The organism is Streptomyces sp. WI03-4A, assembly GCF_033792105.1.
Taxonomy (GTDB): domain Bacteria; phylum Actinomycetota; class Actinomycetes; order Streptomycetales; family Streptomycetaceae; genus Streptomyces; species Streptomyces collinus_A.
The window spans coordinates 111,989-161,472 of record NZ_JARAUO010000012.1 but is presented as its reverse complement, the minus strand read 5'-3'; the positions used below and the strand labels follow the sequence as shown (position 1 = coordinate 161,472).

Annotated in this window: 50 protein-coding genes, 4 tRNA genes and 1 pseudogene (1 of these 55 cut by a window edge); 18 read left to right on the top strand and 37 right to left on the bottom strand. The window is 71.8% G+C overall.

The window, feature by feature from the left end; translation table 11 throughout:
* The 6 genes from PV343_RS15865 to PV343_RS15840 all read right to left on the bottom strand — a co-directional run.
* Window positions 1-906 (bottom strand): hypothetical protein (locus tag PV343_RS15865; protein ID WP_319147544.1); only part of this gene is annotated, 906 nt, incomplete at its 3' end.
* 171 nt (window positions 907-1,077) lie between these two features.
* Window positions 1,078-1,803: a 50S ribosomal protein L1 gene (gene rplA / locus PV343_RS15860; RefSeq protein ID WP_020941657.1), complete on the bottom strand. Its 726-nt coding sequence runs from the start codon at window positions 1,801-1,803 to the stop codon at window positions 1,078-1,080.
* A 100-nt stretch (window positions 1,804-1,903) separates the two neighbouring features.
* Window positions 1,904-2,338 (bottom strand): 50S ribosomal protein L11, encoded by a 435-nt coding sequence (gene rplK / locus PV343_RS15855; protein WP_031167035.1) that lies wholly within the window; start codon window positions 2,336-2,338, stop codon window positions 1,904-1,906.
* A 167-nt stretch (window positions 2,339-2,505) separates the two neighbouring features.
* Window positions 2,506-3,405, bottom strand: a complete 900-nt coding sequence (gene nusG, locus PV343_RS15850; RefSeq protein ID WP_319147543.1) for a transcription termination/antitermination protein NusG — start codon at window positions 3,403-3,405, stop codon at window positions 2,506-2,508.
* 80 nt (window positions 3,406-3,485) lie between these two features.
* A complete protein-coding gene (secE, locus tag PV343_RS15845) occupies window positions 3,486-3,770 on the bottom strand; it encodes a preprotein translocase subunit SecE (RefSeq protein WP_317444873.1) in 285 nt (94 codons plus the stop codon).
* Window positions 3,771-3,877: 107 nt separating this feature from the next.
* Window positions 3,878-3,950: transfer RNA gene (locus PV343_RS15840), tRNA-Trp, on the bottom strand.
* A 260-nt stretch (window positions 3,951-4,210) separates the two neighbouring features.
* Here PV343_RS15840 and PV343_RS15835 point away from each other — a divergent pair.
* Together PV343_RS15835 and PV343_RS15830 are read left to right on the top strand one after the other, a co-directional pair.
* Window positions 4,211-5,437, top strand: a complete 1,227-nt coding sequence (locus PV343_RS15835; RefSeq protein WP_133919837.1) for a pyridoxal phosphate-dependent aminotransferase — start codon at window positions 4,211-4,213, stop codon at window positions 5,435-5,437.
* Window positions 5,438-5,588: 151 nt separating this feature from the next.
* Entirely contained in the window at window positions 5,589-6,629 is a 1,041-nt protein-coding gene (locus PV343_RS15830; protein ID WP_319147542.1) for an adenosine deaminase, read from the top strand.
* Here PV343_RS15830 and PV343_RS15825 read toward each other — a convergent pair.
* From PV343_RS15825 to PV343_RS15775, 11 genes and pseudogenes are all read right to left on the bottom strand, one after another.
* Window positions 6,574-7,302 (bottom strand): hypothetical protein, encoded by a 729-nt coding sequence (locus tag PV343_RS15825; protein ID WP_319147541.1) that lies wholly within the window; start codon window positions 7,300-7,302, stop codon window positions 6,574-6,576. The genes PV343_RS15830 and PV343_RS15825 overlap by 56 nt on opposite strands.
* Window positions 7,303-7,412: 110 nt before the next feature.
* Window positions 7,413-8,468 carry a UDP-N-acetylmuramate dehydrogenase gene (locus PV343_RS15820; RefSeq protein ID WP_319147540.1) on the bottom strand — a complete coding sequence of 352 codons (1,056 nt, stop codon included), beginning with the start codon at window positions 8,466-8,468 and terminating at the stop codon, window positions 7,413-7,415.
* A gap of 91 nt (window positions 8,469-8,559) precedes the next feature.
* Window positions 8,560-8,652 (bottom strand): annotated as a pseudogene (locus tag PV343_RS15815).
* Window positions 8,653-8,852: 200 nt separating this feature from the next.
* Window positions 8,853-9,233: a DUF3291 domain-containing protein gene (locus tag PV343_RS15810; protein ID WP_319147539.1), complete on the bottom strand. Its 381-nt coding sequence runs from the start codon at window positions 9,231-9,233 to the stop codon at window positions 8,853-8,855.
* A 43-nt stretch (window positions 9,234-9,276) separates the two neighbouring features.
* Complete coding sequence (locus tag PV343_RS15805; protein WP_319147538.1) at window positions 9,277-10,719, bottom strand: DHA2 family efflux MFS transporter permease subunit; 1,443 nt, start codon at window positions 10,717-10,719, stop codon at window positions 9,277-9,279.
* 140 nt (window positions 10,720-10,859) lie between these two features.
* Window positions 10,860-11,429, bottom strand: a complete 570-nt coding sequence (locus PV343_RS15800) for a TetR/AcrR family transcriptional regulator (protein ID WP_319147537.1) — start codon at window positions 11,427-11,429, stop codon at window positions 10,860-10,862.
* Window positions 11,430-11,551: 122 nt separating this feature from the next.
* Window positions 11,552-11,980, bottom strand: a complete 429-nt coding sequence (locus PV343_RS15795) for a MaoC family dehydratase (RefSeq protein WP_319147536.1) — start codon at window positions 11,978-11,980, stop codon at window positions 11,552-11,554.
* A gap of 8 nt (window positions 11,981-11,988) precedes the next feature.
* Window positions 11,989-12,441 carry a MaoC family dehydratase N-terminal domain-containing protein gene (locus tag PV343_RS15790; protein ID WP_020941646.1) on the bottom strand — a complete coding sequence of 151 codons (453 nt, stop codon included), beginning with the start codon at window positions 12,439-12,441 and terminating at the stop codon, window positions 11,989-11,991.
* A gap of 106 nt (window positions 12,442-12,547) precedes the next feature.
* Complete coding sequence (rpmG, locus tag PV343_RS15785) at window positions 12,548-12,712, bottom strand: 50S ribosomal protein L33 (RefSeq protein WP_003948671.1); 165 nt, start codon at window positions 12,710-12,712, stop codon at window positions 12,548-12,550.
* An 86-nt stretch (window positions 12,713-12,798) separates the two neighbouring features.
* Window positions 12,799-12,871 (bottom strand) — tRNA-Met (locus tag PV343_RS15780).
* A gap of 46 nt (window positions 12,872-12,917) precedes the next feature.
* Window positions 12,918-12,990, bottom strand: a tRNA-Thr gene (locus PV343_RS15775).
* 288 nt (window positions 12,991-13,278) lie between these two features.
* On the opposite strand from PV343_RS15775, the gene PV343_RS15770 reads away from it, so the two are divergent.
* Together PV343_RS15770 and PV343_RS15765 are read left to right on the top strand one after the other, a co-directional pair.
* Complete coding sequence (locus PV343_RS15770) at window positions 13,279-14,544, top strand: amidohydrolase family protein (RefSeq protein ID WP_319147535.1); 1,266 nt, start codon at window positions 13,279-13,281, stop codon at window positions 14,542-14,544.
* 141 nt (window positions 14,545-14,685) lie between these two features.
* Window positions 14,686-15,342, top strand: coding sequence for an NAD(P)H-binding protein (locus PV343_RS15765; RefSeq protein WP_319147534.1), 657 nt, complete (start codon window positions 14,686-14,688; stop codon window positions 15,340-15,342).
* Window positions 15,343-15,367: 25 nt separating this feature from the next.
* Here PV343_RS15765 and PV343_RS15760 read toward each other — a convergent pair whose 3' ends face one another.
* The 4 genes from PV343_RS15760 to PV343_RS15745 form a co-directional block, all read right to left on the bottom strand.
* Window positions 15,368-15,580, bottom strand: a complete 213-nt coding sequence (locus tag PV343_RS15760; RefSeq protein WP_078614773.1) for a hypothetical protein — start codon at window positions 15,578-15,580, stop codon at window positions 15,368-15,370.
* Between the two features lie 440 nt (window positions 15,581-16,020).
* Window positions 16,021-16,839: an ABC transporter permease gene (locus PV343_RS15755; RefSeq protein WP_319147533.1), complete on the bottom strand. Its 819-nt coding sequence runs from the start codon at window positions 16,837-16,839 to the stop codon at window positions 16,021-16,023.
* Entirely contained in the window at window positions 16,836-17,798 is a 963-nt protein-coding gene (locus PV343_RS15750; protein ID WP_319147532.1) for an ATP-binding cassette domain-containing protein, read from the bottom strand. Before PV343_RS15750 ends, PV343_RS15755 begins: the two co-directional genes overlap by 4 nt.
* 30 nt (window positions 17,799-17,828) lie before the next feature.
* Entirely contained in the window at window positions 17,829-18,500 is a 672-nt protein-coding gene (locus PV343_RS15745) for a DUF4097 family beta strand repeat-containing protein (RefSeq protein ID WP_319147531.1), read from the bottom strand.
* Between the two features lie 275 nt (window positions 18,501-18,775).
* Here PV343_RS15745 and PV343_RS15740 point away from each other — a divergent pair, with 275 nt between their 5' ends.
* The 5 genes from PV343_RS15740 (at window position 18,776) to PV343_RS15720 (ending at window position 24,609) form a co-directional block, all read left to right on the top strand.
* Window positions 18,776-19,525, top strand: coding sequence for a helix-turn-helix domain-containing protein (locus tag PV343_RS15740; protein WP_319147530.1), 750 nt, complete (start codon window positions 18,776-18,778; stop codon window positions 19,523-19,525).
* 250 nt (window positions 19,526-19,775) lie between these two features.
* Window positions 19,776-21,413 (top strand): alpha/beta hydrolase, encoded by a 1,638-nt coding sequence (locus PV343_RS15735; protein WP_319147529.1) that lies wholly within the window; start codon window positions 19,776-19,778, stop codon window positions 21,411-21,413.
* A 126-nt stretch (window positions 21,414-21,539) separates the two neighbouring features.
* Window positions 21,540-22,307 (top strand): calcium-binding protein, encoded by a 768-nt coding sequence (locus PV343_RS15730; protein ID WP_319147528.1) that lies wholly within the window; start codon window positions 21,540-21,542, stop codon window positions 22,305-22,307.
* A 266-nt stretch (window positions 22,308-22,573) separates the two neighbouring features.
* Entirely contained in the window at window positions 22,574-23,842 is a 1,269-nt protein-coding gene (locus PV343_RS15725) for a SigE family RNA polymerase sigma factor (protein ID WP_319147527.1), read from the top strand.
* Window positions 23,839-24,609, top strand: coding sequence for a hypothetical protein (locus PV343_RS15720; RefSeq protein ID WP_319147526.1), 771 nt, complete (start codon window positions 23,839-23,841; stop codon window positions 24,607-24,609). Before PV343_RS15725 ends, PV343_RS15720 begins: the two co-directional genes overlap by 4 nt.
* 160 nt (window positions 24,610-24,769) lie before the next feature.
* Here PV343_RS15720 and PV343_RS15715 read toward each other — a convergent pair whose 3' ends face one another.
* Both PV343_RS15715 and PV343_RS15710 read right to left on the bottom strand, forming a co-directional pair.
* Complete coding sequence (locus tag PV343_RS15715; protein WP_319147525.1) at window positions 24,770-25,867, bottom strand: PP2C family protein-serine/threonine phosphatase; 1,098 nt, start codon at window positions 25,865-25,867, stop codon at window positions 24,770-24,772.
* A 222-nt stretch (window positions 25,868-26,089) separates the two neighbouring features.
* Window positions 26,090-26,171 (bottom strand) — tRNA-Tyr (locus tag PV343_RS15710).
* A gap of 224 nt (window positions 26,172-26,395) precedes the next feature.
* Here PV343_RS15710 and PV343_RS15705 point away from each other — a divergent pair.
* Window positions 26,396-26,884, top strand: a complete 489-nt coding sequence (locus PV343_RS15705) for a YajQ family cyclic di-GMP-binding protein (protein ID WP_020941614.1) — start codon at window positions 26,396-26,398, stop codon at window positions 26,882-26,884.
* Window positions 26,885-26,977: 93 nt separating this feature from the next.
* Here the strand turns inward: PV343_RS15705 and PV343_RS15700 are convergent, their stop codons facing one another.
* Complete coding sequence (locus PV343_RS15700) at window positions 26,978-27,244, bottom strand: GlsB/YeaQ/YmgE family stress response membrane protein (RefSeq protein ID WP_020941613.1); 267 nt, start codon at window positions 27,242-27,244, stop codon at window positions 26,978-26,980.
* A 155-nt stretch (window positions 27,245-27,399) separates the two neighbouring features.
* On the opposite strand from PV343_RS15700, the gene PV343_RS15695 reads away from it, so the two are divergent.
* On the top strand, window positions 27,400-28,677 hold the full coding sequence (locus PV343_RS15695; protein WP_319147524.1) for an APC family permease: 1,278 nt from the start codon (window positions 27,400-27,402) through the stop codon (window positions 28,675-28,677).
* A 22-nt stretch (window positions 28,678-28,699) separates the two neighbouring features.
* On the opposite strand, the gene PV343_RS15690 is transcribed toward PV343_RS15695, so the two are convergent.
* From PV343_RS15690 to PV343_RS15635, 12 genes are all read right to left on the bottom strand, one after another.
* Window positions 28,700-29,092, bottom strand: a complete 393-nt coding sequence (locus PV343_RS15690; protein ID WP_319147523.1) for a YccF domain-containing protein — start codon at window positions 29,090-29,092, stop codon at window positions 28,700-28,702.
* On the bottom strand, window positions 29,089-29,952 hold the full coding sequence (gene htpX / locus PV343_RS15685; RefSeq protein ID WP_319147522.1) for a zinc metalloprotease HtpX: 864 nt from the start codon (window positions 29,950-29,952) through the stop codon (window positions 29,089-29,091). Before htpX ends, PV343_RS15690 begins: the two co-directional genes overlap by 4 nt.
* A 200-nt stretch (window positions 29,953-30,152) precedes the next feature.
* Window positions 30,153-31,688, bottom strand: a complete 1,536-nt coding sequence (locus PV343_RS15680) for an NADH-quinone oxidoreductase subunit N (RefSeq protein ID WP_319147521.1) — start codon at window positions 31,686-31,688, stop codon at window positions 30,153-30,155.
* A complete protein-coding gene (locus PV343_RS15675) occupies window positions 31,685-33,259 on the bottom strand; it encodes an NADH-quinone oxidoreductase subunit M (RefSeq protein ID WP_319147520.1) in 1,575 nt (524 codons plus the stop codon). The genes PV343_RS15680 and PV343_RS15675 overlap by 4 nt, the downstream gene beginning before the upstream one ends.
* 6 nt (window positions 33,260-33,265) lie before the next feature.
* Window positions 33,266-35,260, bottom strand: coding sequence for an NADH-quinone oxidoreductase subunit L (locus tag PV343_RS15670; protein ID WP_319147519.1), 1,995 nt, complete (start codon window positions 35,258-35,260; stop codon window positions 33,266-33,268).
* The gene (gene nuoK, locus PV343_RS15665) at window positions 35,257-35,643 is read right to left on the bottom strand and encodes an NADH-quinone oxidoreductase subunit NuoK (protein ID WP_020941605.1); all 387 of its coding nucleotides are present in this window, start codon (window positions 35,641-35,643) and stop codon (window positions 35,257-35,259) included. Before nuoK ends, PV343_RS15670 begins: the two co-directional genes overlap by 4 nt.
* Complete coding sequence (locus PV343_RS15660) at window positions 35,643-36,314, bottom strand: NADH-quinone oxidoreductase subunit J (protein WP_319147518.1); 672 nt, start codon at window positions 36,312-36,314, stop codon at window positions 35,643-35,645. The genes nuoK and PV343_RS15660 overlap by 1 nt, the downstream gene beginning before the upstream one ends.
* Window positions 36,311-36,865 (bottom strand): NADH-quinone oxidoreductase subunit I, encoded by a 555-nt coding sequence (locus tag PV343_RS15655; protein ID WP_317444844.1) that lies wholly within the window; start codon window positions 36,863-36,865, stop codon window positions 36,311-36,313. Before PV343_RS15655 ends, PV343_RS15660 begins: the two co-directional genes overlap by 4 nt.
* Window positions 36,866-36,867: 2 nt before the next feature.
* Window positions 36,868-37,836 (bottom strand): complex I subunit 1/NuoH family protein, encoded by a 969-nt coding sequence (locus PV343_RS15650; RefSeq protein WP_020941602.1) that lies wholly within the window; start codon window positions 37,834-37,836, stop codon window positions 36,868-36,870.
* The gene (locus PV343_RS15645; protein ID WP_319147517.1) at window positions 37,833-39,344 is read right to left on the bottom strand and encodes an NADH-quinone oxidoreductase subunit C; all 1,512 of its coding nucleotides are present in this window, start codon (window positions 39,342-39,344) and stop codon (window positions 37,833-37,835) included. The genes PV343_RS15650 and PV343_RS15645 overlap by 4 nt, the downstream gene beginning before the upstream one ends.
* Window positions 39,341-39,952 carry an NADH-quinone oxidoreductase subunit B gene (locus PV343_RS15640; RefSeq protein WP_319147516.1) on the bottom strand — a complete coding sequence of 204 codons (612 nt, stop codon included), beginning with the start codon at window positions 39,950-39,952 and terminating at the stop codon, window positions 39,341-39,343. The genes PV343_RS15645 and PV343_RS15640 overlap by 4 nt, the downstream gene beginning before the upstream one ends.
* Window positions 39,943-40,362, bottom strand: coding sequence for an NADH-quinone oxidoreductase subunit A (locus PV343_RS15635; RefSeq protein ID WP_319147515.1), 420 nt, complete (start codon window positions 40,360-40,362; stop codon window positions 39,943-39,945). Before PV343_RS15635 ends, PV343_RS15640 begins: the two co-directional genes overlap by 10 nt.
* 230 nt (window positions 40,363-40,592) lie before the next feature.
* On the opposite strand from PV343_RS15635, the gene PV343_RS15630 reads away from it, so the two are divergent.
* The 5 genes from PV343_RS15630 (at window position 40,593) to PV343_RS15610 (ending at window position 47,513) form a co-directional block, all read left to right on the top strand.
* Window positions 40,593-41,780 (top strand): sensor histidine kinase, encoded by a 1,188-nt coding sequence (locus PV343_RS15630; protein ID WP_319147514.1) that lies wholly within the window; start codon window positions 40,593-40,595, stop codon window positions 41,778-41,780.
* A 245-nt stretch (window positions 41,781-42,025) separates the two neighbouring features.
* Complete coding sequence (locus tag PV343_RS15625; protein ID WP_319147513.1) at window positions 42,026-43,390, top strand: sensor histidine kinase; 1,365 nt, start codon at window positions 42,026-42,028, stop codon at window positions 43,388-43,390.
* A 194-nt stretch (window positions 43,391-43,584) separates the two neighbouring features.
* Window positions 43,585-44,244, top strand: a complete 660-nt coding sequence (locus PV343_RS15620) for a response regulator transcription factor (RefSeq protein ID WP_319147548.1) — start codon at window positions 43,585-43,587, stop codon at window positions 44,242-44,244.
* Between the two features lie 286 nt (window positions 44,245-44,530).
* Window positions 44,531-46,459 (top strand): 2-oxoacid:acceptor oxidoreductase subunit alpha, encoded by a 1,929-nt coding sequence (locus tag PV343_RS15615; protein WP_319147512.1) that lies wholly within the window; start codon window positions 44,531-44,533, stop codon window positions 46,457-46,459.
* Entirely contained in the window at window positions 46,452-47,513 is a 1,062-nt protein-coding gene (locus tag PV343_RS15610; RefSeq protein ID WP_319147511.1) for a 2-oxoacid:ferredoxin oxidoreductase subunit beta, read from the top strand. The genes PV343_RS15615 and PV343_RS15610 overlap by 8 nt, the downstream gene beginning before the upstream one ends.
* A 40-nt stretch (window positions 47,514-47,553) precedes the next feature.
* Here PV343_RS15610 and PV343_RS15605 read toward each other — a convergent pair whose 3' ends face one another.
* Complete coding sequence (locus PV343_RS15605) at window positions 47,554-47,958, bottom strand: winged helix-turn-helix transcriptional regulator (RefSeq protein ID WP_319147510.1); 405 nt, start codon at window positions 47,956-47,958, stop codon at window positions 47,554-47,556.
* Window positions 47,959-48,060: 102 nt separating this feature from the next.
* Here PV343_RS15605 and PV343_RS15600 point away from each other — a divergent pair, with 102 nt between their 5' ends.
* The gene (locus tag PV343_RS15600; RefSeq protein WP_319147509.1) at window positions 48,061-48,915 is read left to right on the top strand and encodes an SDR family oxidoreductase; all 855 of its coding nucleotides are present in this window, start codon (window positions 48,061-48,063) and stop codon (window positions 48,913-48,915) included.
* A 127-nt stretch (window positions 48,916-49,042) separates the two neighbouring features.
* Window positions 49,043-49,484, top strand: partial view of an EamA family transporter RarD gene (gene rarD, locus PV343_RS15595; protein WP_319147508.1) — the 5' end (the start) only. The gene runs 512 nt beyond the window's last position; only the first 442 of its 954 coding nucleotides appear in the window; it begins with the start codon at window positions 49,043-49,045; its stop codon lies off the right edge, out of view.

Genomic DNA, 49,484 nt, shown 5'->3' with positions numbered 1-49,484 from the left:
GGAGAGGGAGCCGGTGCCGGTGCCGGTGCCGCCCGTGACGCCGCCGGACTTCATGAGGTCCTTGAAGTCCTTGGTGTCGCCGGCCGGGGGCGCCTCGGCGGCGACCTTCACGCCGTAGTCGGTGTAGTAGGCCGTGCTGGTCATGACGCCGTTCGCGGTGGTCGCCTTCTCGATCTTCTTGACCAGCAGGCTCTGGTCGTTGACCCAGATGTCGACCTTCTCGGTGGTGATGCCCGCCTGGCCGAGCTGCTTCTTCAGGCCGGCCAGCTGCTCCGCGGTGAGGTTGCCGTTCTTGCCGGCGAGGTCGGCGACGTCGACCGTGCCCGCGTAGTGCGTGGCGTCGGTGCCGGAGACCTTCTCCTTGCCGACCTTCTTCACGTCGCCCGAGGCCAGCAGCAGCTTCACCGACTGGTTCGGCGTGGTGTTCTGCATCTGGTCCTTGATGTACGCGCCGGAGCCGCCGCCGAGCTTGGCGAGGTCGTCGTACGCGTACCTGATCCAGTGCTTGCCGAACTGCTGGGCGAACTTGTCGCTCATCTTCGCGTAGTAGGCGTCCGGCAGGTAGCGGGCCTGCATCGACGTGGAGCCGGCCTGGCGCATGGCGTCGGCCATCTTGCCGCCGGTGTAGGTGATGGTGAGGTTGCCCTTGAGGCCGCCGCCCCAGGCGAGGGCGCCGTCGGCGGTCATCGACATGGTGTCGCCGAGCGAGGTGCTGGAGCGGACCTTGGCGGACTCGGCCTTGTCGGTCGACTGCTCGGCGGAGCGCAGGGCGGCGAGCGGGCTCATGTCCGTGACGCTCTTGCCGACGGCCTTGTCGCCCTTGTCCGAGCCGCAGGCGGCCAGTCCCGTGAGCGCGGTCACCACCGCGACGGAGATACCCACCCGGCGTACGGTCCTGCTGTTCATGTCGTCCCACCCCTATGCGAGAGTCCTGTGCCTGCACGCTGGGCCAGGCCGATGACAGTCGTGCGAAAGGCCGCACACAGAAAGGACGGGCCCCGCACCCGGAAGGTTCCAGGTGCGGGGCCCGCCCTCTGCTTACGCGTCGCTGACGCGGCTGCCGGTGGAGCCGGGGGCTCAGACGGCGGCCGGGTCCTCCTCGACGAGGAGGTTGCGGGTGCGGTTCGGGTCGACCGGGATGCCGGGGCCCATCGTGGTGGTGATGGCGGCCTTCTTGATGTAGCGACCCTTGGCGGCGGACGGCTTCAGACGGAGGATCTCCTCCAGCGCGGCGCCGTAGTTCTCCACCAGCTTGTCGTCGTCGAAGGACGCCTTGCCGATGATGAAGTGCAGGTTCGAGTGCTTGTCGACGCGGAACTCGATCTTGCCGCCCTTGATGTCCGTGACGGCCTTGGCCACGTCGGGGGTGACGGTGCCGGTCTTCGGGTTCGGCATCAGACCACGCGGGCCGAGGACGCGGCCGAGGCGGCCGACCTTGCCCATGAGGTCCGGGGTGGCGACGACGGCGTCGAAGTCCAGACGGCCCTTCGCCACCTCGTCGATCAGTTCGTCGGAGCCGACGATGTCGGCGCCCGCGGCCTCCGCGGCCGCAGCACGGTCACCGGTCGCGAAGACCAGGACCCGGGCAGTCTTGCCGGTGCCGTGCGGCAGGTTCACGGTGCCACGGACCATCTGGTCGGCCTTGCGCGGGTCGACACCCAGGCGGAAGGCGACCTCGACGGTGCCGTCGAACTTGGTCGTGGAGGTCTCCTTGGCGAGACGGACGGCCTCGAGCGGGGCGTACAGCTTCTCCCGGTCGATCTTGGCGTCCGCAGCGCGGAGAGCCTTGCTGCGCTTGCTCACAACTTGCTCCTGTGTGTTCTGAAAGGAGTCGTGGTATCCGGGCCGAGCAGGCCCTGCCACGTGCGACCGGCTACGGCCGCATGGACTACTGGGGGTGGGGTCAGCCCTCGACCGTGATGCCCATGGAGCGGGCGGTGCCGGCGATGATCTTCGACGCGGCGTCCAGGTCGTTCGCGTTGAGGTCGGGCATCTTGGTCTGGGCGATCTCGCGGACCTGCGCCTCGGTGATCTTGGCGACCTTGGTCTTGTGCGGCTCGCCGGAGCCCTTCTCGACGCCCGCGGCCTTGAGGATCATCTTCGCGGCCGGCGGCGTCTTGGTGACGAAGGTGAAGGAGCGGTCCTCGTAGACCGTGATCTCCACCGGGATGACCCAGCCACGCTGCGACTCGGTCGCGGCGTTGTAGGCCTTGCAGAACTCCATGATGTTGACGCCGTGCTGACCGAGCGCGGGGCCGACCGGCGGGGCGGGGTTCGCCGCACCGGCGTTGATCTGGAGCTTGATGAGCCCCGTGACCTTCTTCTTCTTGGGAGGCATAGCTCTCCGGGTCCTTTCGATTCGGGTCCTGCCGACATCCGGGGACGACCCGGACGCAGGCATACCGCACAACGATAACGGGTATAGATGCGCGGCCAAAACCGTGCAGGTCAGACAGGCTGCAGCAGCCCGCCTGACCTGCACGGAAGCAAGAGGTCCAGAAAGAACTAGTTCTTCTGGATCTGGTCGAAGGAGAGCTCGACCGGCGTCTCGCGCCCGAAGATCTCCACCAGGCCCTTGACCTTCTTCGAGTCAGGGTTGATCTCGTTGATGGTCGCCTGCAGCGTGGCGAACGGGCCGTCGGTGACGGTGACCGAGTCGCCGACCTCGAAGTCCAGCACCTGGACCTCGACCTTGCGCTGCGGGGCGGGCTTGCCCTCGGCCTCGGCGGCCTCGCGGGCGGCCTTCTCCTCGGCCTCCGGGGCGAGCATCTTGACGATCTCGTCCAGGGTCAGCGGGTACGGGTCGTAGGCGTTGCCGACGAAGCCGGTCACACCCGGGGTGTTGCGGACGACGCCCCAGGACTCGTTGGTCAGGTCCATGCGGACCAGGACGTAACCCGGCAGCTTGTTCTGCTTGATCGTCTTGCGGTCGCCGTTCTTGATCTGGACGACCTCTTCCTGCGGCACCTCGGCCTGGAAGATGTAGTCCTCGACGTTCAGCGAGACGGCGCGCTGCTCCAGGTTGGTCTTCACGCGGTTCTCGTAGCCGGCGTAGGTGTGGATGACGTACCACTCGCCGGGCAGGAGGCGCAGCTCCTGGCGCAGGGCCTCGATCGGGTCGACGGGCTCCGCGGGCTCCTCCGCGACGGCCTCGGCCGTCTCGTCGGCGGCGGCGAGCTCGTCGCTCTCGTCGGCGTCCTCAGCGGCGTCGCCGTCCTCGGCCTCTTCGGCGTCCTCGTCCTCGACGTGCAGCGCGGCCTCCTCGGCCGGCTCCCCCAGTTCGGCCTCGGCAGCCTCGAACTCGTCCTGCTCGTCCGCGCCTTCGACGATGTCGAGCTCGTCGTCCACCGTCTCGGCGGCATTCCCGCGAGGCTCGATGGCGTCGTTCAGGTTCGGGTCAGACACGATGGCTGCTTCTTCCTGGATACATAGGGGTGGAACATGCGAAAACGGGCGCCGGTACCACGGCGCCCTTCGCTCTTGGCTCAGCCGAAGACGTACTTGGCGGCGTGGTTGAGCCCATAGTCAATCACGGTCACCAAGGCGATCATGATGGCGACGAAGAAGATCACCACTGTGGTGTACGACGTCAGCTGGTTGCGAGTCGGCCAGACGACCTTGCGGAGCTCCGCGATGATCTGGCGGTAGAAGATGGCGAGGCGCTTCAGCGGGCCCTTCTTGGCGCGCTTGCCGCCCTTGCGGGCCTTCTTCTTGGACTCGGGCACCTCATCGGCGTCAGGCGTGTCGATGGAGCCCACGGCGTCCGTCATTCGTCCTCACCTGATCCCGGGTCGTGGCCGTGCCGCGCCCGGTTTCTGAGCCGCACGGCGGTGCATTGCTGTACGTACATGCGCACACATCCTGGCGGTGTGTGTAGCAGGGCCGGAGGGACTTGAACCCCCAACCGCCGGTTTTGGAGACCGGTGCTCTACCAATTGAGCTACGACCCTTCGGTGTCCCCCAACGTACCGCATCCGACCGGGTGCTCGGTGTGCACCGGCCCCGGAACGGCCGCTGAAGGCCAACGAGGTGAGAGTGTACGTGGTCGGCGGGCTTGCGTCGAACAGAAAGTGCCTGCCCCGGACGGCCCGGCCGAAGATCGTCCTGGCCGCGGGCGGGATTCGTACCCCTGTTCATGCCTCGACCCCTTGCTGTTCAGTCTGTGAAACCCGTGTGCCGGGGGCATTTCCGGTCTGGAACGATGGGCCTCATGAGCGCTGCAACCCCTCCCACCGAGCGCCGGGTCTCCGCCCGAGTCGGCGCGATCTCCGAGTCCGCCACCCTCGCCGTGGACGCCAAGGCCAAGGCCCTGAAGGCCGCCGGGCGTCCGGTGATCGGCTTCGGCGCCGGTGAGCCCGACTTCCCGACCCCGGACTACATCGTCGAGGCGGCCGTCGAGGCCTGCAAGAACCCGAAGTACCACCGGTACACGCCCGCCGGCGGCCTGCCCGAGCTGAAGGCCGCGATCGCCGCGAAGACGCTGCGCGACTCCGGCTGGGAGCCCGACGTCTCGCAGATCCTGGTGACCAACGGCGGCAAGCAGGCCATCTACGAGGCGTTCGCCGCGATCCTCGACCCGGGCGACGAGGTCATCGTCCCGGCGCCGTACTGGACGACGTACCCGGAGTCGATCCGGCTGGCCGGCGGTGTCCCGGTGGAGGTCGTCGCCGACGAGACGACCGGCTACCGGGTCTCGGTCGAGCAGCTGGAGGCCGCCCGCACGGAGAAGACGAAGGTCGTCCTCTTCGTCTCCCCCTCCAACCCGACCGGCGCGGTGTACTCCGAGGCCGAGACCGAGGCGATCGGCCGCTGGGCGGTCGAGCACGGCCTGTGGGTGCTGACCGACGAGATCTACGAGCACCTGGTCTACGGCGACGCGGTCTCCGTGTCCCTGCCCGCGCTCCTGCCCGAGCTGCGGGACAAGTGCATCGTGGTCAACGGTGTCGCGAAGACGTACGCCATGACCGGCTGGCGCGTGGGCTGGGTCATCGGCCCGAAGGACGTCGTCAAGGCCGCGACCAACCTCCAGTCGCACGCCACCTCGAACGTCTCGAACGTGGCCCAGGTGGCCGCGCTGGCCGCCGTCTCCGGCGACCTGGACGCCGTGGCGAAGATGCGCGAGGCCTTCGACCGCCGCCGCCGGACCATCGTGCGGATGCTCAACGAGATCGACGGCGTGCTCTGCCCCGAGCCCGAGGGCGCCTTCTACGCCTACCCGTCGGTCAAGGGCCTGCTCGGCAAGGAGATCCGCGGCAAGCGCCCGCAGGACACCGTCGAGCTGGCCGCGCTGATCCTGGAGGAGGCCGAGGTCGCGGTCGTCCCGGGCGAGGCCTTCGGCACGCCGGGCTACCTGCGGCTGTCGTACGCGCTCGGCGACGAGGACCTCGTCGAGGGCGTCAGCCGGATCCAGAAGCTGCTGGCCGAGGCCCGGGACTGACCCGGCCGACGAGACCTCCGGCTGTTCCCGCGCCTCACGCGCGCGTGCGGGCCGTCTCCCTGCGGGGAGGCGGCCCGTCCGCGTGTGCGAGCAAGACCACGTTCGGGGAAAGAGCTACCGGGGCGGCGGGGGCGTGCGGCAGGATCCTGGGATGGAGCGTGTACGTGATGTCTCTGAGCTGCCGAAAGCCCATCTGCACCTGCACTTCACCGGCTCGATGCGGCCCGCAACCGTCCTCGAACTGGCCGACAAGTACGGCGTGCGTCTGCCCGATGCCCTGACAGAGGCCCTGACCAGCGGGGAACCGCCGAAGCTACGGGCCACCGACGAGCGGGGCTGGTTCCGCTTCCAGCGGCTGTACGACGCGGCGCGCTCCTGCCTCAGGCAGCCGGAGGACATCCAGCGGCTGGTCCGGGAGGCGGCGGAGGAGGATCTGCGGGACGGCTCGGGCTGGCTGGAGATCCAGGTCGACCCGACCTCGTACGCGCCCCGCCTGGGCGGCCTGATCCCGGCGCTGGAGATCATCCTGGACGCGGTGGAGACGACCGCGCGCGACACCGGCCTCGGCATGCGGGTGCTGGTCGCAGCGAACCGCATGAAGCACCCCCTGGACGCGCGCACGCTGGCCCGGCTCGCGGTGCGCTACGCCGACCGCGGTGTGGTGGGCTTCGGGCTGTCCAACGACGAGCGCCGGGGCATGGCGCGGGACTTCGACCGCGCCTTCGCCATCGCCCGCGACGGCGGGCTGCTCTCGGCCCCGCACGGCGGCGAGTTGTCCGGCCCGGCGTCGGTGCGCGACTGCCTGGACGACCTGTACGCCCACCGGCTGGGCCACGGGGTGCGGGCGGCGGAGGACCCGCGGCTGCTGAAGCGGCTCGCCGACCGGGGCGTGACCTGCGAGGTGTGCCCGGCCTCGAACGTGGCGCTCGGCGTCTACGAGAAGCCCGAGGACGTGCCGCTGCGCACGCTCTTCGAGGCGGGTGTCCCGATGGCCCTCGGCGCCGACGACCCGCTGTTGTTCGGCTCCCGGCTGGCCGCCCAGTACGAGATCGCCCGCGTCCACCACGACTTCACGGACGCGCAGCTCGCCGAGCTGGCCCGGCAGTCGGTCCGGGGCTCGGCGGCGCCCGAGGACGTCAAGGCGCGGCTGCTGGCCGGCGTGGACGACTGGCTGGTTCGCCCGGCCGCCTGAAGTGGGCGTAGGGCGGGTACGCCTTGAAGCACACCATGACCTCGTCCGGGTGCCCGCCGCCACTGCCGGGTGGCTCGACCAGCGGCAGGACGGTCATCAGCGTCATGTACCCCTTCCCGACGCCCTTCTGGCGCGGTCCCCAGCCGGCCGCGTGGGCGAGGCAGGTGGCCGTCTCGGCGAAGACGTCCCGGCTGCCGAACAGCAACAGCGTGCGAGCGTGGGTGATGTGCCGCAGTGCGTCGCGGCGGTCGGGGCGCTCCAGGCGGCCGCTCCACCGCTGACGGGCGCGCCAGGCGGCTGCGTCCCGTGCCGTGCGGGCCTCGTCGGTGCGCACGGAGAGCGGGACGCCTGGCCCGAGCGCACGGCGCAGCGCGGGCCACGCACTGGGCCGCAGTCCGTACGTGTGGTGGACCAGGAGGAGGTCGACCGGTACCCCGACGCCCTCGTCCGGCGGGACCCCGCCGCGCAGCGGTACGTGGACCAGGGTGTGGCGTGAGTAGGCGGCGAAGGAGAACAGGCCGGCGAGGCGGTTCAGTCCGTCGTGGTCGCCGAGCAGCAGGCCGATGGGCTCCGGGGCGCGCAGCGAGGTGTGGCGCAGGGGCTGCCGTGGCTGCACCACCCGGTGTTCGTGGGGTCCCGTCCGGGGACGGAACTCGCGCAGTCTCAGCCGCATCCGGGTGGCCTCATGCCTCCAGGGTCGCGGCCGGGCGGGGCCGTCGGCAACGGGGTTTCCGTACCGGCGGCCGCCCGGGACGCGGGGCCTGGTCCGAGGGGGAGCAGCCCCTAGAGGCCGACGCCCACCGTCACCGGCTCGTTGACCAGGGTGACGCCGAACGCCTCGCGGACCCCGGCGACGACCTCGCGGGCCAGGGCGAGCAGGTCCTCGGTGGTGGCGCCGCCCCGGTTGGTCAGGGCCAGGGTGTGCTTGGTGGAGATGCGGGCGGGTCCGGTGCCGTAGCCCTTGGTGAAGCCGGACTTGTCGATCAGCCAGGCCGCCGACGTCTTCGTGCGGCCCTCCCCGGCCGGGTAGGCGGGCGGCTCGGCGTCCTCGCCCAACCGCTCCCGCACGCGCGCGCGGAAGGCGGCGAACTGCTCCTCGGTGAGGATCGGGTTGGTGAAGAAGGACCCGGCGGACCAGGTGTCGTGGTCCTCGGCGTCGAGGACCATGCCCTTGCCGGCGCGCAGCTTCAGGACGGTCGCGCGGGCGTCGGCCAGCGGCACCCGGTCGCCGGGCTCGACGCCGAGCGCGCGGGCCGCCTCCGCGTACTTGACCGGCGCGGACAGACCGTCCGCGGCCTCCAGCTCGAAGCGGACGCGCAGGACGACGTAGCGCTCGGGGTCGGCCTTGAAGCGGCTGTGGCGGTACGAGAAGGCGCACTCCTCGTTCGTCAGCGTGACGGTCTCGCCGGCCCGGCGGTCGTAGGCGATCACCTCGGTGATCGTCGAGGAGACCTCCTGGCCGTAGGCGCCCACGTTCTGGATCGGGGTGGCGCCGGCCGAGCCGGGGATGCCGGCCAGGCACTCGACGCCGGCCAGTCCGGCCTCGACGGTCCGGGCGACGGCGTCCGTCCACACCTCGCCGGCCGCCAGCTCCAGGGTGGTGCCGCGCAGTTCGACGCCCCGCGTGGCGATGCGCAGGGCGGTGCCGTCGAAGCCCTTGTCGCCGATGACCAGGTTGGAGCCGCCGCCGATGACCAGCAGCGGGGTCCCGCTGTCGTCGGCCTCGCGGACGGCGGCGATCACCTCGGCGTCGGTGGAGGCGGTGATCAGCCGGGCCGCGGGGCCGCCCAGGCGGAAGGTGGTCAGCGGGGCCAGGGGGGCGTCGTGGAGTACCTGCACGGGCCCAAGACTACGAGACGGCGCCGGCGGCTCCGCGACAGCCGGGGCGGCGCCGTCCCCGCCACGGCCGCCGTCCCGGTGCCGTCCCGAGCGGAGAGGGCAGGATTCGAACCTGCGTGGACCGCATGGGCCCGACCTCGAGCGAACTCGACGGTCCCCGATCAACCACTCCGGGCACCTCTCCCTGTTCCCGGCCCGGTCTCCCGTGCCGTTCACGTGCATCACCGTGGCAGCGAACGCTGACGGCGCGCTGACAACGTCGCCCGGTGGCCGCCGGATGACACGGCACGCGCGCGTGGACCGTGAAAGAGGTCCACGCGCGCGTGCGGGTGTGGAGGGCGCGCCGCCTACGGCGGGTGCGACGGGGACAGCGGGTTCAACGGCTCAGGTCAGCCGCCGGAAGGCCTCCTGCCAGCTGACGGGCAGGTCGTCGCTCGACGCCCGCCAGGTGGCGTACTTCGCGTCCCGCATCTGCCGTGTCAGGCCCTTCGCGGCCGGCGCGTGGGCGCCGGAGCGGGCGAAGGCGCGCAGCGCGTCCGCCGACTCCCAGGCGGACAGGGTCCAGAAGGTCCGCCTTAGCGGCTGGGCCTTCAGGGCCGCCCCGTGGGCGCCGGGGGCGTGGCTGACCTGCCGCCACACGCGCGGGGTGCGCAGGAAGAACCGGAGGGCTCCCCAGCGGGTGCGGGTCTCGAAGCGGGAGGCGAAGACATGGACGTCGGTGCCGGGCGGCGGGGTGTTCGGCACGGTCCAGGGCAGCGTGGGCACGGGTGTTCTCCTTGTCCTTCTTGTCCTTCGCGGGCCGTGCGGGTCAGTGGGACAGGGCTTCGGCGGCCGGGACGGGCGTCTGCCCGGCGGCCGGCGCGCTCTCCCGCCCGCGCTTGCGGGCCGGGATGAGCAGGGCGGCGACCGCGGCCAGGGCGACCACGCCGGAGCCGGTGACGAGGGCGGGCCGCAGTCCGTCCACGAAGTTCTGGGCGCTCGCGTAGCCGCCCTGCGCGGAGAAGATCGACGACATGACCGCGATGCCGAGCGCGCCGCCGACCTCGCGCAGGGCGTTGTTGGCGCCGGAGGCGATGCCCTGCTCCTGCGGGCGGACGCTGGACATGACCAGGTTGGCGGCCGGGGCGAAGTACAGGGCCATGCCGATGCCGCTGACGATCAGGGCGGGCAGCTGGGCGGTGTAGGAGACGTCCGCCGACACCACCCAGGCCATGTAGCCGAGCCCCACGGCCTGGAGGAACAGGCCGGTGGCGACGACCGGGCGGCCGCCGACGCGGTCGGAGAGGATGCCGGCGACCGGCGCGACGAGCATGGGCATGCCGGTCCAGGGCAGCATGCGCAGGCCGGCCTCGGTGGGCGAGTAGCCGAGCACACCCTGCATGTACTGGCTGAGCAGGAAGATCGAGCCGAACATGCCCACGAACATCAGCAGGCTGGCCGCGTTGATCCCGGAGAAGGCGCGGGAGCGGAACAGGCGCATGGGCAGCATGGGGTTCTTTGCGCGGGTGCTGTAGAGGACGAAGCCCACCAGCAGGGCGCCCCCGGCGAACAGGGCGGTCAGCACCAGGGAGTCGGTCCAGCCGTCGGCGGGCCCGCGGACCAGCCCGTACACGATGCCGAAGAGTCCGCCGCTGGCGAGCAGGGTGCCGGGGAGGTCGAGCCGGGCGCCGGTGCCGCGGGACTCGGCGAGGCGCAGCCGGGCCAGCGGCAGCAGGGCCACGCCGAGCGGCACGTTCAGCCAGAAGATCCAGTGCCAGGAGATGTGCTCGGTGAGGCTGCCGCCGATCAGCGGTCCGGAGGCGACGGCGAGGCCGTTGACGGCGCCCCAGATGCCGTAGGCCATACCGCGCCGTGCGGCGGGCACGGCCGCGGTCAGCAGGGTGAGGGTGAGCGGCATCATGACGGCGGCGCCGACGCCCTGGACCGCGCGGGCGGCGATGAGGGAGCCGATGCCGGGGGCCATGGCCGCGGCAGCCGAGGCGCCGGTGAAGACCGCGAGCCCGGCGATGAAGAGCCGGCGGCGGCCGAAGCGGTCGCCGAGCGCGGCGCCGAACATCAGCAGCACGGCGAAGGTGAGCGTGTAGGCGCTCACGGTCCACTCCAGGTCGTCCAGCGCGCCGCCGAGGTCCTCGCGGATGGAGGGCAGGGCGGTGGTGACGACGAGGTTGTCGAGGGCCGCCATGAATCCGGCGACGCTGGTGATGACGAGGGCCCAGACGGCTCCCCCGCGACGTGCGGTCTGCTCTGACATCGCTCCCCCAGAGGTGATCGGTGGTGACCACCGCAGTTGATTAGTTATTGCTGACTAACTTCTGCGCCCATGAAAAGGCGGAGGTTCCCGCCCTCCGGGCGTCGCCCCCGGTGCCGTTGAGCCCTGCTCGGTGCCCGGTGCTACTTCTCCAGCCGTCCGGTGAGCCGGGCGGAGGGGTACATCCCCTGCCAGACCCGGTGCTCGGGCGGGAACCCCATGGCCGCGAGGGTGTTGATGAGCATCCCGTAGGCCAGGAAGGTCGTGGTCTCGCCGTCGTCGGCGCCCAGCGGAACGTGCACGGTGTCCCAGAGCTCCATCCAGCCGGCCCGTACGACCTCGCCGAACTCGTGGTCGCCCTCCGCCTCGGCGGCCGCGACCGTGATGTACGTCTGCATCTGCATCTGGAGCGTCTCGGGGCGCTCCGTGATCAGGTGCACATAGGCGTTGGCCATGGCATGCAGGGCCTCCTCGCCCTCCAGCCCGTCGGACGCGTCCGCGAAGACCCGGCGGATGTCCTCCACGCACCGCAGCGAGGCGGCGGCGAAGATCGCCTTCTTGCCCGGGAAGAGCCGGAAGAGGTACGGCTGCGAGACACCCACGCGCCGGGCGATCGCCTCCGTGGAGGTGCCGTAGTAACCCTTGCGGGCGAACTCCGTGACCGCCGCGCGGACGACGCTCTCGCGCCGCTCCTCCGCACTCATCCTGACCATGCGAGAAAGTTAGTACTCAATCACTAACTAAGTCAAGCGGTGCAGCCGGGCCCACGGGTAAGGGGCGCCCGCCCGTGGCGGACGCCCCTTACCTGGAGAGGGGGGTGCGGCTGGTGGTGCCGTCAGGCCAGGCGGACGACCGCCCGGGACATGCCCAGGACCTTCTGGCCGCCGCTGGTCGCGGTCAGGTCCACCCGCACGGTGTGGTCGTCGAGCTTGGCCGCGACCTTGGCGCTGACCTCGATCACCGCGCCCTCGTCGTCGTTGGGCACCACGACCGGCTTGGTGAAGCGGACGCCGTAGTCCACGACCGCGCCCGGGTCACCGGTCCAGTCGGTGACCACGCGGATCGCCTCGGCCATGGTGAACATGCCGTGCGCGATGACGTCCGGCAGGCCCACCTCCTTGGCGAACTTCTCGTTCCAGTGGATCGGGTTGAAGTCGCCGGATGCACCCGCGTACCGCACCAGCGTGGCGCGGGTCACGGGGAAGCTCTGGGCCGGCAGTTCGGTGCCGACCTCGACGTCGTCGTACGCGATCTTCGCCGCCATCGGTTACCTCACGCCTCCTCGGCCGCGCGGGCCACGAGCTTGGTCCAGGCGGTCACCACGAGCTCGCCCGCCTCGTCGTGCACCTCGCCGCGGATGTCCAGCACGTCGTTGCCCGCGAGGGACTTGATCCCCTCGATGGTGGAGGTGACCGAGAGCCGGTCACCGGCGCGCACCGGGCGGACGTACGCGAACTTCTGGTCGCCGTGCACCACGCGGCTGTAGTCGAGACCGAGCTGCGGGTCCTCGATGACCTGTCCGGCGGCCCGGAAGGTGATGGAGAACACGAAGGTGGGCGGAGCGATCACGTCGGAGTGACCGAACGCCTTGGCGGCGTCCGGGTCCGTGTACGCCGGGTTGCTCTCCCCGACCGCCTCGGCGAACTCGCGGATCTTCTCCCGGCCCACCTCGTAGGGCTCGGTGGGCGGATAGGTCCGTCCCACGAAGGACTGGTCGAGCGCCATGGCCCGGCACCTCCTGGTCTCGGCAGCGTGTCTGCTTCGGACAGCGTGTGAAACGACGTGAGGCCGCCCCCCGAACTGCGGGGGCGGCCTCACGTACGAGCCTGATTTATCGCGTTTCGCGGTGCGCGGTGTGCGCGTTGCAACGCGGGCAGTGCTTCTTCATCTCAAGACGGTCCGGGTTGTTACGCCGGTTCTTCTTGGTGATGTAGTTCCGCTCCTTGCACTCCACGCAGGCCAGCGTGATCTTCGGGCGGACGTCGGTGGCAGCCACGTGAGTGCTCCTAGGACGAACGGATGGGTTTAACGCAAGAAAGAGTAGCCGATCGAAGGACCGACCCCGCAATCGGCTACCGTCAGTAGCGGTGACCGGACTTGAACCGGTGACACAGCGATTATGAGCCGCTTGCTCTACCGACTGAGCTACACCGCTTTGATGAGATCGGAACCCGCCTCGCGACGGGAACCTCTCACACCAGAGCCCCAAAACGGAATCGAACCGTTGACCTTCTCCTTACCATGGAGACGCTCTGCCGACTGAGCTATTGGGGCGAGCGATGAAGACATTACACGGTCCTCCGCCGTTCGCCCAAATCCATATCCGGCCGCCCCGCGCCCCCCTCGTCACGGGCCTCCCGTGGGCCCCGAGCAGCACGTACGGCGCCCCCGCGCGCGTGTGCCGACGGGGTCGGCCACGCCGGTACGACTATTGCGCTCCTCCGCGCCCTGCCCGGTTCGCCACCCTAGGCTCGACTCACTCTGCGTGATCATGGGTCCGCGGGGGCCCTGGGCTCCTGCCGCGGCCCAGCCCCGAGCCCCCGGCCCGAACCCTGGAGTCCGATGCCCGACAGCCAGCCGCAGCCGCCCTCGTCGTCGAACCCGTCCGGTTCCTCCGGACAGCCCGACCCGGCCGCCCTGCTGCTGTGCGGGGCGCGGCTCACCGACGGCCGGACCGTGGACGTACGGCTGGGCGGCGGGCGCATCGAGGCGGTCGGCACCGCCGGCAGCCTGACCCCGGGCCCGGGCCGCAGGGGCGCGGCCCGGGTGGACCTCGACGGCTACCTCCTGCTGCCGGCCCCGGCCGAGCCGCACGCCCACAGCGACACCGCGCTGTCCGCCGAGCGCCCCGGACCGGCCTCGTACGCCCCGGAGGACGTCCAGCGCCGGGCCACGGAGGCGGCGCTGCTCCAGCTCGGCCACGGGGCGACGGCGCTGCGCGCGCACGTGCGCGTGGGCGACGTCCAGGGGCTGGGCGCGCTCGGCGCCGTCCTCCAGGCGCGGCGCTCGCTGCGGGGCCTCGCGGAACTGACCACGGTGGCGATGCCGCGCCTGCTGACCGGGGTGGCCGGGGCCGACGGGCTCGCGATGCTCCGGGACGCGCTGAAGATGGGCGCCTCCGTGGTGGGCGGCTCCCCCGACCTCGACCCGGACCCCACGGGCTACACGGAGGCCGTGCTGGAGGTGGCCTCGGAGCACGGCTGCCCGGTGGACCTGCACACGGACGCCGCCGACCCGGCCCGGCTGTCCCGGCTCGCCGCCATGGCGGGCGGCCTGCGCCCCGGCGTGACCCTCGGCCCGTGCGCCGGCCTCTCGCGGCTGCCGACCGAGGTCGCCGCCCGGCTCGCCGACCAGCTCGCGGCGGCCGGGGTCGCGGTGGTGTGCCTGCCGCAGGGCGGGTGCGGCGGCGCGGAGCGTCGGGGCGCGGCGCCGGTGCGGCTGCTGCGCGCGGCCGGGGTGCGGGTGGCGGCGGGCAGCGGCGCCCTGCGGGACGTGTCGAACCCGGTCGGCCGCGGTGACCCGCTGGAGGCCGCGTTCCTCCTCGCCTCCGCCCACGGTCTGCGCCCGGAGGACGCCTACGGGGCGGTGAGCGGCTCGGCGCGTGCGGTCCTGGGCCTGCCCGAGGTCCGGGTGGAGGCGGGCTTCCCCGCCGAACTGCTGGCCGTCCGCGGCGACGTTCTGTCCGGCGCCCTGTCCCTCGCCTACAGCCGGCTGGTGGTGCACCGCGGACGAGTGGTGGCCCGCACGAGCGCGGTCCGCGAGTACTGCAGCTCGGCCTCGGCGGCGGAACCCGGGTTGCCTCGTCAGGGGCGCAAGGAACTGTCCTGAGCGGTCCGGAGCGGGGCGTACGCCGCTGTGTGCGGGGCCTGCCGGGGCGCGGTGCGTCCGCACGGGCGGCCTTGCGCCAGGTGCCGGGCGTGGGGTTCGTCCATGCGGCGCACGTGCCTGCCGGGGCGTACGGTCGGTCTCATGCGCACAGTCATCGCTGGGGGTCATGGTCAGATCGCGCTGCGGCTGGAGCATCTGCTCTCCGCGCGCGGGGACGAGGTGGCGGGGATCATCCGCAAGGCGGAACAGGGCGACGATCTGCGGCGGGCCGGTGCCGAACCGGTCCTGCTGGACCTGGAGTCCGCCTCGGTGGAGGAGGTCGCGGCGCATCTGCAGGGCGCGGACGCGGCGGTCTTCGCCGCCGGTGCGGGCCCGGGCAGCGGTACCGCCCGCAAGGACACGGTGGACAGGGGCGCGGCCGTGCTGTTCACGGACGCGGCGGTCCGCGCGCGCGTGCGCCGTCTCGTGGTCGTCTCCTCGATGGGCGCGGACCCCGCGCACGAGGGCGACGAGGTGTTCGACGTCTATCTGCGCGCCAAGGGCGAGGCCGACGCGTACGTCGCCCGCCAGGACGCGCTGGACTGGACGATCCTGCGCCCGGGTGCGCTGACGAACGACGCGGGCACCGGGCTGGTGCGGCTGGAGGCCCGTACCGGGCGCGGTACGGTCCCCCGGGACGACGTGGCGGCCGTACTGGCGGAGTTGGTGGACACCTCGGCGACGGCCGGCCTGACGCTGGAGCTGATCAGCGGCTCGACGCCGGTGTCGGTCGCGGTGAAGTCGGTCGCCGGGAACTGAGCCGGCACCGCCGGCCGTTCATCCGTCAGAAGAGCGGCAGCTGCCCGGGGAAGTCCGGCACGGCGTACCCGTCCAACGTCGGCTGGGCCGCCCCGAGCTGAGCCTGTGTCCGCGACCCTGAGCAGGAGAGGAGTTCCCCGTTCTCCCGTGCCCCGGGCGGGTCGTGGCGTGCGAAGCGCCCCGCCACGACGGCGATCTCGCGGCGGCACACGGGACAGGTTCTGCGACGGGAGGACATGCCGCCAGTGTGCCCGCCGCCGGCCCGGACGGCGGTGCCGCCGGGCGATGTTCGGCCCCGCCGGGCCGCCGACGGTCATCATCAGGACGTGGAGGTCGTGGGCGGCTCGGCGGTGGACATGGCCGCGGCACCCACTACGGCCACGGTCGCCGCGGCGAGGACCGGGTGGCGGCCGAGGGGCGGGCGGGGAGGGCGGCATCGGCGCCCGGCTGCACCTCTCCAGCGCCACCGAGGGCGGCATGGGCCTGCACTGGGCGGCGCGTCCGCCTGCCGTCCGCCCGCCGTCCGCGTACGCCGAAAGGGCGGCGCGCTCCGGCGGATCGCCGGTGCACGCCGCCCCGGACAGGACGAGTCGCGGGTCGTGGGCCGAGTGGAAGGGGCAGAGGCGAGGCGCGGGCCGGGAGGCAAGGCGCGTGCCGTGGCCCGCACGGTGGTCGTGGCTACTCCGCGTCGCGGTCGAACTTGGCGGCCGACCAGAAGTAGCCGAGCACCGCGAGGCCCACGCACCAGGCGACGGCCAGCCATCCGTTGTGGCCGATCGGGGTGCCGAGCAACAGCCCACGGAGGGTCTCGATGGCCGGCGTGAACGGCTGGTACTCGGCGACCGGCCGGAACCAGCCCGGCATCGCGTCGAGGGGCACGAAGGTGCTGGACAGCAGCGGCAGCAGGATCAGGGGCATCGCGTTGTTGCCGGCGGCCTCGGCGTTCGGGCTGACCAGACCCATGCCGACCGCGATCCAGGTGAGCGCCGTGGCGAAGAGCACGAGCAGTCCGAAGGCCGCGAGCCACTCCAGCACGGTGGCGTCGGTGGAACGGAAGCCGATGGCCACGGCGACGCAGCCGACCAGGACGACGCTGACGACCGACTGCAACACGCTGCCGACGACGTGCCCGATGATCACGGAGCCGCGGTGGATCGCCATCGTCCGGAAGCGGGCGATGATGCCCTCCGTCATGTCGTTGGACACCGAGACCGCGGTGCCGACCACGGTGCTGCCGATGGTCATCAGCAGCAGGCCCGGTACGACGTAGGCGATGTACGCGGATCTGTCCGGCCCACCGCCGCCGATGCCCGCGCTCATGGTGTCGCCGAAGATGTAGACGAAGAGCAGCAACAGCATGATCGGCGTGAGCAGCAGGTTGAGGGTGAGGGACGGGTAGCGCCGGGCGTGCAGGAGGTTGCGGCGCAGCATCGTGGAGCAGTCGCGCACGGCGAGCGAGAACCGGGTCGCGCGGGCGGGAGCCAGGGGTGTGCTCATCGGGCGGCCTCCTCGGCCTGGTGGGTGGCGGTCGTGGCGTCGGTCAGGGCGAAGAAGACGTCGTCGAGGTCGGGGGTGTGCACGGTCAGCTCGTCGGCCTCGATGCCGGCCGAGTCCAACCGGTCGAGTACGGCGCGCAGTTCGCGCTGGCTGCCGTCGCTCGGGAGCTGGAGCGCGAGGGACTCGTCGTCCCGGGAGGCGTCGCGCAGGGCGGCCACGGCGCTCCGGTAGGCGGCCGGGTCGGTGAAGCGGAGCCGGACGTGTCCGCCCGGGACGATCCGCTTCAGCTCCTCGGCGGTGCCCTGGGCGGCGATCCGGCCGCCGTGGAGCACGGCGATACGGTCCGCCAGCTCGTCGGCCTCCTCCAGGTACTGGGTGGTGAGGAAGACGGTGGCGCCCTCCGCGACCAGCTCGCGGATGATCTGCCACATGGTGTGCCGGGAGCGCGGGTCGAGCCCTGTGGTCGGCTCGTCGAGGAAGATGATCCGCGGGTTGCCGACCAGTGTCATGGCGATGTCGAGGCGGCGCTTCATACCGCCGGAGTAGGTGGAGGCGGGCTTCTTCGCGGCTTCGGTGAGGTCGAACCGCTCCAGCAGTTCGGCGCTGACCCGGCGCCGCTCGCGCTTGCCGAGGTGGTGCAAGTCCGCCATGAGGAGCATGTTCTCCTCGCCGGTGATCAGGCCGTCGACGGCGGAGAACTGTCCGGTGACACCGATCGCCGCCCGCACGGATCGCGGATCGGCGGCGAGGTCGTGGCCGCCGACGTGGATCGGGCCGGTGCCGGAGTCCGGCGCGACGAGGGTGGAGAGGATCTTGACGGCGGTCGTCTTGCCGGCGCCGTTCGGGCCGAGCAGGGAGAAGATCGTTCCCTCCGGTACGGCCAGGTCGACGCCGTCGAGGACGGTCTTGTCGCCGTAGGACTTGCGCAGCCCGTACGCCGCGATGGCCAGGTCGGTCATGTGAAGTGCCCCCTCTTGGAACGGCTGTGGTTACAGGCTGCGGGCGGTGATGTCGCCGTAGGCGGTGGTGGCGTGGACGGTGAGTGCGGCGGTGGGGCCGTCGGTGTTCTGCAGGGTGTTGTCGATGCGGCCGTAGGTGGTGCCGGCGTTGAGGGTGGCGGAGGTGCCGCGGGCGGCGCCGACGGTGATCTGTCCGTATTCGGTGCGCAGGGTGAGGGTGCCGCGGACGGCTTCGGTGATGTGGAGGTCGCCCTTGAGGGTGCTGATCTCCGCGGGGCCGGTGAGGCGGCCGATGGTGACGGGGCCGGCCTGGAGGGTGAGGTCGGCGCTGTCGGCCTCGTCGAGCTTGACGGTGGCCTGGGCGGCTTCGAGGGTGACCTCGCCGAGGCGTCCGACGCCACGCAGGTCGGTGGCGGCGGCCTTGGCCTGGACGCGGGATCCGGCGGGGAGCTGGACGGTGATCTCGACGGAGCCGGAGTGGCCGAGGATGCGGTTCTTGGCGGCGGGGGCTTCGATGCGCAGGACGCCGTCCTGGTAGCTGACCTCGATCTCCTTGGCGGCCTTCAGGTCGCGGTTCTTGGTGGCGTCGGCGGGGCGGACCTCGACGGTGGTGTCGTCGCGGTCGGCGGCGATGAGTTGGATGCGGCCGGCGGGGATGTCCAGGACGGCGGTGACGGGGGCGGTGGTGGCGAACTTCTGCACGGTGTTCCTCCATGGTCTGCGGGGCGGGCCGGTGCGGCCCGCCGTTTCCAACACGCGAAACGCTACGTTGCATTCATAGATCCGGCAACGTGCTCGTTGCGTCAGATCGCTGTAATCACAGGTCAGAACAAGGAAATCGTTGCAACGGAATGGAATCTAACGCAACGACAGTTCAGTGGCTTCGTTGCAATGGGTGAAGAGTGAACGCTATGCTGACAGCCACCCGCACCACGACGAAGCACCAAGAAGCACGAAGAAGCACGGAGGAGGCCGCGATGCCGGGAGGCAGGCTCACCCAGCAGGAACGTCAGCAGATCGCGCTGGGGCTGGCCGACGGCCTCGCCTATGCGGAGATCGCCAGGCGCCTCGAACGCCCGACCTCGACCGTCACCCGCGAGGTCATGCGCAACGGCGGCCCGACCGCCTACCGCGCGGAAGTCGCCCACCGCGCCACCGAACACCGCGCCCACCGCCGCAGACAGGCCGCCCCCCGGGACGCGAACGCGCCCCAGTCCGACGGCCGCGACACCGAGAGCGTCCGCGCGTACGAGGAGACGCTCACCACCGTTTTCATGCAGTCGGGCCTGCCCAGGATGACGGCCCGGGTCCTGGTCTGCCTCTACACCACCGACGCCGGCAGCCTCACCGCGTCCGAACTCGTCCAGCGTCTCCAGGTGAGCCCGGCGACCGTCTCGAAGGCGGTCGCGTTCCTGGAGAGTCAGGGCCTGATCCGCCGGGAACGGGACGAACGCCGCCGCGAGCGCTACGTCGTGGACGACGACGTCATGTACCAGTCCACGGTGGCCAGCGCCCGCGCCACCGCCCACCTCGGCGAGACCGCACGCCAGGGCGTCGGCATCCTCGGCGCGGGCACCCCGGCCGCCGCCCGCCTGGAGAACATCGCCCGCTTCGTCGACTTCGTGTCCGAGAGCATCCTGCGCGCGGCGGAACAGGCCCGCGAAGTCCTCCACACCAAGCCCGAGTCCACGCAGGGCGACCCGGCCCGGCCCGCGGCGGGCCGCTGAGGGCTCGGGTGGCCCGGCCGAGCCCGCCGCGGACACGGCGGCCGCGGGCGCTGGGGCAGGCCGAACCACTGCCGGCAAGCCGGACCACTGAGAACCGACCGCCCCGGCGCTCCGCGCCTCCGGCCGGTGGTTCGGCCATTCGGCGGCAGCCCGCTCGCGCGTGCGGCCGAGCCGCGATGCGGTGGACACGGATGCGTGCCGACGCCCCGCACGGAAGGGCGTCCGGCATTCAGCCGTGGAAGGACGAGCCATGCGCATATCCGGACCGGCGGCCATTCGCCGGGGTGGTGTCACGGTCGTAGCCGCGTCGGTGATCTGCTCGACCGTGCTGACCGGGCAGGACTTCGCCACGACCGGAAAAGGGGGCGGTGTGCCCACCCCCTCGCTACCACCCCCGACCCTGGCCTGGCGGCCTTGCGTCAAGGACAGCCCGTTCGACTGCGCGACCGCCCAGGTGCCGCTGGACTACGGCAAGCCGGTGGGCCGCACCATCGAACTCGCGGTCGTCAGACGGAAGGCGACCGACCCCCGCCGACGCGTCGGCACCCTCTTCTTCAACCCGGGCGGACCCGGCGGACCGGGAACGGTCCAGATGCCGCAGCAGTACAAGAACTTCCCGCGCGAGGTGCGGGAGCGCTTCGACATCGTCAGCTGGGACCCCCGCGGGGTCGGCAGCAGCACCGCGGTGAACTGCTTCGCGAACCCGAAGGAAGCCGCCGCGTGGAACGCGACCAAAGCGGCGGGCTTCCCGGAGGGCACGAAGGAGCGGGTGGCCTGGGCGGCCGCCTACCGGGACCTGGCCCGGCGCTGCGAGCGGCGTGACCCCGAACTCCTGCGCCATGTGTCGACCGCGGACACCGCCCGCGACCTCGACCAGCTCCGCGCCGCGACGGGCGAGGCCCAGCTCACCTACCTGGGGACGTCCTACGGCTCGTTCCTGGGCGCCACCTACGCCAACCTCTTCCCGGGCAAGGTGCGCGCGATGGTCCTCGACAGCAACTGGGACCCCGAGGCCTGGACGAACCACGGCTCCGACGATGCCCGGCTCCCGACGTACCTGCGCCTGGGCTCGGACCGCAGCGCGGCGGCGACGCTGGACCGGTTCCTCGCCCTGTGCGGGGCCACCACCACCGCCCGATGCGCCTTCTCCGCGGGCAGCCCGCAAGCGACCAGGGCCAAGTACGACGAGTTGATGCAGCGGCTCCGCAAGCGTCCCGTGGGCAGGTCGACCTACGCCGGCACGGTCGCGGACGTGATGAGCAGCCTGTACATCGTGCACCCCGGGTGGACGGAACTCGCCGGCAGGCTGCAGGACCTGTGGCAGGGCCGCGCCCCGAAACCGGCGACGCCGCCTCCCCCGCCACCGGTCCCGCACCCGAACCCGTACGTGGGCGAGGAGCAGGCCGCCGCGGTGTTCTGCGGCGACAGCCCCAACCCGCGCGGCCTGGGCGCCTACGCCGTGTTCGAGGAGGCCGCCGCCCAGCGCGCGGGTGACGCCGGGCGCTACTGGACCTGGTCCACCTCGGGATGCGCCCCCTGGCCGGCGGTCGCCGCCGACCGCTACCGCGGCCCGTGGAACAAACCCACGGCACACCCCGTCCTGGTGGTCGGCACACGCTACGACCCGGCCACCCCCTACTCGGGCGCGCAGGCCATGGCCGCCGAACTGGCCGACGCCCACCTGCTCACCAACGACGGCTACGGCCACACAGCCCTGGCCAACCCCAGCGGCTGCGTCCAGACCCACGAGGCCCGCTACCTGACCGACGGCACCCTCCCACCGCCCGGAACCACCTGCCACCAGGACACACCCCCATTTGACCCGCCGGGCCCGAGGGGTGGCATCGCGACCGGCGGCGGAGGCAGGGCACCGGAAGCGGTGGCCTGATCGGCACGCCCATGCCTTCTGCACCCCGAAACGCCAGGTGGACGTACAACCAATGCCCGCGGTGGACGGTCTCCTGCACACCCGGACTCCATGAGCAGAGCTCCGGTCCCCCGTTCCAGGAGAGCCATGCACATCCGTACGGCCGCGGCCGCCACCGTCGGCAGCCTGATGCTGCTCACCCTCGTCGCACCCCTCGCGCAGGCGGACGAACACAAGGGCGACATCGTCTTCACCTCGGTGACCTTCAGCAAGTCCACGGTCGACGTAGGCATCAGCGCGCCGCAGAAGCTGGCCGTGACAGCCACCGCCAAGGACGACTCCGGCATCAGGAGCATGGCCGGCCTCAAGCTGGTGAGCTCCGACAACCGCATCCAGTACGCGAAGTCGCCGACGTGCACGCGTCCCACGTCGAAGACCATGAAGTGCTCCTGGTCGTACAGCCTGGAGCCCGACCGCACCGACTACGCCGACCTCCGCAACAGTTCGGCCGGCACCTGGCACCTCGACGTGGAGGCCGCCGCCTACGACGGCGACTTCTACACGCTCGACAGCAGCGCCAAGGTGAAGGTCAAGCGCTACGGGAAGCTGGCGACGACCCAGGCGACGCCCGAACCGGTCGTCAAGGGGCGGACCCTGACGGTGACCGGCGCCCTGACCCGAGCCGACTGGAACACGAACACCTACACCGGCTTCGCCGCCCAGAAGGTCGCCCTCCAGTTCAGGAAGTCCGGCGCCTCGACCTACACCACCGTCAAGACGGTGACCACCGACAGCGCCGGCAAGCTGAGGACGACGACCACGGCGAACGCCTCCGGCACCTGGCGCTGGCACTTCGCGGGAACGGGGACGACCGGCTCGGCGACGGCGGCGGGTGACGGGGTCGCACTGAAGTAGGACTCCTCCAACGGCAGCCGCACGCCCGCGCGACCGAGCGACCGAGCGACCTCGCGACCTCGCGACCTCGCGACCGAGGTGCCCTGAAGCAATGTCGCGCGGCGTGCAACCCGCCGTGAGCGTTTGGGAGTACCTACGGGCGGACGTCCAAGCGGCGGCCACCACTCCTGGTGGTCGCCGCAGGCCGGCACGCGGGCCCAGCGCGCCGGCCGTCGACGACCGCCCGGCGTGGCGCCGGGCGGCAGCTCTGAAGGAGAAAACGCTCCGTGGCTCTCAGTTTTGCCAGGAAGGCAGCCATGGCGGCCACCGCGCTCGCCGCGCTCGGAGGCGTCTCGTTCGGCGCCTCCGCGAGCGAGGCGGCGCCGGGCCAGGCCGCCCACCACCGGGCGTCCGCGCCCGCGTCCGTCGCCGCCAAGCGGTCCGCTCCCGCTCACCGGCAGGAGCCGCAGGTGGTCACGCAGGTGATCGGCGGGGGCCGGGTGGACGGGCACCGTTGGTCGGTGGCGCTGGAGTTCCACCCCACCCTGCCCAAGGGCTACACCCCGCCGAAACTCCCCGACGGAACCACGACGCAGGGCACGTCCCTGCTGTGCCAGCGCATGTACATCGGCGGTGTCCGCATCGACCACCAGGGCGGCCCCTGGTCCGACTGCCAAACCGTCACCGGCACCCAGGACCCCGGAGCCTCAGGCGGAATGGGCCTGTGGGGCCTGCACGACAAGGGCGTCAACGGCACCCGCCTCATGGTCTCCACCCCCGAGACCGAGGTCGCCTACGGCGTGGTGTCCCTCTCCGACGGGACCCACGTCAGGGCCACCACCGTCAAGGTCCCCGGCACGACCTACCGCGCCTGGGCCGCCCCCCTCCCCGGCGGAAGACCATCACCACCGTCGACCAGTACGACACCCACGCCAACCGACTCACCCACGACACCTACTGGCGCTGACCGGCCAGACGAAGGACGGGCACCTCCTGCTGTGCAGCCAAGTGACCGCAGGGCCGCGGACAGCGGACCGGACGCGGAGTTCACCCGGTTCGTCGCCGCCCGCTGGCGGGCCCTGACCCACACCGCGTACCTGCTCACCGGCGACTTCCACGAGGCGGAAGACCTGGTGCAGACGACGCTGGCGAAGGTGTACCCGCACTGGCGGCGGCTGGACCCGGAGCGTGCCGAACACTACGTTCGCCGCGCACTGGTCAACACCAACCGCAGCCGGCACCGCCGCCGCAGGATCACCCACCTCCTTCTCCCGGCGCTGCCCGACACCGGCCCCGTCCACGACGACGGGGCCGGTGTCGAAGGCGTGGACGTGTACGACACCCTGGCTCGTGAGCTCGCCGACCTGCCCGAGCGGCAGCGGGCGGTCGTGGTGCTGCGCTACTGCGAGGACCTGTCCGCCGAGGAAGTGGCGGACATCCTCGGCTGCTCGGTCGGCACCGTGAAGAGCCAGGCGTCCCGGGCTCTGGCCAAACTGCGCAACCGGCCGACCCTTGTCTCCAACCACCCGCCCAGCCGCCCCGCAGAGGCACGATGACTCCTGACCACGGCCAAGAAGAGTGGGCGCGCGCCGCCTTCGCCCGGTCACGCGAGACCTACCCCGCGTCCCAGGCCCCCGTCCACCGGATCCTGACCACCGCGCGCACCCGCAGAAAACGCCGTCGTGCCGCGGCTGCCGTGGCGAGCGCCGCCTGCGTCCTCGGCATCGGCCTGACGGCCGCGTTCCTGAGGCCACCGCCCGGTACCGTCGCCCCTGCGCACCGCCCCGCACCCGTCGCAAGCTCACCCGTCAACCCGGCCCCCCACACGGTCAGTACCCGGGTCGCCGAGGGAACGGCGGACGGGCACCGTTGGTCGGTGACACTGGAGTTCCACCGCACCCTGCCCAAGGGGTACACCGCGCCGAAACTCCCCGACGGAACCACGCCACAGGGGACATCCCTGCTCTGTCAGCGCATGTACATCGGCGGCGTCCGCATCGACCACCAGGGCGGCCCCTGGTCCGACTGCCAAACCGTCACCGGCACCCAGGACCCCGGAGCCTCAGGCGGAATGGGCCTGTGGGGCCTGCACGACAAGGGCGTCAACGGCACCCGCCTCATGGTCTCCACCCCCGAGGCCGAGGTCGCCTACGGCATCGTCACCCTCGCCGACGGCACCCACGTCAAAGCCACCACCGTCACGGTCCCAGGCACCACCTACCGCGCGTGGGCCGCACCCGTCCCCAACGGACAGACCATCACCGCCGTCGACCAGTACGACACCGGCGACCACCGACTCACCCACGACACCGACTGGCGCTGACCACCGCCGCCGCACACGTCAACGGCGCTTGCGGATCTCCTGGTACCGCCGCTCGACGTCCGCCATGAACCAGTCGGGCACCTGGGAAGGCTGAGCCGGCAGATCTGCAGTCCGTGCAGAGGACAGCCCCTGAGCCGCACCTTCGTGCCGAGAACGACGGTCACCCCGCGTCTGCCCCTCCGGCAGGTGTCCGTGGCAGGCCGTTGCACCGGTCGGCGACGACCATCGCCACGTCGTCGGCCAGGTCCCCGCCGGTGTGGCGGGTCAACGCCTGGTGCAGTCGCTCCAGGAATTCCGGCGGGGTGGGGCCGGCGCCTATCCCCTCCATGACCTCCGGCAGGGCGAAGAATTCGCCCTCGCGGTTGCGCGCCTCGATCACACCGTCGGTGTACAACAGCAGACGGTCACCGGGGAGGAACTCATAGCTCTCCGGCTTCTCGGGGAGGCCGTCGATGAGGTCTTCGAGGCCGAGCGGCGGCGACTCCAAGCTCGGCGTCAGGGGTGCAGCCCTGCCCTGGTGCAGCAGCATTGGTGGTGGATGTCCACGGTTGACCAGCTGCACGATGGGCTGGTCCGGCACCTGCGCGATGAGGGCCGTGGTGAACCCTTCCAGCAGAACCTCCGGCCCATACGCGTCGGGCAGGGATATCTCCCGTCGCAGGGCAGCCGCACAGCGGTTCATGACCTCCATCAGGTCCTCCTCATAGTGCACGGCTTCCCGGAACGCGCCCAGCGCCACCGCGACGGCTCGCACCGCGGACAGTCCCTTGCCCCGCACGTCCCCGACGATCAGCCGAACGCCGTAGCGGGTCTGCACGGCCTCGTAGAGATCACCGCCCACTCGTGCCCCGGTCCCGGCCGCAAGACATAGGCTGCCGGCCCGCAGCGGGCCCAGGCTTGCGGGCACGGCCCGCAACACGACCTCCTGGGCCGCCACCGCGATGCGGCGGACCCGGTCGAGCTCTCTCTGCCTGCGCTCCTGCATGGCGCGGCTGGTGATGAACCCGGCCACGGAGACCAGAGCCAGAGCCAGGAAGTTGCTGTAGACCTGCGGGGTGCCCCATGCCTCGTTGCGGGTTGCGGTGGTCGCACTGATCGCCAGTGCGAGGGCCGCCGCCGCGGTGGTGCCCTTGGGCCCCAACGTCACTGCGGCCAGGGCCGGGACCGCGGTAAGGAAGGGGCCTGTGTAGATGAAGTGCGCAGGCGTGAGCTCGATGACCAGCACGGCCAGCGCGATGGCGAAGGGCACACACTGCATCAGCGTGAAGAGGACCCGGTGATGACCGCCTGCTCCAGGCCACGCGGGTGAGCGCAAGAGCGACTTCATGCACCAAGCCTGCCTCGCCGGAAGCCACGGCTCCACCCCGGCCGACAGCCCGGACCGCCGAAAGCCGGCGGGGCCCATTCCCACCTTGGGCCCGTCAACGACGAAAGGGCCTGTGATCAGCATTGCTGCTGGTCACAGACCCTTTCGGTCGTGTGGCGGCGCCAGGATTCGAACCTGGGAAGGCTGAGCCGGCAGATTTACAGTCTGCTCCCTTTGGCCGCTCGGGCACACCGCCTGGGATGCTGCCGTTCGAACCGCTTTTCGGCGGTGCTCCGTGGCAACGACGTAAACAATACCCGATGCAGAGGGGTGCTTCGCCACCCGATTGATCTGCACCCGGCGGGTCGCGGGGTGGCTAGGCTGGGGCGGATGCGACCGGCTCCCCGCCGGGCCCGGCGGCCGCCGCCGCGAACGCCGGTACGCACCCGATACGCACCCCGATACAAGGAGCCACAGGACATGGCCGACTCCAGTTTCGACATCGTCTCGAAGGTCGAGCGGCAGGAGGTCGACAACGCCCTCAACCAGGCCGCCAAGGAGATCTCGCAGCGCTACGACTTCAAGGGTGTGGGCGCCTCGATCTCGTGGTCCGGCGAGAAGATCCTGATGGAGGCCAACTCCGAGGACCGGGTCAACGCCGTCCTCGATGTCTTCCAGTCCAAGCTGATCAAGCGCGGCATCTCGCTCAAGGCGCTGGACGCCGGCGAGCCGCAGCTGTCCGGCAAGGAGTACAAGATCTTCGCCTCCATCGAGGAGGGCATCTCGCAGGAGAACGCCAAGAAGGTGGCGAAGATCATCCGTGACGAGGGCCCCAAGGGCGTCAAGGCCCAGGTCCAGGGCGAGGAGCTGCGTGTCAGCTCCAAGAGCCGCGACGACCTCCAGACCGTGATCGCCCTGCTGAAGGGCAAGGACTTCGACTTCGCGCTGCAGTTCGTGAACTACCGGTAGGACCGGTGGGCGACAGGTGACGTGACGGAGGGGGCGGGCACCCGGTGGTGCCCGCCCCCTCCGTCACGTCCGCCCGCAACCGGGCACCCCGCCTCAGTCGCGCGAGTTGCCGAACAGGATCCGGTACAGGATCAGCAGGACGAGGGAGCCGCCGATCGCGGCGGCCCAGGTCGCGCCGTCGTAGAAGTGCTTGCTGACCGGGTGGTCCAGCCAGCGGGCCGAGATCCAGCCGCCGATGAACGCGCCCGCGACGCCGATGAGGGTCGTACCGATGAATCCGCCCGGGTCGCGGCCCGGGAGCAGAAGCTTGGCGATGGCTCCGGCCAGAAGCCCCAGGATGATCCAACCGATGATGCTCATGCCCTGAACCTGCCCTCCCGCGCTGTCCCCGTACTGTCCGGCCTCTGAGAATCCGGTGAGGATCGGCTGTCCGGCGCGCGCGTGTTCATGCTGTGTCGGGGAAGAGGACGTCACCGGTCCCTCGCACGGTTGCGCGCCTCAGTAGGGTGCGGCCCATGACCATCTCCGGCACCGAGCTGCGGCGCACCCTGGGGCTGCGGGACGCCGTCCTCGTCGGTCTCGGTTCGATGATCGGCGCCGGCGTCTTCTCCGCCCTCGGCCCGGCCGCGCGCGCCGCAGGGCCGGGTCTGCTGCTCGGGCTGGCCGTCGCGGCCGTGGTGGCCTACTGCAACGCCATGTCCTCGGCCCGCCTGGCCGCCCTGTATCCGGCGTCCGGCGGGACGTACGTGTACGGCAGGGAGCGGCTGGGCCCGTTCTGGGGCTACCTCGCCGGCTGGGCCTTCGTCGTCGGCAAGACGGCCTCCTGCGCGGCCATGGCGCTCACCGTGGGGGCGTACGTCTGGCCGGGGCAGGCGCACGCGGCGGCGGTGGCGGCCGTGGTGGTCCTGACCGCCGTGAACTACGGCGGCATCCAGAAGTCCGCCTGGCTGAACCGGGTGATCGTGGCCTTCGTGCTCGCCGTTCTCGCCGCCGTGGTGGTGGCGTGCCTGACCTCGCCGGCGGCCGGTGCGGGGCGGCTCGGGATCGGGGTGCCGTCCGGTGCGGGCGGTGTGCTCCAGGCGGCGGGGCTGCTGTTCTTCGCGTTCGCCGGGTACGCCCGGATCGCGACCCTGGGCGAGGAGGTCCGCGATCCCGCGCGCACCATCCCCCGGGCCGTCCCGGTGGCCCTCGGGATCACCCTGGTGGTCTACGCGGCCGTCGCCGTGGCCGTGCTGAGCGTGCTCGGCCCCGGCCGGCTGGGGGACGCCACGGCGCCGCTGGCCGACGCGGTGCGGGCGGCCGGGGCGCCCGGTCTGGTGCCCGTGGTGCGGGTGGGGGCCGCGGTGGCGGCGCTCGGGTCGCTGCTCGCGCTGATTCTCGGTGTGTCCCGCACGACGCTCGCCATGGCCCGCGACCGCCATCTGCCGGGGGCGCTGGCCGCCGTGCATCCGCGGTACCGGATCCCGCACCGGGCGGAGCCGGCCGTCGGCGCGGTGGTCGCCGTGCTGGCCGCGACGGTGGACGTGCGCGGCGCGATCGGCTTCTCCTCGTTCGGCGTCCTGGCCTATTACGCCGTGGCCAACGCCTCCGCCTGGACGCTGAGCCCCGCCGTCCGGTCACGGGTGGTGCCGGCGGTGGGGCTGCTGGGGTGCGCCACGCTGGCGTTCGCGCTTCCGTTGGTCTCGGTCGCCGTGGGGGCCGCGGTGCTGGTCGTGGGTGTGGTGGCCTACGGCGTACGGCGCCGGTGGGCGGGGCGGGGCGCCGACGGCTCCGGCCGGGCCCGGGGGCGGTAGGTCGGCGCCCAGGGGCGGTTACTCAGCGGGCCGCGAACGGCTCGTCCGTGCTGACGATCTCGCGGCCCAGGGGCAGCAGGGAGACCGGGATCAGCTTGAAGTTGGCGATGCCGAAGGGGATGCCGATGATCGTCAGGCACAGGGCGATGCCGGTGGTGATGTGGGCGAGGGCCAGCCACCAGCCGGCGAGGACCAGCCAGAGCACGTTGCCGACGCAGGAGGGCGCGCCCGCGTCCCGGCGCTCGACCGTGGTGTACCCGAAGGGCCACAGGGCGTAGACGCCGATGCGGAAGGAGGCGATCCCGAACGGGATGCCGATGATCGTGACGCACAGCAGGACGCCCGCGAGCAGGTAGGCGAGGAACAGCCAGAAGCCGCTCAGGACGAGCCAGATGATGTTCAGGATGATCTTCACTGGTGTCGACCTGCCATCTTCTCGAGCCGGGCGATGCGGTCCGCCATCGGCGGGTGCGTGGAGAACATCTTCGTCAGTCCCTGACCGGCGCGGAACGGATTCGCGATCATCATGTGGCTCGCGGTCTCGATCCGCGGCTCGGGGGGCAGCGGGAGCTGCTGGGTGCCGACCTCCAGCTTGCGCAGGGCGCCGGCGAGGGCCAGCGGGTCGCCGGTGAGCTGGGCGCCCGAGGCGTCGGCCTCGTACTCCCGGGAGCGGCTGATGGCGAGCTGGATGAGGCTGGCGGCGAGCGGGCCCAGGATCATGATCAGCAACATGCCGAGCAGTCCGGGGCCGTCGTCGTCGTCCGACCGGCCGATGGGGATCAGCCAGGCGAAGTTGACCAGGAACATGATCACCGAGGCGAGGGCGCCGGCCACCGAGGAGATCAGGATGTCGCGGTTGTAGACGTGGCTCAGCTCGTGGCCGATGACCCCGCGCAGCTCGCGCTCGTCGAGCAGGCGCAGGATGCCCTCGGTGCAGCACACGGCCGCGTTGCGCGGGTTGCGGCCGGTGGCGAACGCGTTGGGCGCCTCGGTCGGGGAGATGTACAGGCGGGGCATGGGCTGGCGGGCCTGCGTGGACAGCTCACGGACCATCCGGTACAGCGCGGGGGCCTCGAACTCGCTGACCGGGCGGGCGCGCATCGCGCGCAGCGCCAGCTTGTCGCTGTTCCAGTACGCGTACGCGTTCGTGCCCAGCGCGATCAGGACCGCCACGATCAGTCCCGTCCGGCCGAAGAAGCTGCCGATGACGATGATGAGCGCGGACAGTCCCCCGAGGAGTACTGCGGTCCTGAGCCCGTTGTGCCGGCGGTGCACGGTACGCCCTCCAAGTCGTGCAGCGGGGGAACCCTTTGGTCCAGTGGACCCTCCTGCTCTGGTCAACGCCAGGCGGCGGGCGCGAGTTCCCTGGTGCGTGCGTGGGCACGCGTCGGCCGTAAGGGTGACGTGCTCGTACGTGCTCGTACGGCTGTGCGCGCGTGGGGGCCACGGGTGCCCCACGCGCGTGTGACAAGTCCTCAGAACAGTCCGGTGGCGGCGAAGCGCAGGACCAGCTGGGGCACGCCGGACAGGGCCACGCCGAGGACGCCGGTGAGGGCGAGGGCCGCGGTGAGGGGCGCGGGGACCGGGTGGCGTGCGGGTTCGCCCTCGGGGGCGCGGAAGAGCAGGGCCGCCCACTGCAGGTAGTAGAAGAGGGCGATCACGACGTTGACGGCCATGACCACGGCGAGCCAGCCCAGACCCGCGTCGACGGCCGTGGAGAACACGGTGACCTTGGCGAACAGGCCGATGACGCCCGGCGGCAGTCCGGCGAGGCACAGCAGGAAGAAGGCCAGCAGCAGCGCCGTGACGGGGTTGGTGGCGTACAGGCCGCGGTAGTCGCTGATCCGGTTGAGGGACTTCGACCGGCCGACCACGGCGGCCACGGCGAACGCGCCGAGGTTCACGGCGGCGTACATGAGGGCGTAGGCGACCGTGGACCCGATCGCCTTCTGGCCGTCCCTGACGTACCCGGCGGCGGCGATGGGCACCAGCAGGTAGCCGGCCTGGCCGACGGAGGACCAGGCGAGCAGCCGTACGGCGCTGTACGCGCGCGTGGCCTGCTGGCGCAGGGCGCCGACGTTGCCGACGGTCATGGTCAGGGCGGCCAGGGCGGCGAGCGCGGGCCCCCAGACGTCGGCGTACGACGGGAAGGCGAGGACGGTGACGAGGATCAGGCCGGAGAAGCCGACCGCCTTGCCGACGACCGACAGGTAGGCGGCGATGGGCAGCGGCGCGCCCACGTAGGTGTCGGGCACCCAGAAGTGGAAGGGGACGGCGGCCGTCTTGAAGGCGAAGCCGACGAGGGTGAGGACGACGCCGGTCTGGGCGAGGGTGTGGAGCTGTCCGTCGACGTGCTGGATCCGCTGGGCGACCTGGGTGAGGTAGAGGGTGCCGGTGGAGGCGTAGACGAAGCTGACGCCCATGAGGCTGACCGCGGTGGCGGTGACCGAGGACAGGAAGAACTTCAGGGCCGCCTCGGCGGACCGCTTGTCGCCGTGCCGGATGCCGACGAGGGCGAAGGCGGGCAGGGAGGCGACCTCCAGGGCGACGATCAGGGTGGCCAGGTCGCGGGAGGCGGGCAGCAGGGCGGCGCCGGCCGCGGAGGAGAGCAGCAGGAACCAGAACTCCCCCGCCGGGACGCGCCGGTGCTCGTCCTGGACGTTCGTGACCGACAGCAGGGCCGCGAGCAGGGCGCCGCCGAGGACGAGGAACTGGATGACGAGCGTGAAGTGGTCGGCGGTGTAGCTGCACACGCGCGCGTTCCCGGGCAGGCAGAAGGTGCTGCGGTCGCCGTCCAGGAGCGGCAGCAGGGTCAGCGCGGCGACGGCCAGGCCGGCGACGGATACCCAGCCGAGCAGCGGCTTGCGCGCCGCGGGCACGAACAGGTCGGCGACCAGCACCGCGAGGCCGACCAGGGCGGTGACGGTGGGGGGCGCGATCGCGAGCCAGTCGACGGACTGGACCGCCGACGGGACCGCGGACTCGGCCAGGGGCTGGGCCAGGACGCTCATCGGGTGCCTCCTGCGAGGAGCTGCTGCACGGCCGGGTCGGTCAGGCCGAGCAGCGCCCTCGGCCACAGTCCGGCGAGGACGGTGAGGGTGACGAGCGGGGTCCAGGCCGCGAACTCGTAGCCGTGCACGTCGGCGAGGCGGGGGGCTTCCTGCGGCACGTCGCCCATGCAGACCCGGCGGACCACGACGAGCATGTACGCGGCGGTCAGCAGGGTGCCGAAGGCGCCGATCGCCATGAAGGTGAGGAACGCGGGGCGGCTGAGGCCGGCCCCGGGCTCGAACGCGCCGAACAGGGAGAGCATCTCGCCCCAGAACCCGGCGAGTCCGGGCAGGCCGAGGGAGGCGACGGCGGCGAAGGCGAGCAGTCCGCCGAGACGTGGGGCCTTGCCGTAGAGGGCGGCGCCGGTCTCCTCGGCGAGGGTGTCGAGGTCGGTGCTGCCCGTACGGTCCTTGAGCGCGCCGACCAGGAAGAACAGCAGGCCGGTGATGAGGCCGTGGGCGATGTTCGCGAACAGGGCGCCGTTCACACCGGTCGGGGTCATGGTGGCGATGCCCAGCAGGACGAAGCCCATGTGACCGACGGAGGAGTAGGCGATGAGCCGCTTGAGGTCGCCCTTGGCGCCCCGCTTGGCCAGGGCCAGGCAGGCCAGGGAGCCGTAGATGATCCCTACGACGGCGAACGCGGCGAGGTAGGGGGCGAAGGTGTGGAAGCCGTCCGGCGCGACGGGCAGCAGGATGCGGACGAACCCGTACGTGCCCATCTTCAGCAGGACGCCGGCGAGCAGCACGGAGCCGACGGTCGGGGCGGCGGTGTGGGCGTCGGGCAGCCAGCTGTGCAGCGGCCACATCGGCGTCTTGACCGCGAGCCCGAGACCGATCGCCAGAACGGCGATGACCTGCACGGATGTGGTCAGCGACCGGCCGTTGTCAGTGGCGAGTGCCACCATGTCGAACGTGCCCGCCTTGATTCCGATCAGGAGCAGGCCGAGCAGCATGACGACGGAGCCGAGCAGCGTGAACAGGATGAACTTCCACGCGGCCCGGGTCCTGCCCTCGCCGCCCCAGCGGGCGATGAGGAAGTACATGGGGATGAGCACGGTCTCGAAGGCGAGGAAGAACAGCAGCAGGTCGAGGACGGCGAAGGTGGCGAGGGTGCCGGTCTCGAGCAGGAGCAGCAGCGCGACGAAGGCCTTCGGGGACGGGCCCTTGGGCGGCTTGAAGTAGGAGTAGAGCGCGCAGAGGAAGGTCAGCAGCGCGGTCAGGACCAGAAGGGGGAGGGAGATGCCGTCGATGCCGAGGTGGATCCGCACGTCGAGTGCGGGGATCCAGCTGATGTCGGTCGTGGCCTGCATCTTCGACGGATGGTCGTGGTCGAAGCCGAGCGCGAGGACGATCGCGGCGGCGAGGATCACGCCGGTGACGGTCACGCCGTGCCGGAGCACGGCCTGCGCGGGTGACTTCCCCTTCAGCCCGGGCGGGGCGGGCAGGAGGGCGGCGACGGCGCCGAGGAGCGGGCCGACGACGACGAACGCCAGAAGGAACTGCATCACGGACTCGCTGATATCGATCACGCCTGCTCACGCTCCCGTGGCGACGAGGAGGACGGCGACCGCCAGGACGACGGTGCCGGCGAGCAGCGCGCTCACATAGGTCTGCACATTGCCGGTCTGCGCACGGCGTACGGCGGCCCCGAGCAGTCGGGGCAGGGCGGCCGCACCGCGCACGTAGGTGTCGACGACCTCGCGGTCGAGGAACTGGACGAGGCTCGCCGCGGCCCGGACCGGGCGGACGAACAGTGCCGAGTACACGGCGTCCAGGTGGAAGCCGGCGGCCGCGTGCCGGTGCAGCGGGCCGAGCAGCAGCCGGCCGGGGTCGGCCGGGTCGGGTGCGTAGGCGATGTCGCCGTAGGCGGGTTCGTGGGTGGCGATGGCCTCCGCCTCGACCAGCCCGGCGTCGCCCTCGGGGTGGGCGGCGACCGCGCCCAGCGGGACCCGGGCGGCGAGCGGGCTGGTGCGCTGCCAGACGCCGTAGGTGACGAGCCCGCCGACCACGGCGAGGCCGGTGCCGAGGATCGAGGTGGTGAGGGTCGGGGTCAGGTCGTGGCCGTCGAACCAGCCGGGCAGCGAGCGGTAGGCGAGCCCGCCGAAGGCGAGGGAGGGCACGGCCAGGACCCACAGCACCACGGTCATGGTCAGCGGCTGGCGACCGTGGTCGGGTGCCTCGGCGCCTCGGCCGTGGAAGGCCAGCAGCCACAGGCGGGTGGCGTAGGCGGCCGTCAGCAGGGCGGTGAGCAGGCCGGCGACCAGGACGAGCCAGCCGGCGGCGCCGGGGGCGTGGGCGGTGTGCCCGGCGGCCACGTGCTCGGCGGCGCCGAGGACGGACTCCTTGGAGAAGAAGCCGCTGAAGGGAGGGATCGCGGCGAGCGCGAGGAGCGCCACGGTCATCGTCCAGTAGGCGTCCGGGACGCGGTCGCGCAGATGGCTCATGCGGGACATGGCGGCCAGCGAGTTGGTGCCGGCGGCGTGGATGATCACGCCGGCGGCGAGGAACAGCAGCGCCTTGAAGGCGCCGTGGGACAGGAGGTGGAAGACGGCGGCGCCGCGTTCGCCGACGGCGAGGGCGCCGGTCATGTAGCCGAGCTGGCCGATGGTCGAGTAGGCGAGGACGCGTTTGATGTCGTCCTGGGCCAGGGCGGCCAGGCCCGAGCCGGTCATGGTCACGGCGGCCATCACGGCGAGGACCACCATCGCGGCCTGGGAGGCCTCGAACACCGGGAGGAGGCGGGCGACGAAGTAGACACCGGCGGCGACCATCGTCGCGGCGTGGATCAGCGCCGAGACGGGGGTCGGGCCCGCCATCGCGTCGGGGAGCCAGGTGTGCAGCGGGAACTGTGCCGACTTGCCGGCCACGCCCGCGAGCAGCAGCAGGGCGACCAGGGTCGGGTGGTGGAGTCCGCCGCTCGCCACGGTGGCGAGGACGCGGGGGATGTCGAAGGACCCGGCGTCGGTGCCCAGCGCGAACAGGCCGATGAGGAAGGGCACGTCGCCGAGCTTGGTGACGAGGAAGGCCTTGAGGGAGGCGGCGCGGGCCTCGGGGGTCTCCCAGTAGTGGCCGACCAGGAAGTAGGAGCAGATGCCCATGACCTCCCAGCCGACCAGCAGCACGATCAGGTCGCCCGAGTAGACGACGAGGAGCATCGCGGAGGTGAACAGGGAGACGAGGGCCGCGTAGGAGGGGTAGCGCGGGTCGTCGCGCAGGTAGCCGGTCGAGTAGATCTGCACGCAGGTCGCGACGAAGGCGACGAGGACGGCGACGAGCGCGGCGAAGCCGTCGATGTCCAGGGCGAGGTCGATCGGGACCGAGCCCGTGGGCGTCAGTTCGGTCTGGGCGTGGAGGGCCGGGCCGCCGCCCTGGCGTGCGGCGACCGTCGCGGCGAGCGCGAGCGCGGCGAGGGCCGGCAGTACGGCGAGCGGGCGGACGAATCCGGGCGCGGTGCGGCCCAGGAGGAGTCCGGCGGCGGCGCCCAGGAACGGCAGAAGGGGGACGAGTACGGCGAGGGTGGTCGTGGTCACGCGGTGGCCTCAGCCTTCTCGGCCGCGGAGGTGCCGGTGCCGGGGCCGTCGGTGTCGTCGCCGTGGCCCTCGGCGGTGTCGCGGAGTCGGTCGATGTCGGAGGTGCCGCGGTTGCGGTGGACGGCGAGCACGATGGCCAGGCCGATGCCGATCTCGGCGGCGGCGATGGCGATGGTGAACAGGGTCAGCGCCTGACCGGAGTGCAGGGTGTCCCGGGCGGCCCGGCTGAGCCAGACGTCGAAGGCGACCAGGTTGAGGTTGACGGCGTTGAGCATCAGCTCGACCGACATCAGGACCAGGATCGCGTTGCGGCGGGCGAGGACGCCGTACAGGCCGGTGCAGAAGAGGAGGGCGGAGAGGACGGCGGGATAGGCGAGGTGCATCAGCGGGCGCCTTCCTTCGCGCCGGGGCGGGCCGCGGGTGCGTCCGCGGTGCCCGGGGCGCCGGCGGCCTCGGCGCCGCTCGCGGGGTCCGCCTGGGCCTCCGCCTTCGCCTTGCGGGACAGGACGATCGCGCCGACCAGGGCGGCGAGCAGGAGCACGGAGAGGGCCTCGAAGGGCAGGACCCAGTTCCGGAAGAGGCTCTCGCCGGTGACGCGGGTGGTGCCGGCGGCCGGGCCGCCCAGGTCGATCCAGGTGGTGCGGAACGCGTCGACGACCACCCAGACCAGGGCGACGGCGGCGGCCAGCGCGACGGCGAGGGCCGCCCACCGGTTGCCGGAGTCCGCGTCCGGGGACCGCCCGATGGGGGCGCGGGTGAGCATCAGGCCGAACAGGAGGAGGACGACGACGGAACCCACGTAGATGAGGACCTGCACCCAGGCGATGAACTCCGCCGTGAGCAGCAGGTACTCGACGGCGAGGCCGCCGAGCGCGACCACCAGCCACAGCGCGGCGTGCACCAGCTGCCGGGTGGTGACCGTGACGAGCGCGGCGCCGAAGGTGACCAGGCCGACGAGCAGGAAGGCGATCTCGACGCCGGTCGGCGAGAGGAAGCCGTGCTGGGCCGAGGCGAGATCGAGGCCGAGGCTGTGCCGGGCTGCGGCGGGGCTCATGCCTCACCGCCCTGCTGCGGCTCGGCCTGCGCGGCCGCCAGCTTCTCGGCGGTCTTGCGGGCGGCGGCGATCTCCTTGGGTTCCTCCGCGCCGGCGTCCAGGGCGGGCGGGGCGGGGACCGTCCACATCCACTCGCGGAGCTTGTCCCGCTCGTGGGTGAGTTCGCGGATGTCGGTCTCGGCGTACTCGAACTCCGGCGACCAGAACAGCGCGTCGAAGGGGCAGACCTCGATGCAGATACCGCAGTACATGCACAGGGAGAAGTCGATGGCGAACCGGTCGAGGACGTTGCGGCTGCGCTCGCGTCCGCCGGGGGCGGCGGGCGGGACGGTCTCCTTGTGGGAGTCGATGTAGATGCACCAGTCCGGGCACTCCCGGGCGCACAGCATGCAGACCGTGCAGTTCTCCTCGAAGAGGCCGATGACGCCGCGGGTGCGGGGCGGCAGTTCGGGCAGGACGTCCGGGTACTGCTCGGTGACCGTCTTCTTCGTCATCGTGCGCAGGGTGACGGCCAGGCCCTTGGCGAGGCCGGAGCCGGGGATGGGGGACATGGTTAGGAGATCACCACCTTGACGATGCCGGTGAGGGCGATCTGGGCGAGGGCGAGGGGGACGAGGAGGGTCCAGGAGAGCTTCTGGAGCTGGTCCTCGCGCAGGCGGGGGTAGGTCACGCGGAGCCAGATGACGACGAAGGCGAGGACCGCGGTCTTCAGCAGGGTCCACACCCAGCCCAGGCCGTCGGCCCCCCAGGGGCCGTGCCAGCCGCCCAGGAAGAGAACGGTGGTCAGGCCGCACAGCACGATGATGCCGGCGTACTCGGCGAGCAGGAACAGGGCGAACCTGAGGCCCGTGTACTCGGTGTACGCGCCGAAGATGATCTCCGAGTCGGCGACGGGCATGTCGAACGGCGGCCGTTGCAGCTCGGCGAGGCCGGCCACGAAGAACACCACCGCGCCGACGATCTGCCAGGGCAGCCACCACCAGTGGAAGGCGTGCAGGATGCCCGGCAGGGAGACGGTTCCGGCGGCCATGGCGACGGAGGCCGCGGCGAGCAGCATCGGGAGTTCGTAGGCGAGTAGCTGGGCGGCTGTGCGCAGGCCGCCGAGCAGGGAGAACTTGTTCGCGCTGGCCCAGCCGGCCATGAGCGAGCCGAGGACGCCGACGCCCATCACCGCGAGCACGAAGAAGACGCCCGCGTCGAGGACCTGTCCGACGGCTCCCTCGCCCGGTCCGATCGGGATGGCGAGCAGGACGAGCAGGTACGGCAGCAGGGCGACGGCGGGGGCCAGCTGGAAGACGCGGCGGTCGGCGCCGGCCGGGACCACGTCCTCCTTCTGCGCGAACTTCACGCCGTCGGCGATGAGCTGGGCCCAGCCGTGGAAGCCGCCCGCGTACATCGGGCCGAGGCGGCCCTGCATGTGGGCCATCACCTTGTGCTCGGTCTGGCCGACGATCAGGGGGAAGGTGAGGAAGACGACGAACACGATCAGGAGTCGCAGGGCGACGTCCAGCGCGTCGTTCACTGCGGGCCTCCTGTGGGGTCTTCGGGGGTGTCTCGGTCGGCGGGTTCGCGCTCCTTGGGGTCCTCTGGCGTTTCGGGCTGTGGCGCCTCCGCCTCGGGCCGGGGCTCCGGTGACTCGGGCCGGGGCTCGGGCGACTGTGCCCGCTCCGGCTCGCGTTTCTCGTCGAAGGCCGGGCGGGCGTGGTGCCACGGGGCGTCGGAGCTGCGCGGGGCCGTGCTGCGCCGGGCGGGACGGCCGGGACCTTCACCCGGACCCGACGGTTCGGCGCCCGCCGGCTCGCTCCCTGCCGGCTCGGTCCCCGCCGGTTCCTCCGTCGCGGCCCGCTGGGAGGCCGAGCCGCCCGAGACACTGCGGGCGCGGCGCGGCCCTGCCGGCGTCGGCGCGGGCGCGGACGTGGGCTCATGTGCCACCGAGCCCTCGGCCGCCGGGCCCTCGGCCCCGGGGGTCTCCGCCGCCGCGCGGGAGGCGTCGCCCTCGGCCGCAGCCTGCTTCCGCTCCGCCGCGTCGTCCTTGGCCGCCGTCTGGCTCACCGAGCCCTCGCTCGCACTCCTGCTCCGCCGCGGCCGACCAGCCGCACCAGCCGCACCGGCCGCGCCGGCAGCAGCAGCGGGACCAGTGGCCGCACCGGACGCAGACTCGGCCGCATCTCCGGACGGGGCCCCGGCCGGAGTACCGGCGTCCCCCGGCCCAGCCGCCTGGCTCGCCGAACCTTCGCTCGCGCTCCTCGTCCGCCGCGGCCGCGCAGCCGCACCGGCGGGTCCAGCCGCCGTACCGGACGCAGTCTCCGTCGCGCCGGGGGCGGTCGCGGCGGTGCCGGGCTCGGCCGCCTGGCTTGCCGAGCCCGCTGCTGCCGTGCGGGTGCGTCGTACCGGGCGCTCCCCCGCCGCGCGCGCGGGTCGCTCGCCCGCAGCGCGGGCCGGGCGGGCCGGGGCGGCGGGGAGGGTGCCCTTGAGCGGGCCCCACTCGTTGGGGTCCGGGACGCCCGGGGGCAGCATCTGGCGGCGCCTGGGGCCGCCGTGGTCGGACTCGCCCGGCTCCTTGGCGCCGGGCCATGCCTTGGCGACGCGTGCCGCGAGGACGAAGTCCTTGCGCAGCGGGTGGCCCTCGAAGGTGTCCGGGAGGAGCAGGTGGTCCAGGCCGGGGTGGTTCTCGAAGTCGACCCCGAACATCTCGTGCGTCTCGCGCTCGTGCCAGGCGGCGCCGGCGTAGACGCCGACGGCGGAGGGCAGGGCCGGCGCCTCGTGCGGGACGGTCGTGCGCAGGAGCAGCCGGCGGACCGGTGAGAGGGCGACGACGTGGGCGGAGACACGGAAGCCGGTGCCGGGCTCGTCGACCGCGCTGAGCCAGTCGAAGTAGGTGCAGGACAGGGTCGTACGGGCGGTTTCCAGGGCGGTGAGCCAGGCGGACGGCGGGACGTCCACCGTCAGGACCTCGTACGCCTCCTCGGCCGTGGCCTCGGGGCCGAACAGCTCCTCGGCGGGGGCGGGCAGCCAGCCGGCCGTGCTCATCGCGCGTCCCCCTCGTCGGCCGCGGGCACCGGCGGCTTCACCAGACCGCTCTGCAGCGCGGCGGCGGACGGCCGGGCGTCGCCGTAGCGGTGTTCGAGCGACTCTCGGGCGATCTTCTCCTGGAGCTTGAGGATGCCCTGGAGCAGCGCCTCGGGGCGCGGCGGGCAGCCGGGGACGTACACGTCCACCGGGATGATCTGGTCGACGCCCTTGGTGACGGAGTAGGAGTCCCAGTAGGGGCCGCCGCAGTTGGAACAGGCGCCGAAGGAGATGACGTACTTCGGTTCCGGCATCTGCTCGTACAGGCGCTTGACGGCCGGGGCCATCTTGTCCGTGACCGTGCCGGAGACGACCATCAGGTCGGCCTGGCGGGGGCCCGGCGCGAAGGGGATGACGCCGAGCCGGATGAAGTCGTGGCGGGCCATCGACGCGGCGATGAACTCGATCGCGCAGCAGGCGAGGCCGAAGTTGAAGACCCACAGCGAGTAGCGGCGGCCCCAGTTCAGGACCACCTTCATCGGCTCGGGAGCCAGCCGGGCGAGCGCGCCCAGGCGCTTCGGCTCCGGCAGGTGCACGGGCTGGTGCGCGGGCTCGGGGTTCACGTCCATGCCAGGACCCCCTTCTTGTAGGCGTAGAGCAGGCCCACGGCGAGGAAGCCGAGGAAGATGAACATCTCCACGAGGGTCGTCGCGCCGTAGCCGGGGGCGGCGAAGACCGTCGCCCACGGGAACAGGAAGACGGAGTCGACCGCGAAGATCACGTAGAGGAAGGCGTAGACGTAGTAGCGGACCTGGGTGTGGGCCCAGCCCTCGCCGACGGGGTCGACGCCGCACTCGTAGGTGAGGAGTTTCTCGGGAGTGGGCACGACCGGCCGCAGCAGCCGGCCCGCGCCGAAGGCGACCGCGACGAACAGCACGCCCATGAGGGCGAGCAGTCCCACGACCGAGTAGGACCGGAAGTAGCCGGCCGCGATGACGTTCTCCGCGGCGACCGTCGAGTGCCCCAACGTCTCCCGCACCGTCCGTCTCCCTCTCCCTCGTTCCCTGACCTCGTGGCCTTGCCGAACCCTGTGGCGCGCCGTGATTCGAGGATCTGTACGCACGGGAGTCTAGGCCCTGATAAAGACACGGTAAGCGGCCTGTCACGGCATGAGACGCGGGGGCGGTGCGCGGGGTGGGGTTTTCCCCCGCACACGGCGGCGGCGCACCGCATGGCGCGAGGGGTGCCGGGCACGGCAGGCTGGCCGCCATGACCGCTTCCGCCTCCGCCGCCGACCGGACCGACGGCCCCGACCGCCTGCCCGCGGCCCGGCTCGCCCTGGACGCGTACACCTGGAAGGAGATCGCGCATCTCCTGCTGAACCTGCCGGTGTCGCTGTTCGGTTTCACGTACGTGTTCACCGTGGTGCTCGTCAGCGGGGTCCTCACCGTCACGGTGGTCGGGCTCCCGTTGCTGGCCGTCTGTCTGCTGGGCGCCCGCCAGTTCGGCAAGCTGGAACGGGCCCGGGCCAGGGCGCTGCTCGGGCTGCGGGTGGAGGAGCCGACGCCGCTGCCGATCGCCCGTGGCGGTGGTCCGGTGCAGCGGCTGTGGCTGGCGCTGAAGGACCCGGTGGGCTGGCGGACCCTGCTGTACGACCTGATCCGGCTGCCGTGGGGAGTCCTCACCTTCGCCGTCGTGCTGGTCTCGCTGTTCGTGCTGTGGCCGGTGCTGCCGTTCGTCGCCCGGGGGCTGGCCAACGCGGACCGGGCGATGGTGCGCGGGCTGCTGTCGCCGTCGGACGAGCTGGAGCGCCGGATCGCCGAGCTGGAGTCGGACCGTGGGGTGGTCGTCGACACGGCGGCCGCCGACCTGCGCCGGATCGAGCGGGACCTGCACGACGGGGCGCAGGCCCGGCTGGTGAACCTGGCGATGGGGCTCGGTCTGGCCAAGGAGAAACTGCTGGAGGACCCGGACACGGCCGCGGCGATGGTGGCGGAGGCGCACGGCGAGGTGAAGCTCGCGCTGCAGGAGCTGCGCGATCTGGCCCGGGGCATCCATCCGGCGGTGCTGACCGACCGCGGCCTGGACGCGGCGCTGTCGTCGGTCGCCTCCCGGTGCACGGTGCCGGTGCGGGTGACGGCGGACCTGCCGGAGCGGCCGGCGGCGGCCATCGAGGGCATCGCCTACTTCACCGTCTCCGAGCTGCTGCAGAACATCAGCAAGCACAGCGGGGCGCGGTCCGCGTCGGTGGAGGTGTGGCGCTCGGAGGACCGGCTGCTCATCCAGGTCCTGGACGACGGCCGCGGGGGCGCCCGGCTGGACGGCGGCAGCGGGATGCGGGGGCTGGCGGACCGGCTGGGCGCGGTGGACGGGCTGTTCGTCGTGGACTCGCCGGTGGGCGGCCCGACGGTGGTCACGGCGGAACTGCCGTGGCGGGACCGCACCGGCACGGACTGACCGGGCGCTACTGGCCGGGCACGGACTGACCGGGCCCGGAGCGGGGCCGAAAGCGGAGCCGGAGGTGCCGGAGCGGGGCCGCGGGTGCCGATGCGGGGCCGGGGGGTGGGGAAAACCCCCGCTCGAAGAGGCCGACGGCCTCCATGGCCCGGGCGGGCCTCGCTCGCCAGGCTTGTGACACGCCGCAGAAGACACGGCGGACACGGCGGCACCACCGCCATGACGAGGAGAACGGGACGACGCCGATGGCCACGGAGTACGGACAGGAGCACGGGCGGGGACACGGGCACCCGGCCGGATCCGGCTTCCCCGCCCACGAGGGGGCCCGGCGCTCCGCGCTGCCCGCCGCGCTGCGGGCGCCCGTCGACGGGCGCAGCTGGCGCGAGTTCGGCTATGTGCTGCTGAGCCTGCCGGTCGCGATCGTGCTGTTCACCTGGACGGTCACCATGGTGGCGCTCGGCGCCGGCCTGCTGGTGACCTTCCTCGGCGTCCCGGTGCTCGCGGTGGCGCTGGCCGGCTGCCGGGGGTTCGGCGCCCTGGAGCGGTCCCGTGCCCGCTCGCTGCTGGGCGTGGAGGTGGCGGCCCCGGAGCCGCTGCGGACCGCCAAGCCGGGTGTCTTCGCGTGGATGGGGGCGGTGCTCAAGAGCGGCGCCTCGTGGCGGAGCCTGCTGTACGCGTTGCTGCGGTTCCCGTGGTCGGTGTTCTCGTTCGTGGTGGCGGTGAACTTCTGGGCGTACGGCTGGGCGCTGCTGACGTACCCGCTGTGGTTCTGGGTGTTCCCGATGTACGCCGGGCAGGGCGGTCTGCAGCTGTACGGCGACGCGCACCACAGCGTCTATCTCGACAACCCGTTCGAGATCACCATGGCCTCGCTGGTCGGGCTGCTGTTCACGCTGGCCACGCCGTGGGTCGTGCGGGGGCTGACCACGGTGGACGGGCTGATGGTGCGGGGGCTGCTGGGGCCGTCGCGGCTGTCGGCGCGGGTGGTGGAGCTGGAGGAGGACCGCGGGGTGGTGGTCGACACGGCGGCGGCCGACCTGCGCCGGATCGAGCGGGACCTGCACGACGGGGCGCAGGCCCGGCTGGTGGCGCTGGCCATGGACCTGGGGCTGGCCAAGGAGAAGCTGCGGGAGGACCCGCGGGCGGCGGCCCGGATGGTGGAGGACGCGCACGGCGAGGTGAAGACGGCCCTGCAGGAGCTGCGGGACCTGGCGCGGGGCATCCATCCGGCGGTGCTGACGGACCGCGGTCTGGACGCGGCGCTGTCGTCGGTCGCCTCCCGGTGCACGGTGCCGGTGCGGGTGGAGGTCGACCTGCCGGCCCGGCCGGTCCCGGCCATCGAGGGCATCGCCTACTTCACCGTCTCCGAGCTGCTGCAGAACATCAGCAAGCACAGCCGGGCGCGGTCGGCGTCGGTGGACGTGTGGCGCTCGGAGGACCGGCTGATGATCCAGGTGATGGACGACGGGGTGGGCGGCGCGGACGCGACCCGCGGCTCGGGCCTGGGGGGCCTGGCGGGCCGGCTGGACGCGGTGGACGGCGTCCTGGTGGTGGACTCGCCGGCCGGCGGCCCCACCCGCGTGATCGCCGAGCTGCCCTGGCGGGCCTGAGGAGCTGACCGCGCCGAGCTGCCCTGGCGGGCCTGCCCCCCGGCTTCCCGTCAGGGAAATCCCCGGCACTCCCCGACACCGTGCTTTGCCCGGCTCCTGCGCACGACGGCCCGTTTGCTGGAATGCTGGACTTCCGTACGAGACGCCGTCGGAAGGTCGGGGCTGTGGGGGGCCGGGAGAACGTGGAGGACAGGGTGCGGGTGGTCATCGCCGAGGACTCGGTGCTGCTCAGGGAGGGCCTGACCCGGCTCCTGACCGACCGCGGGCACGACGTCGTGGCCGGCGTCGGGGACGCGGAGGCACTGGTCAAGACCATCGCCGACCTGGACGCGCAGGGCGCGCTGCCGGACGTGGTGGTGGCGGACGTGCGGATGCCGCCGACACACACCGACGAGGGGGTGCGAGCCGCCGTACGGCTGCGCAAGGAGCACCCGGGACTCGGCGTGCTGGTGCTGTCACAGTACGTGGAGGAGCGTTACGCCACCGAACTGCTGGCCGGTTCCAGCCGGGGCGTGGGCTATCTGCTGAAGGACCGGGTCGCCGAGGTGCGCGAGTTCGTCGACGCGGTGGTGCGGGTGGCCGGGGGCGGCACGGCGCTGGACCCCGAGGTGGTCGCGCAGCTGCTCGGCCGCAGCCGCAAGCAGGACGTGCTGACGGGGCTCACTCCGCGTGAGCGCGAGGTGCTGGGACTGATGGCGGAGGGGCGGACGAACTCGGCCATCGCGCGGCAGCTCGTGGTCAGCGACGGGGCGGTGGAGAAGCACGTCAGCAACATCTTCCTGAAACTCGGGCTGTCGCCGAGCGACGGCGACCACCGGCGTGTTCTGGCCGTCCTGACCTACCTCAACTCGTAACGGGCCGACACTGTGTCAGCAGCGCGTCAGTCCGTCCGGCTTCTGTGGAAGCCGGGTACTCGGGTGGGAGGTCACGCAGGAGAACCGAGGGAATCGCGGGGAGCGTCTACACCGGCGCTCGAGCGGTGCGGGACATCATGACAAGTCAGCGCGACAGGCCGTCTCGAAAGGCCGTCCACGATACGGATGGCCCCGGGAAGGCGACCCTAACCGACGTAGGGTTGATCCTGGGATGGTCCCTGGGAAGACCACGCCCGGACAGCCGCCTCGAAGGAGGTCCAGTTCAGTGACCAGCCAGGTCAGCAGCCCAGCGGAGCAGGCCGACGCCGCCGTCGTGGGAGAGCAGCGCAAACCGGGCGGAGCGAAGGACGTGCGGCGCCTGGACCGGGTGATCATCCGGTTCGCGGGGGACTCGGGTGACGGCATGCAGCTCACCGGTGACCGGTTCACCTCGGAGACCGCGTCCTTCGGCAACGACCTCTCCACCCTCCCCAACTTCCCCGCCGAGATCCGTGCCCCCGCCGGCACCCTGCCCGGTGTCTCCTCGTTCCAGCTCCACTTCGCCGACCACGACATCCTGACCCCGGGCGACGCGCCGAACGTGCTGGTCGCGATGAACCCGGCCGCCCTGAAGGCCAACATCGGCGACGTGCCGCGCGGCGCCGAGATCATCGTCAACACCGACGAGTTCGGCAAGCGCGCCCTGCAGAAGGTCGGCTACGCCGCCTCCCCGCTGGAGGACGGCTCGCTGGACGGCTACAACCTGCACCCGGTGCCGCTGACCACGCTCACCGTGGAGGCGCTGAAGGAGTTCGACCTCTCCCGCAAGGAGGCCGAGCGCAGCAAGAACATGTTCGCCCTGGGCCTGCTGAGCTGGATGTACCACCGGCCCACCGAGAACACCGAGAAGTTCCTGCGGAGCAAGTTCGCCAAGAAGCCCGAGATCGCCGCGGCCAACATCGCCGCGTTCCGCGCGGGCTGGAACTTCGGCGAGACCACGGAGGACTTCGCCGTCTCCTACGAGGTCGCCCCGGCCGCGAAGGCGTTCCCGGTCGGCACCTACCGGAACATCTCCGGGAACCTGGCCCTGGCCTACGGCCTGGTCGCCGCTTCCCAGCAGGCGGACCTGCCGCTGTTCCTCGGCTCGTACCCGATCACCCCGGCCTCCGACATCCTGCACGAGCTGTCCAAGCACAAGAACTTCGGCGTGCGCACCTTCCAGGCCGAGGACGAGATCGCCGGCATCGGCGCCGCGCTGGGCGCCGCCTTCGGCGGTTCGCTGGCCGTGACGACCACGTCCGGCCCGGGTGTGGCGCTCAAGAGCGAGACGATCGGTCTCGCGGTCTCGCTGGAGCTGCCGCTGCTGGTGGTCGACATCCAGCGCGGCGGCCCGTCGACGGGGCTGCCCACCAAGACCGAGCAGGCGGACCTGCTGCAGGCGATGTTCGGCCGCAACGGCGAGGCGCCGGTCCCGGTCGTCGCCCCGATGACGCCGGCGGACTGCTTCGACGCGGCGCTGGAGGCGGCCAGGATCGCGCTGGCCTACCGCACCCCGGTGTTCCTGCTGTCCGACGGCTATCTGGCCAACGGCTCCGAGCCGTGGCGGATCCCGGACCTGGAGGAGCTGCCGGACCTCAGGGTGCAGTTCGCCTCGGGCCCGAACCACACGCTGGAGGACGGCACCGAGGTCTTCTGGCCGTACAAGCGGGACCCGCAGACCCTCGCGCGGCCGTGGGCGGTCCCGGGCACGCCGGGCCTGGAGCACCGCATCGGCGGCATCGAGAAGCAGGACGGCACGGGCAACATCTCCTACGACCCGGCCAACCACGACTTCATGGTCCGCATCCGCCAGGCCAAGATCGACGGCATCGAGGTCCCGGACCTGGAGGTCGACGACCCGCACGAGGCGCGGACGCTGGTTCTCGGCTGGGGTTCGACGTACGGCCCGATCACGGCGGCGGTACGGCGGCTGCGCGCGGCCGGCGAGTCGATCGCGCAGGCTCACCTGCGGCACCTGAACCCCTTCCCGCGCAACCTGGGCGCGGTGCTGGGGCGCTACGACAAGGTCGTGATCCCCGAGATGAACCTCGGGCAGCTGGCCACCCTGATCCGGGCGAAGTACCTGGTCGACGCCCACTCGTACAACCAGGTCAACGGCATGCCGTTCAAGGCGGAACAGCTCGCCACCGCGCTGAAGGAGGCCATCGATGACTGACGCCACCAACGGGCTGCTGCAGCTGGTCCCGAAGGCCGAGGCCAAGCAGTCGATGCGGGACTTCAAGTCCGACCAGGAGGTGCGCTGGTGCCCGGGCTGCGGTGACTACGCGATCCTGGCCGCGGTGCAGGGCTTCATGCCGGAGCTGGGGCTGGCGAGGGAGAACATCGTCTTCGTCTCCGGGATCGGCTGTTCCTCCCGGTTCCCGTACTACATGAACACCTACGGGATGCACTCCATCCACGGTCGTGCCCCGGCCATCGCCACCGGCCTCGCGACCTCGCGGCGCGACCTGAGCGTGTGGGTGGTCACCGGTGACGGCGACGCGCTGTCCATCGGCGGCAACCACCTGATCCACGCCCTGCGCCGGAACGTGAACCTGAAGATCCTGCTGTTCAACAACCGGATCTACGGCCTGACCAAGGGGCAGTACAGCCCCACCTCGGAGGTCGGCAAGGTCACCAAGTCGACGCCCATGGGCTCGCTGGACGCGCCCTTCAACCCGGTGTCGCTGGCGATCGGCGCGGAGGCGTCCTTCGTCGCGCGCACGATCGACTCCGACCGCAAGCACCTGACCGAGGTGCTGCGGGCGGCCGCCGACCACCAGGGCACGGCCCTGATCGAGATCTACCAGAACTGCAACATCTTCAACGACGGCGCCTTCGACGCGCTGAAGGACAAGCAGCAGGCCGAGGAGGCGCTGATCCGCCTGGAGCACGGGCAGCCGATCCGGTTCGGGACCGACGGCGGCCGCGGGGTTGTGCGGGACGGGCGGACCGGTGATCTGAAGGTGGTGACGGTGACTGCCGAGAACGAGGCGGACATCCTGGTGCACGACGCCGGCGCGGCGTCCCCCACCACCGCCTTCGCGCTCTCCCGGCTGGCCGACCCCGACACCCTGCACCACACCCCGATCGGCGTGTTCCGGTCCGTTGAGCGGCCGGTCTACGACACCGCGATGGCCGATCAGCTCGACGCGGCCATCGAGCAGCGCGGCAAGGGCGACCTCGGGGCGCTGCTGGCCGGCGGCGACACCTGGACGGTCGTCGGCTGAGCCGTGCGGACCGCGACGGCCGGCGCCGTCGCGGCGGTTCCTACGAGGCCCGGGACGTCGCTTCCCGGGCCTCGTCGTACGCCTGCCTGGCCTGTTCCACCTGGGCCATGCGCTCGTCGGTCCACCGCGCCAGGGAGCGCACCTGCAGCGCCGCCTCACGGCCGAGGGCGGTGAGCGAGTAGTCGACGCGGGGCGGGATGACCGGCTTGGCGTCGCGGTGGACCAGCCCATCGCGTTCCAGGGTCTGGAGGGTCTGGGTGAGCATCTTCTCGCTGACGCCCCGGCCGCCCCACCGGCCGATGGCCCGGCGCAGCTCGCTGAAGCGGTACGGCCGCTCCAGCAGCTCGATCAGCACGAGGACGCCCCAGCGGCTGGTGACGTGCTCCAGCACGAGCCGGTGGGGGCACATCGCCTCGGACTCCAGGACCTTCTCACTTACCGCCATGGAAGTACCTTACTTCAAAGTGGGTACTTTCCCTTGGTTAGTGCTGCTCCTAGGGTGAGTGCAGAGCTGAGTGCAGAGCCAACCCCCAAGGAGTTCCCCCTCATGAGCATCGTCGTCACCGGAGCCACCGGACACCTCGGGCGCCTCGTCGTGGAGCGGCTGCTGGAGAAGATCCCGGCCGAGCGGATCACCGCCGTCGTGCGCGACGAGGCGAAGGCCGCCGGGCTCGCGGCCAGCGGCGTCCGTCTCGCCGTCGCCGACTACAACCGGCCCGAGACCTTCGACGGCCTGTTCGCGGCCGGTGACAAGGTCCTGCTGATCTCCGGCAACGAGTTCGCCAAGGGCCGGGTGGGCCAGCACCAGGTCGTCATCGACGCCGCCCGCGCGGCGGGCGTGGCCCTGCTGGCCTACACGAGCGCGCCCGGCAGCCTCAAGGCCGCGCTCGCCGACGACCACCGTGCCACCGAGGAGGCGCTGATCGCCTCCGGCCTGCCCTACAGCCTGCTGCGCAACGGCTGGTACCACGAGAACTACACCGAGAACCTGGGCCCGGTGCTGGAGCACGACGCCGTCGTCGCCGCGGCCGGCGAGGGCCGGGTCTCCTCGGCCTCGCGCGCCGACTACGCCGCCGCGGCGGTCGCCGTGCTGACCGGCGAGGGGCACGAGAACACGACGTACGAACTGGGCGGCGACGAGGCGTGGAGCTTCGCCGAGTACGCGGCCGAGCTGAGCCGGCAGACCGGCCGGGAGATCGCCTACAACGCCGTCACCGTGGAGGCGCTGAAGGGCATCCTGGCGGGCGCCGGGCTGCCGGAGCCGCTCGTCGAGATCTTCGCCGGGGTCGACGTGTCGATCGGCAGGGGCGAACTGGTCGTCTCCACCGGCGACCTGTCCCGCCTGACCGGCCGTCCGACCACCCCGCTCGCGGAGGCGGTCGCCGCCGCGCTCAAGGGCTGAGCACGCGCGCGTGAGCACCCTCACCCCGCCTGTCATGACCGTATGGCGATACGGGCATGACAGGCGGGGTTTCCGGCGCTACCTTCGTTCTCGCGTGCTGCGTGTGTGAGGTGAGAAGGAGGGGCCCGTGCCCGGGACGTCCAAGGGTGAGCACCGGATAGGCCTGCTGAACGGTTTCGCCGCGTACGGCATGTGGGGCCTCGTCCCGCTGTTCTGGCCGTTGCTGAAGCCCGCAGGGGCCATGGAGATCCTGGCCCACCGCATGGTGTGGTCCCTCGTCTTCGTCATCGCCGCCCTGGTCGTCGTACGGCGCTGGGCCTGGGCCGGTGAGCTGCTGCGGCAGCCGCGGCGGCTGGCGCTCGTGGTGCTGGCCGCGGCCGTCATCACCGTGAACTGGGGCGTCTACATCTGGGCGGTGAACTCCGGCCACGTGGTCGAGGCGTCGCTCGGGTACTTCATCAACCCGCTGGTGACGATCGCGATGGGCGTGCTGCTGCTCAAGGAGCGGCTGCGGCGCGCGCAGTGGGCGGCGGTCGCGGTGGGCTTCGCCGCCGTGGTCGTGCTGACCG

Coding starts and splice junctions, on each gene's coding strand:
- PV343_RS15640 (WP_319147516.1), bottom strand. CDS start 39,952: ATGGACGTGAACCCCGAGCCCGCGCACCAGCCCGTGCACCTGCCGGAG.
- PV343_RS15730 (WP_319147528.1), top strand. CDS start 21,540: ATGCACATCCGTACGGCCGCGGCCGCCACCGTCGGCAGCCTGATGCTG.
- PV343_RS15825 (WP_319147541.1), bottom strand. CDS start 7,302: ATGCGGCTGAGACTGCGCGAGTTCCGTCCCCGGACGGGACCCCACGAA.
- PV343_RS15600 (WP_319147509.1), top strand. CDS start 48,061: ATGAGCATCGTCGTCACCGGAGCCACCGGACACCTCGGGCGCCTCGTC.
- PV343_RS15735 (WP_319147529.1), top strand. CDS start 19,776: ATGCGCATATCCGGACCGGCGGCCATTCGCCGGGGTGGTGTCACGGTC.
- PV343_RS15695 (WP_319147524.1), top strand. CDS start 27,400: ATGACCATCTCCGGCACCGAGCTGCGGCGCACCCTGGGGCTGCGGGAC.
- PV343_RS15625 (WP_319147513.1), top strand. CDS start 42,026: ATGGCCACGGAGTACGGACAGGAGCACGGGCGGGGACACGGGCACCCG.
- PV343_RS15705 (WP_020941614.1), top strand. CDS start 26,396: ATGGCCGACTCCAGTTTCGACATCGTCTCGAAGGTCGAGCGGCAGGAG.
- PV343_RS15800 (WP_319147537.1), bottom strand. CDS start 11,429: ATGGTCAGGATGAGTGCGGAGGAGCGGCGCGAGAGCGTCGTCCGCGCG.
- PV343_RS15645 (WP_319147517.1), bottom strand. CDS start 39,344: ATGAGCACGGCCGGCTGGCTGCCCGCCCCCGCCGAGGAGCTGTTCGGC.
- PV343_RS15750 (WP_319147532.1), bottom strand. CDS start 17,798: ATGACCGACCTGGCCATCGCGGCGTACGGGCTGCGCAAGTCCTACGGC.
- PV343_RS15660 (WP_319147518.1), bottom strand. CDS start 36,314: ATGAGCCCCGCCGCAGCCCGGCACAGCCTCGGCCTCGATCTCGCCTCG.
- PV343_RS15680 (WP_319147521.1), bottom strand. CDS start 31,688: ATGAGCGTCCTGGCCCAGCCCCTGGCCGAGTCCGCGGTCCCGTCGGCG.
- PV343_RS15770 (WP_319147535.1), top strand. CDS start 13,279: ATGCCCGACAGCCAGCCGCAGCCGCCCTCGTCGTCGAACCCGTCCGGT.
- PV343_RS15630 (WP_319147514.1), top strand. CDS start 40,593: ATGACCGCTTCCGCCTCCGCCGCCGACCGGACCGACGGCCCCGACCGC.
- nuoK (WP_020941605.1), bottom strand. CDS start 35,643: ATGCACCTCGCCTATCCCGCCGTCCTCTCCGCCCTCCTCTTCTGCACC.
- PV343_RS15835 (WP_133919837.1), top strand. CDS start 4,211: ATGAGCGCTGCAACCCCTCCCACCGAGCGCCGGGTCTCCGCCCGAGTC.
- PV343_RS15605 (WP_319147510.1), bottom strand. CDS start 47,958: ATGGCGGTAAGTGAGAAGGTCCTGGAGTCCGAGGCGATGTGCCCCCAC.
- PV343_RS15795 (WP_319147536.1), bottom strand. CDS start 11,980: ATGGCGGCGAAGATCGCGTACGACGACGTCGAGGTCGGCACCGAACTG.
- rplK (WP_031167035.1), bottom strand. CDS start 2,338: ATGCCTCCCAAGAAGAAGAAGGTCACGGGGCTCATCAAGCTCCAGATC.
- PV343_RS15720 (WP_319147526.1), top strand. CDS start 23,839: ATGACTCCTGACCACGGCCAAGAAGAGTGGGCGCGCGCCGCCTTCGCC.
- PV343_RS15655 (WP_317444844.1), bottom strand. CDS start 36,865: ATGTCCCCCATCCCCGGCTCCGGCCTCGCCAAGGGCCTGGCCGTCACC.
- secE (WP_317444873.1), bottom strand. CDS start 3,770: ATGACGGACGCCGTGGGCTCCATCGACACGCCTGACGCCGATGAGGTG.
- PV343_RS15760 (WP_078614773.1), bottom strand. CDS start 15,580: ATGTCCTCCCGTCGCAGAACCTGTCCCGTGTGCCGCCGCGAGATCGCC.
- PV343_RS15765 (WP_319147534.1), top strand. CDS start 14,686: ATGCGCACAGTCATCGCTGGGGGTCATGGTCAGATCGCGCTGCGGCTG.
- PV343_RS15715 (WP_319147525.1), bottom strand. CDS start 25,867: ATGCAGTGTGTGCCCTTCGCCATCGCGCTGGCCGTGCTGGTCATCGAG.
- PV343_RS15805 (WP_319147538.1), bottom strand. CDS start 10,719: ATGTCAGAGCAGACCGCACGTCGCGGGGGAGCCGTCTGGGCCCTCGTC.
- PV343_RS15755 (WP_319147533.1), bottom strand. CDS start 16,839: ATGAGCACACCCCTGGCTCCCGCCCGCGCGACCCGGTTCTCGCTCGCC.
- PV343_RS15790 (WP_020941646.1), bottom strand. CDS start 12,441: ATGGCGCTCGACCAGTCCTTCGTGGGACGGACCTATCCGCCCACCGAG.
- PV343_RS15830 (WP_319147542.1), top strand. CDS start 5,589: ATGGAGCGTGTACGTGATGTCTCTGAGCTGCCGAAAGCCCATCTGCAC.
- PV343_RS15610 (WP_319147511.1), top strand. CDS start 46,452: ATGACTGACGCCACCAACGGGCTGCTGCAGCTGGTCCCGAAGGCCGAG.
- PV343_RS15740 (WP_319147530.1), top strand. CDS start 18,776: ATGCCGGGAGGCAGGCTCACCCAGCAGGAACGTCAGCAGATCGCGCTG.
- PV343_RS15700 (WP_020941613.1), bottom strand. CDS start 27,244: ATGAGCATCATCGGTTGGATCATCCTGGGGCTTCTGGCCGGAGCCATC.